Origin of the sequence: Streptomyces sp. NPDC101178 (assembly GCF_044767965.1) — a bacterium.
Classification (GTDB): Bacteria; Actinomycetota; Actinomycetes; order Streptomycetales; family Streptomycetaceae; genus Streptomyces.
The window spans coordinates 720968-772202 of the sequence record NZ_JBIWOZ010000004.1 but is presented as its reverse complement, the minus strand read 5'-3'; the positions used below and the strand labels follow the sequence as shown (position 1 = coordinate 772202).

Here is a 51235-nt window from a genome sequence, read left to right as displayed (position 1 = left end):
ACCACGAGCGCATGGAAGCGTTCACCGACTGGCTGCACTGGTACAACTACCACCGACCCCACACCGGCATCGCAGGCCAAACCCCCGCCAGCCGCGGCACCAACCTGTCCGGACAACACACCTAGGGAGCGTCTTGCCGATCATGCCGGGCTCGCGTGCCCTGGTGCCTGATCCGGCCTGATCGACAAGACCCCCTAGGCGAGGCGCTCGCGCAGATAGGCGGCGGTCGCGTGGTCGGCGGGCAGGAACGTCTCGATGGCCAGCTCCGCCACGGTCACGTCCATCGGCGTGTTGAACGTGGCGATGGAGGCGATGAACGACAGCACCTGACCCTCGTGTTCGATCACCAGAGGCAGCGCGAACGACGGCGTACGCTCAGCGGCCCGGCTGCCGCCGGAAGCCTGGTCCGCGACGGGATAGGCGGCCACCTCCTCGTACAGCGTCCGCAGCTCCGGTGACCGTACGAGCGCGATCTGACGTTCCATCTGCGCCAGCAGATCCGCCCGCCACTCCGCCAGGTTCAGGATGCGCGGCGCGAGGCCGGCCGGGTGGAGCGTGATCCGCATGGCGTTGAGCGGCGGGGTGAGCAGCTCCTCGCAGACGCCCTCCATGAGCAGCGCGATGCCCCGGTTGGCCGCCACCACGGTGTACGTGCCGTCGACGACGAGCGCCGGATACGGTTCGTATCCCGCCAGCAGCCGCTCCAGCCCGTCGCGCACCGAGGCCATCGCGGGGGCGTCGAGCGGGGTCTGCGCGTAGCGGGGCGCGTAACCGGCGACCACCAGCAGGGCGTTGCGTTCCCGGACGGGGATGTCCAGCTGCTCGGCCAGGCGCAGGATCATCTCCTCGCTGGGGCGCGAGCGGCCCGTCTCGATGAAGGAGATGTGGCGGGCCGAGGAGTCCGCGCGCAGCGCCAGATCCAGCTGGCTGAGCCGCCGCCGCTCGCGCCAGCCGCGTAGCAGCCCACCGACCCCCGTGTCGGGGGAGACAGTCGTCATGGGAAGACCGTAACGTCACGGATCCGGTCGCACGCCGACATCCGAGACCCACGGGAGCCGTTCCATGTCCGCCGAACCGCTGTCGAAGACCGAGACCGAACACCGGCTGGAGTCGCTGCCGGGCTGGGCGCTGGAAGGCGACCGGATCACCCGGACCTACCGGCTGCCGTCGCACTTCGCCGCCGCCGCCCTGACCGTCCACATCGCTCAGATCCAGGAGGAGCTGAACCACCACTCCGATCTGACGCTCGGCTACAACACCGTCGCCCTGTCCGTCCACACGCACGACGCCGGTGGCAAGGTCACGGAGAAGGACCTGGAGCTGGCCACCCGGGTCGAGGCCGCCGCACCGGCCCACGGCGCGCAGTAGCGGGCTCCTCGGCCGAGAGGCCTGAGGACCGGGCCCCTCAGCTCACCATCCCGAACCGCGGATTCCCGGCGAGCCACCGCGCGTAACCGGGGCTGCGGGACACGGCCTCCGCGTACGCCGCCCGGGTCTGACCGGCCACCGTCACCGCCGCCGCGTCCGCGGCGGGGGAGTGCGGGTGCCAGCCCAGCAGGTGCCGCCAGCTGAGCGGCGCACCGGCGAGCGGCCGGGTCACCAGGCCCGGGACCGGCGGGAACGTGGCCCGGCACAGTCCGATCGCCCGCCCGACCTGCACCAGATGGACGACGGAGGAGGTGTCCGTCTCGTACACGGAGACAGGAGTGAAACCGGCCCGTGCGCAGGCCGTGGCGAAACAGTCCGCGAAACAGCCGTCACCCGGTACGTCGGCCCAGCACTGGTCCGCCAGCGCCGCCAGCTCCAGCTCCTCCTCGCCCGCCAGCGGATGGTCCTCCGGCAGCATCACGAAGACCGGGTCCACGCCCACCACCTCCCAGACCAGCCGCTCGGCCAGCGGCGGCGGGCTCTCGCCGCAGGTCCCGATCAGCGCGAAGTCCAGGCGCCCGTCGATCGTCAGCGCGGCGATCTCGTCCACCGACCACGAGGTGTACGTGGACACCGGCGCCGCCGGGTGCGCCGTGGCGATCCGGTCGACCAGACCGCCGAGGAGCGGGCCGTGCGTACCGCCGAGCCGGAACCGCTCCAGCGGCCCGGTGGCGTTGGCGAACCGCACCGCCTCCGCCTGGAGCTCGCTCACCGCGGGCAGCACCACCCGGGCCCGCTCCAGCACCAGCTCGCCGAGCGGAGTGGCGCGGGCCCCCGTGTGGTCACGCTCGAAGAGCGTGCCGCCCAGGGCCTTCTCGATCCGCCGCAACTGGGCGCTGAGAGCGGGCTGGGCAAGGCCGAGCGTGGCGGCGGCCTTGGTGAGGCTGCCGGTGTCGGCGATGGCACGGACGGTTCTCAGATGGCGCAACTCCAGCTCCATAAAGGCAAGTTATGGCCACCGGCCCGCCCGGGCAATATGCCGGTCACTCTTGTGTTCGGGCAATGTTTTCGCGCTGTACCTCCGGTGCTCGGCGCCGCGGAGGCTCCTGCTCCGGTTCGGCCGCACCGGCCGCCCGTACGGTCCGCCGCACGGAGACTTGCCGGAGCGGCAACAGAACTTGCCTGGACGGCGGCCTCCGGTGAGGGTGGCGTCATGAGCAGCCACCACGCCGGACACGGCCACCACGACACCCACCACCCCGCGCACCCGCACAGCCACGGGTCCGCCGCGGCGGGCGCCGGTACGGAGTTCGACTGGGACGTGATGGGCCCGATGCTGGAGCAGGAGGCCGAGCTGAACAGCGGCACCTACGAGGAGGCGGCCCGCTGGATGGCCGCCCTGCCGACCGCGCCGACCGTACGCCGGGTGCTGGACATCGGCAGCGGCCCCGGTGTCGTCACCTGTCTGCTGGCCCAGGTCTTCCCGGAGGCCGAGGTCGTCGCCGTGGACCCCACGCCCGCCCTGCTGGAGCGGACGCGGGAGCGCGCCCGCCGCCTCGGTGTGAGCGACCGGGTCCGGACGGTGGAGGCGGAGCTTCCACAGGACGCCGGCCGGCTGGGCGAGGCCGACCTCATCTGGGCCGGCAACTCGCTGCACCACATGGGCGACCAGCGCGCCGCCCTCGCCGGGTTCGCCGGACTCCTCCGCCCCGGCGGGACCGTGGCGCTCCTGGAAGGCGGCCTGCCCACCCGGCGGCTGCCCCGGGACCTCGGCATCGGGCGGCCCGGCCTGGAGGCCCGGATGGACGCGGTCTTCGCCGCCCGGTTCGACCGGATGCGCAACGAACTGCCGGACGCCAAGCGGGAGGCCGAGGACTGGAGCGCGCTGATCGCGGCGGTCGGGCTGACCCCGCAGGGCACGCGCAGCTTCCTGCTCGACCTGCCGGCCCCGCTCCCGGCGCCGGCCCGCGCACATGTGATCGCCAAGCTGACCCGGGAGCACGAGGTCCTCGGCGAACTGCTCGACGCCGACGACCGCGCCGTACTGGAACGGCTGCTGGACCCCGAGGACCCGGCAGGCGTCCACCAGCGGCCCGACGTCTACCTGCTCACGGCCCGCACGGTCCACCTCGGCCGCCGCGACTGACACCCCCGGGACGTTGTCAGGACGGCACCGGCTCCAGCTGCCACCACTGGAACGGGGAGTCGGTGTCCTCCCACTGCTGGACCGTCCCGCCCTCCTCCGTCGAGCGGTCGGCGACCTCCATGGCGAGCCCGCTGATGAAGCTCACCAGCGTCACCGTGCCCGGCGCCTCCAGGTGCTGCTCGATCAGCCACTCCTGGGCGCCGAAGTTGTTGGCCTTCCACTGCTGGATGCGGACACCGTTCTCCGTGTCGGCGTTCGCGACGTCCAGCCGCTTCCCGCTGTGCGCGTTGACCAGGTGGTAGAGGGCCGCGCCCTCGTGCACCGGGGCGAGCTGCCACCGCTGGGCCGCCGTCCCGTCGTCCTTGCCCTGCTGCACCCGTGCACCGCTGCCCTTGGCCGCGCCGTACACCTCCAGCAACAGGCCGCTGCCGACATTGCGCAGGCGGTACGTGCCCGCCTCGACGACCGGCGCCGGATGGCTGCTCATCGTGCTCTCTCCCCGAAAACGTATGGCTGTTGACCGACTGACGGCGCCCCCACCGCCGTGATGGTGGGGGCGCCGGACGAACCCGGCGCTCAGGCGCCGAGGTTGAACTCCGCCGGGTCCGGGCCGAGCCGCTTGCCCTCGTCCAGCGCAGCGAAGGCGGCGAGGTCGTCGGCGTCCAGCTCGAAGTCGAACACGTCGAAGTTCTCCTCGATCCGCGACGGCGTCACGGACTTCGGGATCACGATGTTGCCGGTCTGCAGGTGCCAGCGCAGGACGGCCTGAGCGGGCGTACGGCCGTGCTTCTGGGCGATGGCCACGACCGTCGGCACCTCCAGCAGGCCCTTGCCCTGACCCAGCGGCGACCAGGCCTCTGTGGCGATGGAGTGCTCGGCGTGGAAGGCTCGCGCCTCGGCCTGCTGGAGCTGCGGGTGCAGCTCGATCTGGTTGAGGACGGGAACCACGGAGGTCTCGGCCAGCAGCCGCTTCAGGTGCTCGGGGTGGAAGTTCGACACACCGATGGCCTTGGCGCGGCCGTCGGCGTGGATCTTCTCGAACGCCCGGTAGGTGTCGGTGTACGCGTCCTTGGCCGGGACCGGCCAGTGGATCAGATACAGGTCCACGTAGTCCAGGCCGAGCTTGTCGAGCGAGGCGTCGAAGGCGCGCAGCGTGCTGTCGTATCCCTGCTCGCTGTTCCACAGCTTCGTGGTGACGAAGAGCTCGTCACGGGCGACACCCGAGGCGGCGATGGCCTTGCCGGTACCTACCTCGTTCTCGTAGATCGCGGCGGTGTCGATGGACCGGTACCCGGACTCGATGGCCTTCGTGACCGCCTTCGCCGCCTCGTCGTCCGGCACCTGCCAGACACCGAAACCGAGCTGCGGCATTTCGAGGCCGTTGTTGAGGGTGATGGAGGGGACCTGGCTCACGAGCGGTCGATCCTTACGTCGTCGGTTGGTACTCCCCACGACAACGAGCACAAGGGCCCGGGCATTCCCGCCTCAAGATCCAAAAGCTTCATGATCCAGAATTTGTGCGAGCGGTCAGTGGCGGAGCGCGTTTGTCCTGGTCAGTGGTACAGCACGTTCGTCCTGGTCAGTGGTACAGCGCGTCGACCTCGACTCCGTACGCCGTCTCGATCGCCTTGCGCTTCAGCTTCAGCGAGGGCGTGAGCAGCCCGTGCTCCTCGGTGAACGGGTGGGCCAGGATCCGGAACGTACGGATCGACTCGGCCTGCGACACCGCCGTGTTGGCCGCCACCACCGCCCGGCGGATCTCCATCTCCAGGTCCGGGTCGCGGACCAGCTCGGCGGGTGCGAGCGGCGTACGGCCCTGCATGACGAGCCAGTGGTCGACGGACTCCTGGTCGACGGTGACCAGGGCCGCGATGTGCGGACGGTCGTTGCCGACGACGATGCACTGCGCGACCAGCGGATGGGCCCGGACCCGCTCCTCCAGGCCCGCCGGCGACACGCTCTTGCCACCGGAGGTCACCAGGATCTCCTTCTTCCGCCCGGTGATCGTGAGATAGCCGTCCCCGTCCAGTGAACCCAGGTCCCCGGTGGCCAGCCAGCCGTCCTCCAGCGCGGTCCGGGTCGCGACCGGATCGTTCAGGTAGCCGGAGAAGACGTTCGGGCCGTGCAGCCACACCTCGCCGTCGTCCGCGATGTGCACCGACGTGCCGGGAATGGGCTGCCCGACCGTGCCGTACCGGGTGCGCTCGGGCGGGTTCGCGGTGGCCGCCGCGGTCGACTCGGTCAGCCCGTACCCCTCGAAGACGGTCACTCCGGCGCCCGCGAAGAACAGGCCGAGCCGCCGGTTCATCCCGGAACCGCCCGACATCGCGTGCCGCACCCGGCCGCCCATCGCGTCGCGGACCTTCTTGTAGACGACCTTGTCGAAGAACTGGTGCTGCACCCGCAGCCCGGCGGACGGCCCCGGACCGAGGCCGAACGCCTTCTGCTCCAGCGCCTCCGCGTACTTCACCGCGATGTCCACGGCCTTGTCGAACGGCCCGGCCCGCCCCTCCGCCTCGGCCTTGCGCCGGGCGCCGTTGAAGACCTTCTCGAAGATGTACGGCACCGCCAGGATGAAGGTGGGCCGGAACGACATCAGGTCCGGCATCAGCGCGTTGGCCGACAGCTCCGGCTGGTGGCCGAGTTTGACCCGTCCCCGTACCGCCGCGATCTCCACCATCCGGCCGAAGACGTGCGCCAGCGGGAGGAAGAGGAGCGTGGCCGCCTCGTCACCCGGCCTGGAGTGGAACACCGGTTCCCAGCGGGCGACCATCGTGTCGCTCTCGAACATGAAGCTCGCGTGCGTGATCACGCATCCCTTGGGCCGGCCCGTCGTGCCCGAGGTGTAGATCACCGTCGCCACGGACTCGGGCGTCACCGCCCGCCGGTGCCGGTGCACCACCTCGTCGTCGACCGCCGCGCCCGCGCCGACCAGTTCGTCCACCGCGTCGGCGTCCAGCTGCCAGAGCCGCTTGAGGTGCGGCAGCCGGTCGATCACCGAGCCGACGGTCATCGCGTGGTCCTCGTGCTCGACCATCACCGCCACCACCTCCGCGTCGTGCAGCATCCAGTGGACCTGCTCGGCTGAGGAGGTCGGGTAGACCGGCACCGACTGCGCGCCCACCGACCAGAGCGCGAAGTCGAAGAGCGTCCACTCGTACCGGGTACGGGACATGAGGGCGACCCGGTCGCCGAACCGGACGCCGTGCGCGATCAGCCCCTTGGCCAGTGCCAGCACCTCGTCGCGGAACGCCTCCGAGGTCACGTCCCGCCACTGTCCGCGCGCGTCCTTGCGGCCGAACGCGACCCGCCGCGGATCGTCCTCCGCGTAGTCGAAGACGGCATCGGCCAGACCGCCGACTTGAGGCGGCGCGGCCATGGGTGGGACCGTGAATTCACGCAATGACCTGCTCCTCGTGGCGCTCCGCACAGCGCCGCGACGCTACCCCAACCGGGGGCCCGGCGGGAGGGCCCGAACCTCGGGTAAAACGTGGCGTTCGCGGAGGTCAACCGTCGAAAACCGGCCAGATGGGCAAGGCCGGGGCGCACTTCTGACGGAGGCGTAAGCGGCTCGCGGGCAAATCTCCACCGAATCCGACCGAGGCGATCACTCCCGGTCTCTGGCGGTACGAGGTGCTATGCACCGCTACCGGCTGGTGCGGGTCATCGGTTCATGCGCCGCTATCCGCTGGTGCGGGTCATCGGGTTCACGCGCCGCCACCGGCCGGTGCGGGTCATCCTCCGCCACCCCGGTGCAGCCGGTCCCCGCCCGCCAGGATCGCCGCCGCCAGCGCGTCCGCCGCCTCCTGCGCCGCACCCCGCCGCTCCCCGTGCAGCAGCACGAAGTCGACGCCACCCGGCTCCGGCAGCCCCATCCTGGCCGGAACCGGCACGAGCCCCGGCGGGATCAGCCTCCGCGAGTGCACCATCACGCCGAGCCCGGCCCGCGCCGCCGCGACCAGAGCGCTCAGGCTCGTACTCGTACAGGCGATCCGCCAGGCCCGCCCGTCCTCCTCCAGCACCTCCAGGGCACGGGCCCGGGTGATGCCCGGCGGCGGGAAGACGATGAGCGGCACCGGGCGCTCCGGGTCGATCCGCAGCCGCGGGGCGCCGATCCAGTCGAGCGCGTCCTGCCACACCAGCTCGCCGTGCGTGTCCCCGGTCCTCCGCTTGGCCAGCACCAGATCCAGCCGGCCCGCCTCCAGCTGCCGGTGCAGGGTCCCGGACAGCTCCACGGTGAGTTCCAGTTCGACCTCCGGATGGTCGCGGCGGAAAGACTCCAGGATCTCCGGCAGCCGGGTCAGCACGAAGTCCTCCGAGGCCCCGAAGCGGAGCCGGCCGCGCAGCCGGGTCCCGGCGAAGAACGCCGCGGCCCGCTCGTGCGCCGCGAGGATCGTCCGGGCGAAGCCGAGCATCGCCTCGCCGTCCTCGGTCAGGTCGACCCGGTGGGTGTCCCGGGCGAACAGCTGCCGCCCGGCCGCCCCCTCCAGCCGCCGGACGTGCTGGCTGACGGTGGACTGCCGGAGCCCGAGGCGGCGGGCGGCCTGGGTGAAGCTGAGGGTCTGGGCGACGGCGAGGAAGGTACGGAGCTGGGCGGGGTCGTAGGAGGTGTCCACGCCCACCACGCTAACGGCTGCTATCGCGTTATGTGATGGCAGTCAGAGCGGTATGAGGGATTCCCGATCGCCGGGCGCGCGGCAGGATGGTGGGGCGCACCAGCGCATCGACGCACCCGAAGAACCATGTGGAGCCCATGAGCAGCCGCCGCACCCTCACCCTGCCGTCCTGGCTGCCGGTCGACGCGTACATCCTGGCGCTGGTCGGCACCGTCGTCCTCGCCGCGCTGCTGCCCGCGCGCGGCATGGCCGCCGATGTGGCGGGCGGGGCCTCCACCGGGGCGGTCGCCCTGCTCTTCTTCCTCTACGGGGCCCGGCTCTCGACGGCCGAGGCGCTCGACGGGCTGAAGCACTGGCGGCTCCACCTCACCGTCCTGGCCTGCACGTTTCTCGTCTTTCCGCTGCTGGGCCTGGCGAGCAAGGGGCTGGTGCCGTACGTCCTGACGCCGGAGCTCCAGGCGGGTTTCCTCTTCCTGTGCCTGGTGCCGTCGACGATCCAGTCCTCGATCGCGTTCACCTCGATCGCCCGCGGCAACGTGCCCGCCGCGATCTGCGCCGGCTCGTTCTCCAGCCTCACCGGGATCTTCCTCACGCCGCTGCTCGCCGCGCTGCTGCTCGGCTCCGCCGGTGGCGGCTTCTCGGCGGACTCGCTGCTCAAGATCGTGCTCCAGTTGCTCGTGCCGTTCCTCGCCGGACAGCTCCTGCGCCGCTGGGTCGGCGGGTTCCTGACCCGGCACAAGAGGGTGCTCGGCCTGGTGGACCGCGGCTCGATCCTGCTGGTCGTCTACACCGCGTTCAGCGAGGGCATGGTCGCCGGCATCTGGAGCCAGGTGACTCCGGCCCGGCTCGGCGCCCTGCTCGCGGCCGAGGCGGTCCTGCTGGCCGTGATGCTCGCGCTGACCTGGTACGGAGCACGGAGGCTCGGCTTCGGCCGGGAGGACCGGATCGCCATCCAGTTCGCCGGGTCGAAGAAGAGCCTGGCGGCGGGGCTGCCGATGGCGAGCGTGCTGTTCGGGGCGCACGCGAGCCTCGCCGTGCTGCCGCTGATGCTCTTCCACCAGATGCAGCTGATGGTCTGCGCGGTCATCGCCAAGCGCCGCTCGCGGGACCCGGAGCCGGTGCGGGACGGGGAGGAGGCCGATGCCGGGCCGTTGTCACACCCGGCGGCTACGGTGACGTCGTAGCGGCCGACCGCCGCTGACGGCTGCTGCCCGGCGCCGACCGGCGCTGACTTGGAGGACCATCATGGCCGACCGGCCCGCCGGACCCGAGGACGACTTCCCGCACGGCGCGGGCAACCCGGCCCGCAGCGCTCTGCGGCACGCGGGCTACACCCGGCTCGCGCAGCTCACCGAGGTGACGGCGGCGGAGGTGCTGGCGCTGCACGGCGTCGGCCCGAAGGCGATCGGGGTGCTGCGCGAGGCGCTGGCGGCCGAAGGGCGGTCGTTCGCCGGGGAATGAGCCGTAGGGGACGGGTGCCGGCGGGGGACGGGTGCCGGCGAGGGCGGGCGTGCTTTCCGCCACGGCCTACCGGCGGGCCCGCGCGTCAGTGCACCTCCGCCTCCAGCGCGATCCGGTGCTCACCCGCGTACACGTTCATCGAAGGCCCCCGCAGGAAGCCCACCAGCGTCAGCCCGCTCTCCGCCGCCAGGTCCACCGCCAGCGAGGACGGCGCCGAGACCGCCGCGAGCACCGGGATCCCGGCCATCACCGCCTTCTGCGCCAGCTCGAACGAGGCCCGCCCCGAGACCAGCAGCACCGCCCGCGACAACGGCAGCCGCCCGTCCGTCAGCGCCCGGCCCACCAGCTTGTCCACCGCGTTGTGCCGGCCCACGTCCTCCCGTACGTCCCAAAGCTCGCCGTCCTCCGAGAAGAGGGCCGCCGCGTGCAGCCCGCCGGTCCGGTCGAACACCTTCTGCGCGGCCCGCAGCCGGTCCGGGAGGGCGGCGAGCAGCTCCGGTGTGACGCGGACCGGGGGAGAGTCACCGACCGGGTGACGCGTGGTCGTACGGACCGCGTCCAGGCTGGCCTTGCCGCACAGGCCGCACGAGGAGGTGGTGTAGACGTTCCGCTCCAGCGTGATGTCGGGGACCGCGACCCCGGGCGCGAGCTTCACGTCCACCACGTTGTACGTGTTCACACCGTCGGCGGTGGCCCCGGCGCAGTAGACGATGGACTGCACCTCCTCGCCCTCGGCGATCACGCCCTCGCTGACCAGGAACCCCGCCGCCAGCGCGAAGTCGTCGCCGGGTGTGCGCATCGTGATGGCCAGCGGCTTTCCGTTCAGCCGTATCTCCAGCGGCTCCTCCGCGACGAGCGTGTCGGCGCGGGAGGAGACGGCACCGTCCCGGATACGGAGGGTGCGGCGGCGCTCGGTGACCCGTCCCATGAGGCTGAACCCGATTCTGTCGGCGTGGAGAGCTTCCGGTGTGCGGAGCTGTCGGTGTGCGGAGCTTCCGGCCGTGGGTCGGGCCGGAGCCTGGCCCTGTCATTGTCCTGCACACGCGTCGGACCGTCATCGCTCCTCCACCCGAACGGACGGTCGGGGGGAGCATGCAGGTGAGGCTGTTGTCAATGCTCCAACGTGTGGGCCGGTTTCCTGTGGGATCACGTGCCCTCGTACCGGACGGTAGCCACCAAGACTGGATGTTTCCTGCCCGAAGTGACGATGGGAACCCGTATGACCGGCTCACGTGTCGTGGCGCTCGGCCACTATCAGCCCGCCAAGGTACTCACCAACGACGATCTGGCGGCCATGGTCGACACGAGCGACGAGTGGATCACGAGCCGGGTCGGCATCAAGACCCGGCATGTGGGCGGCCCCGACGAGCCGGTCGACGAGCTGGCCGCGCACGCCGGTGCCAAGGCGCTGGCCGCCGCCGGCCTCCAGCCCTCCGACATCGATCTGGTCCTGGTCGCCACCTCCACCGCGATCGACCGCTCCCCGAGCATGTCGGCGCGGGTCGCGGCGCGGCTCTCCATGGGGTCACCCGCCGTGATGGACATCAACGTGGTCTGCTCGGGCTTCACGCACGCCCTGGCCGTCGCCGACCACACGATCCGGGCCGGTGCGGCGACCCGGGCCCTGGTCATCGGCGCCGACAAGATGGGGGACATCGCGGACTGGACCGACCGGACCACCTGCGTCCTGCTGGGCGACGGCGCGGGCGCCGCCGTCGTCACCGCCGACCCGTCCGCCCCGGACGCGCCGGACGGCCCCGGGATCGGACCGGTCCTGTGGGGATCGGTGCCGGAGATGGGCAACGCCGTACGGATCGAGGGGACGCCGCCGCGCTTCGCGCAGGAGGGCCAGTCCGTCTACCGCTGGGCCACCACCCAGCTGCCCCCGATCGCCCGCAAGGTCTGCGAGAAGGCGGGTGTCGCCCCGGAGGACCTGGCCGCCGTCGTCCTGCACCAGGCCAACCTGCGGATCATCGAGCCGGTCGCCCGGAAGATCGGCGCGGTCAACGCGATCATCGCGCGGGACGTGGTCGACTCCGGCAACACCTCCGCCGCCTCCATCCCGATGGCCCTCTCCAAGCTGGTGGAGCGCGGCGAGGTCGCCTCCGGCGCGCCCGTCCTGCTCTTCGGGTTCGGCGGAAACCTCTCGTACGCCGGACAGGTCATCCGCTGCCCTTGAGTACGGCCGTGAGGCTTTGTCCTGAGTGTGGAGAAAGTTGGGGCCGATTCCTGCGCAACTTCTTCCCACTCCGGGAAAGCGCTGCTACGTTCCCCTCGAAAGCCCGACGGACTGGCCGGATGTGGCGGGGAGGGACGCGTGAGACGTATGACGGCACGACCCGCGAACGCGCATCAGGCGCGGCTGCTCCGGCTGTTGCGCGACGGGGGTCCCAACTCCCGTGCGCAGCTGGGTGACCAGGTCGACCTCTCGCGCTCCAAGCTCGCCGTCGAGGTGGACCGGCTGCTGGAGACCGGTCTGGTCGTGGCGGACGGGCTCGCCGCATCCCGTGGCGGGCGCCGCTCGCACAACATCCGGCTCGCCCCCGAACTGCGGTTCCTCGGGGTCGACATCGGCGCCACCTCCATCGATGTGGCCGTCACCAACGCGGAGTTGGAGGTCCTGGGCCACCTCAACCAGCCGATGGACGTGCGCGAGGGCCCGGTCGCGGTCTTCGAGCAGGTCCTGGCGATGGCGGCCAAGCTCCGGGCCTCCGGCCTCGCCGAAGGTTTCGACGGCGCGGGCATCGGGGTTCCCGGACCCGTCCGCTTCCCCGAAGGTGTGCCGGTCGCGCCGCCGATCATGCCCGGCTGGGACGGGTTCCCGGTCCGCGAGGCGCTCAGTCAGGATCTGGGCTGCCCGGTCATGGTCGACAACGACGTGAACCTCATGGCGATGGGGGAGCAGCACGCGGGGGTCGCCCGTTCCGTGGGCGACTTCCTCTGCGTCAAGATCGGTACGGGTATCGGCTGCGGGATCGTCGTCGGCGGTGAGGTCTACCGGGGGACGACCGGCAGTGCCGGGGACATCGGGCACATCCAGGTGGAACCGGACGGCCGGGCCTGCGCCTGCGGCAACAAGGGCTGCCTGGAAGCCCACTTCAGCGGTGCCGCCCTGGCCCGTGACGCGGAGGACGCCGCCCGTGAGGGCCGCTCGCCCGAGCTCGCGGTCCGGCTGGAGGCGGCCGGACGCCTCACCGCCGCCGATGTGGCCGCCGCCGCGGCGGCCGGGGACGCGGCGGCGCTCGACCTGATCCGCGAAGGCGGCAACCGGGTCGGGCAGGTCATCGCCGGTCTCGTCAGCTTCTTCAACCCCGGTCTGGTGGTGATCGGCGGAGGGGTCACCGGCCTCGGTCACAACCTCCTCGCCAGTGTCCGCACCCAGGTCTACCGGCAGTCCCTGCCGCTGGCCACCGGCAACCTCCCCATCGTGCTGGGCGAGCTGGGCCCCACCGCCGGAGTGATCGGCGCGGCCCGCCTCATCAGCGACCACCTCTTCTCACCGGCCTGACCCACGGGACCGGTGAGCAGCGCCCCGTGCCGCCGCCGGCCCCGTACGCACCACCGTTCGCCGCCCACGCCGTACGTACCACCGCCTTGGTCGGCCACCCGTCACCACCGCACGGGTCGGCCACTCGCCCTTATTCGTCAGGTACTCGTCAGGTACTAGTCAGCAGCCGCTCGTGATGCCGCCGGCTCCCCGGCACCTCCAGCCCTGCGCCCTGCCCGCACACCCGGCCCTCCCCGAACCTGCCCGGCACCGGGCAAGGGCAGGGGAGACCCCATTCGCCGAGGGGATTCGTCATGGCACCAGAACCACCCCTGCTCACCATGTCCGGCATCACCAAGTCCTTCCCCGGCGTACGCGCCCTGGACGGCGTCGACCTGGAGGTCCAGGCCGGCGAGGTCCACTGCCTCCTCGGCCAGAACGGCGCGGGCAAGTCCACCCTCATCAAGGTGCTCGCCGGGGCCCACCAGCCCGACGACGGCGAGATCACCTGGCGCGGCGAACCCGTCCGGCTCAAGTCCCCGATCGCCGCCATGCGCCTGGGAATTGCCACGATCTACCAGGAACTCGACCTGGTGGAAGGGCTGTCGGTCGCCGAGAACGTTTTCCTCGGCCACGAACCGACCAGCGCGGGCTTCATCGTCCGTACCGGAGAAGGCCGTCTCGCCGCGAAGGCGCTGCTGGCCCGGCTCGGCCACCCGGAGATCGACCCGGCCCGCCCGGTCGGCTCGCTCTCCGCCGCCCAGCAGCAGATCGTCTCCATGGCGCGGGCGCTCTCCCACGACGTCCGGCTCATCGTGATGGACGAGCCCTCCGCCGCGCTCGACCCCGACGAGGTCGACAACCTCTTCCGGATCGTCGACAGCCTGACCGCCGACGGGGTCGCCGTCGTCTACATCTCGCACCGGCTGGAGGAGATCCGCCGCATCGGCGACCGGGTCACCGTGCTGAAGGACGGCCGGGCGGTCGCGGTCGGGCTTCCCGCCGCCGACACGCCGACACGCGACATCGTTGCCATGATGACCGGCCGCGATGTCGAGTACGTCTTCCCGCCGCGCCCGGACGAGGCGGCCGAGAACTCGGCCGAACCCGTCCTGAGGGTCCAAGGCCTGTCCCGTGACGGCGAGTTCGCACCCGTCGACCTCGAACTGCGGCCCGGCGAGATCGTCGGCCTCGCCGGACTCGTCGGCTCCGGCCGCTCCGAGATCCTGGAGACGATCTACGGCGCCCGCAAGGCGAGCACCGGGACCGTCACCGTAGGCGGCAAGCAGCTCAGGCCGGGCAGCGTCCGCGCCGCCGTCGCCGCCGGCATCGGTCTCGCCCCCGAGGAGCGCAAGGCCCAGGCCCTGCTGATGACCGAGTCCGTGACCCGTAACGTCTCCGTCTCCTCGCTCTCCCGGTTCGCCCGGGTCGGCTGGATCGACCGGGGCGGCGAACGGCGGTCCGCGCAGCAGGCCACCCGTGAACTCTCCCTGCGGCCGGACAACCCGGACACACCGATCCGCACCCTCTCCGGCGGCAACCAGCAGAAGGCCGTCCTGGCCCGCTGGCTGCTGCGCGGCTGCCGGGTCCTGCTGCTCGACGAACCCACCCGCGGCGTCGACGTCGGCGCCCGCGCCGAGCTCTACGCCGTGATCCGCCGGCTGGCCGACGAAGGCCTCGCCGTCCTGCTCGTCTCCAGCGAAGTGCCCGAAGTCCTGGGCCTCGCCGACCGGGTGCTGGTGCTCCGGGAGGGACAGGTCGTCCATACGGCCCCCGCCCAGGAGCTCGACGAGCACCGCGTACTCGACCTCGTGATGGAAGGGAGCCCGACGCCATGACACAGCCCGCCCCGTCGGCGCAGCACAACGGGCCGGACAAGGGGACCCTCACCGGCCCCGCCGACCCGCCCCCGTCGAAGACGGGCGGCGGCGGCCGGCCCGGACTCGGACTGCGGCTCGACGTCCGGATCCTGTCGCTGCTCGGCGTCCTCGCCGCACTCGTCCTGGTCGGCGGCATCACCGAACCGGACGCGTTCCTGGACACCGGGAACCTCCAGCTGATCCTGACCCAGGCCTCCGTCATCGGAGTCGTCACTGTCGGCATGACCTTCGTCATCACCAGCGGCGGCATCGACCTCTCCGTCGGAGCGATGGTCGCCCTCGCCTCCGTCTGGGCGACCACCCTGGCCACCCAGGAGTACGGCTTCGCGGGCATCGCCTTCACCGCCGTGATCGTCGGCGTCGCCGCCGGACTGGTGAACGGTGTGCTCATCGCGTACGGCGGGATGGTCCCGTTCATCGCGACGCTCGCCATGCTCGCCTCGGCACGCGGCCTCGCCCTCATGATCACCGATGGCAAGACCCAGATCGTCACCGTCGACTCGGTCCTCAGCCTCGGCCTGCCGGACTCCTACTTCCTCGGCATCCCGCCGCTGGTCATGATGTTCGTCGCCGTCACCGTCATCGGCTGGCTGATCCTCAACCGCACCACCTTCGGCCGGCGCACGGTCGCCGTCGGCGGCAACGCGGAGGCGGCCCGGCTCGCGGGCATCGACGTCCGCCGTCAGCGCCTCTACCTCTACGTCCTGTCCGGGCTCTGCTGCGGCATCGCCGCCTTCATGCTGATCGTGCTCGCGGGCTCCGGCCAGAACACCAACGGCAACCTGTACGAGCTCGACGCCATCGCCGCCGCGATCATCGGCGGCACCCTGCTCAGCGGCGGACGCGGCACCATCATCGGCTCCGTCCTCGGCGTCCTGATCTTCACCACCATCACCAACATCTTCGCGCTCAACAACCTGCAGAGCGACGTCCAGCAGATCGCCAAGGGCGCCATCATCGTCGCCGCCGTCCTCGTCCAGCGCCGCACCCTGCGCGGCGGCGAGACCTGACCAACCGCCCCACCGAGAGCCGCACTTCGTACGTCACCCACCGGATGAAGGGTTCCACCGCCATGCCAGAGACCAGCCGCAGAGGGCTGCTGTTCGGAGCCACCGCCCTCTCCGCGGGCGCGCTCCTCACCGCCTGCACCAGCAACGAACCGAAGAACGCGCAGCCGGCCGGCAACAGCCAGCCCGCCGCCGACGACAAGCCCGGCAAGCCCGTCACCATCGGCTTCGCCGGACCGCAGGCCGACCACGGCTGGCTCAACGCCATCAACGTGAACGCCAAGTCGCGGGCGGAGAAGTACTCCGAGGTGACGCTGGAGATCACCGAGGGCTCCAACGACACCGCCGCCCAGATCGGCCAGGTCAAGACCCTCATCAACAAGAAGGTCGACGTCCTCGTCATCCTCCCCGCCGACGGCAAGGCGCTCACCCAGGTCGGTCTGGAGGCGATGAAGGCGGGCATCCCGGTGGTCAACCTGGACCGCATCTTCGCCTCCCCGCAGGCGTACCGGTGCTGGGTCGGCGGCGACAACTACGGCATGGGCCTCAACGCCGGGCACTACATCGGCGAACAGCTCAAGGGCAAGGCGAACGCCAAGGTCGTCGAGCTCGCCGGCATCGACAACCTGGAGCTGACCAAGCAGCGCAGCCAGGGCTTCGCCGACGCGCTCAAGAACTACCCCAACATCAAGCTGGTGGCCCGTCAGGCCGCCGAGTTCACCGTCGAGTCCGGCCAGGCGAAGATGGCCCAACTTCTCCAGGCGCAGAAGCAGTTCGACGCCCTGTGGAACCACGACGACGACCAGGGCGTCGGTGCGCTCCGCGCCATCCAGCAGGCCGGCCGCGACGAGTTCATCATGGTCGGCGGCGCCGGTGCCAAGTCCGCGATGGACGCCATCAAGGCCGACAACTCGGTCATCAAGGCGACCGTCCTCTACCCGCCGACGATGGCCGCGTCCGCGATCGACCTGGCGCGCGCGCTCGGCCAGTCCAAGGGCATCAGCGGCCTCTCCGAGATGGAGATCCCGACCTCGCTGACCCTGTACTCCGCGGTCGTCACCAAGGACAACATCGACCAGTACCTGCCGACGGGCTTCAACTGACCGGGACTCCGGGGGGCGCGGCGAGCGCGTCCCCCGGCCCGTTACCGCACACCGAAGAGGAGGAAGCCCGCATGGCCCGTAGTCAAGAGCAGGAGACGGAACCGCAGACCGCGACCGTGACCGCGACACCGCCCCCGCACCAGGCGCGAGGGACGCTCGGGGTCGGCATGGTCGGATACGCGTTCATGGGCGCCGCCCACTCCCAGGGGTGGCGCACCGCCGGACACGTCTTCGACCTGCCGGTGCGGCCCGCTCTCGCCGCGATCTGCGGACGCGACCGTGCGGCGGTCGACGCCGCCGCCGCCCGGCACGGCTGGGCGGCCGCGGAGACCGACTGGCGGGCGCTGATCGCCCGGGACGACGTGCAGCTCATCGACATCTGCACACCCGGTGACAGCCATGCGGAGATCGCCATCGCCGCCCTGGAGGCGGGCAAACACGTGCTGTGCGAGAAGCCGCTCGCCAACACGGTCGCCGAGGCGGAGGCGATGGTCCGCGCCGCCGAGGCGGCGCAGGCCCGGGGCCAGGTGGCGATGGTGGGCTTCAACTACCGTAAGGTGCCCGCCATCAGCTTCGCCCGGCAGCTGATCGCGGACGGCCGCCTCGGCACCCTGCGCCACGTACGCGCCAGCTACCTCCAGGACTGGCTGGTCGACCCGGCCTCGCCGCTCACCTGGCGCCTCAAGCGCGAACACGCCGGCTCGGGCGCGCTGGGCGACCTGGGGGCGCACATCGTGGACCTCGCGCAGTACCTGGCCGGGGAGCTGCTCACCGGCGTGTCCGCCGTCGCCGAGACCTTCGTACGGGAGCGGCCGCTGCTCTCCGGTGGGTCGGCCGGGCTCTCGGGCGGCGCCGACGCGGTGGCGCGGGGCGAGGTGACGGTGGACGACGCGGCGATCTTCACCGGCCGCCTCGCCTCCGGGGCGCTGGCCTCCTTCGAGGCGACCCGGATGGCCGCGGGCCGGAAGAACGCGCTGCGGCTGGAGATCAACGGGGAGCTGGGATCGCTCGCCTTCGACCTGGAGAGGCTCAACGAGCTGTCCTTCCACGACCACACCGAGCCCGCCGTCACCGCGGGCTTCCGCCGCATCCTGGTCACCGAGCCCGAGCACCCGTACTTGGAGGCCTGGTGGCCGCCGGGCCATGGCCTCGGCTACGAGCACACCTTCGTCCACCAGGCCCGTGACGTGGTCCGCACGATCACCGAAGGCCTCCCGCCCCGGCCCTCGTTCGCGGACGGCCTCCAGGTGCAGCGGGTGCTCGCCGCCGTCGAGGAGAGCGCCGCCAAGAACTCCGTACTCACCCCGGTCCCGTCCTCGTCCTAGGAGGTAGCGCGCACATGCCCCGCCCCTTCACCCTGTTCACCGGCCAGTGGGCCGACCTCCCGCTGGAGGAGGTCTGCAGACACGCCCGGGACTTCGGCTACGACGGTCTCGAACTCGCCTGCTGGGGAGACCACTTCGAGGTCGACAAGGCGCTCGCCGACCCCGGCTACCTGGACAGCAGGCACCAACTGCTCGACAAGTACGGGCTGAAGTGCTTCGCGATCTCCAACCACCTGGTCGGCCAGGCCGTCTGCGACAGCCCGATCGACGAACGCCACCAGGGCATCCTGCCCGCCCGCATCTGGGGCGACGGCGAGGCCGAAGGCGTACGGCAGCGGGCCGCCGCCGAGATCGCGGACACCGCACGGGCCGCCGCCGCCTTCGGCGTCGACACGGTCATCGGGTTCACCGGCTCCTCGATCTGGCACCTGGTCGCCATGTTCCCGCCGGTCCCGCCGCACATGATCGAGCGGGGCTACGAGGACTTCGCCGAGCGCTGGAACCCGATCCTGGACGTCTTCGACGCGGAAGGCGTGCGCTTCGCCCACGAGGTGCACCCCAGCGAGATAGCGTACGACTACTGGACCACCAAGCGCGCGCTCGAAGCGGTGGACCACCGGCCCGCGTTCGGGCTGAACTTCGACCCGAGCCACTTCGTCTGGCAGGACCTCGACCCGGTGGGCTTCCTCTACGACTTCCGGGACCGGATCTACCACGTCGACTGCAAGGAGGCCCGCAAACGCCTCGACGGCCGCAACGGCCGCCTCGGCTCCCACCTGCCGTGGGGCGACCCCCGGCGCGGCTGGGACTTCGTCTCCGCCGGCCACGGTGACGTGCCCTGGGAGGACGTGTTCCGGATGCTCCGGTCCATCGGCTACGAGGGCCCCGTCTCCGTGGAGTGGGAGGACGCGGGCATGGACCGGCTGCACGGCGCTCCCGAAGCCCTTGCCAGCCTCAAGCGGTTCGACTTCGACCCGCCGTCGGCCTCCTTCGACGCGGCCTTCGGCGGCGGCGAGTAGGACCCGCGGCAGAGCGGTCCCGGGCGCTCCTGAGGTGCCCGGGGCTGCCTCGCCCTGCCCGGAATCTCCTTTGTCCTGGCGGAAGCAGAAGTTCGATCCAACCCTTGCACAAGGGCTTTCCGTCGCGGATGAACAGGTCTAACGTCCAACACGTGTACACGACATGACTCGCGTCACCGGGGTCACTCCCGTCTCCGGTGACACACGCGCGGCAGTCCCCGCGCGGCACGGCACGGCTACACCCGCCCGTACAACCGGCACTCTCCGGAGGACCTCAGTGCACCGAACCAGAAAGCGGCTCCTGGCCCGGACCCGCGTCCGTAAAACGCTCGCGCTGTTCACCGGCGGCCTCCTCGCCGCCGCGACCCTGACCCTCGGCTCCGCCCCCGGCGCCACCGCCCACCCTGGCCACCCGGGCCACGAGCAGCCCGTTGCGGAGGACTTCCAGCAGGTCACCCTCGCCAAGGGCGCGGAGGAGACCGGCGAGCCCATGTCGCTCGCCGTCCTCCCGGACCGCAGCGTGCTGCACACCTCGCGCGGCGGCGAGCTGCGGATCACCGACAGCGCCGGCAACACCCGGATCTCCGGCACCCTTCCCGTGTACACGCACGACGAGGAAGGCCTCCAGGGCATCGGCGTCGACCCCGACTTCGCCGAGAACCGGGCCATCTACCTGTTCTACGCACCCCCGTTGGACACCCCGGCAGGCGATGCCCCGGAGACCGGGACGGCCGCCGACTTCGCGAAGTTCGACGGCGTCAACCGGCTCTCCCGCTTCGTGCTCAACGAGGACGGCACGCTCGACACCGCCAGTGAGAAGAAGGTCCTGGACGTCCCCACCTCGCGCGGCATCTGCTGCCACGTCGGCGGTGACATCGACTTCGACAAGGACGGCAACCTCTACCTCTCCACCGGTGACGACACCAACCCCTTCGCCTCCGACGGCTACACGCCGATCGACGAACGCGCCGACCGCAACCCGGCGTTCGACGCCCAGCGGACCTCCGGCAACACCAACGACCTCCGCGGCAAGATCCTGCGCATCAAGGTCGCGGAGGACGGCTCGTACACCGTCCCCGAGGGCAACCTCTTCGAGCCCGGGACGGACAAGACGCGCCCCGAGATCTACGCGATGGGCTTCCGCAACCCGTTCCGCTTCTCCGTCGACCAGGCCACCGGCATCGTGTACGTCGGTGACTACGGCCCCGACGCCGGTGCGGCCGACCCGAAGCGCGGGCCGTCCGGCAAGGTGGAGTTCGCGCGGGTGACGAAGGCCGGCAACTTCGGCTGGCCGTACTGCGTCGGCGAGAACGAGCCGTACATCGACTACGACTTCGCCACCAAGGCCTCCGGTGCCGCCTTCGACTGCGCGAACCTGAAGAACGAGTCGCCGCACAACACCGGCCTGGTCGACCTGCCGCCGGCCGAGGCCGCCTGGATCCCGTACGACGGCGGCTCGCTGCCCGAGTTCGGCTCCGGCTCCGAGTCCCCGATGGGCGGACCGGTCTACCGCTACGACGCGGACCTCGACTCCCCGGTCAAGTTCCCCGAGGCGTACGACGGTGACTTCTTCGCCGGTGAGTTCGGCCGCCGCTGGATCAAGCGCATCGAGCAGGACGCGGACGGCGCCGTCCAGTCCATCAACGACGTGCCGTGGTCCGGTACGCAGATCATGGACATGGCCTTCGGTCCGGACGGTGCCCTGTACGTCCTGGACTACGGCCTCGCCTGGTTCGGCGGCGACGAGAACTCCGCGCTCTACCGCATCGAGAACGCCACCGGAGGCCGCTCACCCATCGCGGAGGCCTCGGCGAACAAGACCTCCGGCACCGCACCCCTGAAGGTCAAGTTCTCCTCGGCCGGCACGTCGGACGGCGACGGCGACCCGCTCACGTACGCCTGGGACTTCGGTGACGGCGGAACGTCCACGGCCGCCGACCCGACGTACACGTACAAGAAGAACGGTACGTACGTCGCGACGCTCACCGCGGAGGACCCGACCGGCCGCACCGGCTCCGCCAGCGTCCACATCACCGTCGGCAACACCGCCCCGACCGTCGAGCTGGTGCTCCCCGAGGACGGGCAGCTCTTCGAGTTCGGTGACTCCGTGCCGTTCAAGGTGAATGTCAGCGACCCGGAGGACGGCACCATCGACTGCACCAAGGTCGAGGTCAAGTTCACCCTGGGCCACGACAGTCACGGCCACGACATCACCACCGAGCACGGCTGCGAAGGCACCATCAAGACCGCCATGGAAGGCGGCCACGACCCCAACGCCAACATCTACGGCGGTATTTCGGCCTCCTACACCGACAACGGCGGTGGCGGCCAGGCCAAGCTGACCGGCAAGGACGCCGCGCGCCTCCAGCCCAGGCACCGCCAGGCCGAGCACTTCGACGACTCGTCCGGCGTCACCACGCCGAGCAAGTCGAGTGCGCACGGCGGAAAGACCGTCGGGGACATCCACAACGACGACTGGATCTCCTTCAAGACCTACGTCCTCGGTGGCACCACCAAGCTCACCGCCCGTATCTCGTCGGCCGGTTCCGGCGGCTTCCTCGAAGTCCGTACGGGATCGCCCACCGGCAAGATCCTCGGCTCCGGCCCGGTCCCGGTGACCGGCAGCTGGGACACCTTCCAGGACATCGACATCCCGCTGCGCGGAGCGCCCAAGAAGCAGACCGAACTCTTCCTCGTCTTCAAGGGCGGCGACGGCGCGCTCTACGACATCGACGACTTCGAACTGTCCAACAGCCCGGTCGACAAGACCGCCAAGCGCGTTCTCGTCTTCTCCAAGACCGCCGGTTTCCGCCACGACTCCATCCCGGCCGGCATCGCCGCACTGAAGGAGATCGGCAAGGACACCAACATCACGGTCGACTCCACCGAGTCCGCCGCCCAGTTCACCACCAGCAACCTCGCCCGCTACGACGCCGTCGCCTTCCTCTCCACCACCGGTGACGTCCTCAACGCCGAGCAGCAGAAGGCGTTCGAGAACTACGTGGCCACCGGCGGCGGTTACGTCGGCATCCACGCGGCCGCCGACACCGAGTACGACTGGGAGTTCTACGGCGGCCTGGTCGGTGCCTACTTCGACTCGCACCCGCAGATCCAGCCCGCCACCGTGCGTGTCGAGGACCACGACCATCCGGCCACCGCGCACCTGGACGAGGAGTGGGAGCGCACCGACGAGTGGTACAACTACGGCACCAACCCCCGTGACAAGGCGAAGGTGCTGGCCACTCTCGACGAGACCACCTACACCGGCGGCAACATGAAGGGCGACCACCCGATCTCCTGGTGCCAGACCTACCAGGGCGGCCGCTCCTTCTACACCGGCCTCGGCCACACCAAGGAGTCCTACGCGGAGACGGCCTTCCGCCAGCACCTCTCCGGCGGCCTGCGGTACGCCACCGGCCAGGTCAAGGCCGACTGCAAGCCGAACAAGGACTACCGGCCCATCTTCAACGGCAAGACGCTGGAAGGGTGGAAGCAGGCCGGCCCCGGCAAGTTCTCCGTCAGCGACGGCGCCCTGCACTCCGAGGGCGGCATGGGCCTGCTCACCTACCAGGCCAAGGAGCTGAAGGCGTACTCGCTCAAGCTGGACTGGAAGATGGCCGGCGACGACAACTCCGGTGTCTTCGTGGGCTTCCCGGAGTCGGATGACCCCTGGTCGGCCGTGAACAACGGCTACGAGATCCAGATCGACGCCACCGACGCCGCCGACCGCACCACCGGCTCCGTCTACGGATTCAAGTCGGCCGACATCAAGACCCGTGACCGCGTCCTGCGGCCGCCGGGCCAGTGGAACAGCTACGAGATCAAGGTCCAGGGCGAACGTCTGCAGATCTTCCTCAACGGAGCGAAGATCAACGACTTCACCAACACCGACCCGGCCCGCAGCCTGAAGAACGGCTACATCGGACTCCAGAACCACGGGCCCGACGACCACGTTTCCTTCCGCAACATCCAACTGAAGGAGCTGCCCTCGCAGTAGGGCGGCCACCTCTGCCGACGACGGGCGGGGCAGGCACCGACCCCTTCCCCGCCCGCCGTCCTCCACCTCTTCATCCCCCAGGGAGGCAGCCCGTGACCGCACATGCCGATCGTGAACGCCGTACGGAGACTCCAGACCGCACGGGCGCGCCAGGCCGCCGTACCGGCGTCTGGTTCATCGGAGCGCGCGGCTCCGTCGCCACCACCGCCACCGCGGGGTGCGCGGCGATAGCGGCGGGACTCCACCCGCCCACCGGCATGGTCACCGAGACGCCTCCGTTCGCCGACAGCGGCCTGCCGCCGCTGACCTCGCTGGTCTTCGGCGGCCACGACACCCTGGACTGCCCGCTCGCCAAACGCGCCGAGGCGCTGGCCGAGGGCGGCGTGCTGCCGTACCGCCTCCCGGCCGCCGTGCGCGGCGAACTCGACGCCGCCGACGCCGAGATCCGTCCCGGCGGACCGCTTCCCGGCGACACCCGCACCGACCAGGAACTCATCGCCGCGTTCGCCGCCGACCTCACCGACTTCGCCCACCGCAACGAGCTGGCCCGCACGGTCGTCATCAACGTCTCCTCCACGGAACCGGCCCCCGGCCCCGACGACCCGCGCCTCCCCGCCAGCTCCCTCTACGCCGCGGCCGCACTCCGCGCCGGCTGCTCCTACGCCAACTTCACCCCGTCCACCGGCCTGCGCGCCCCCGCGCTCGCCGAGACCGTCGCCGACAGCGGACTTCCCCACGCGGGACGCGACGGCAAGACCGGCCAGACGCTGCTCCGCTCCGTACTCGCCCCGATGTTCCTCCAGCGCGCCCTGCCCGTACGGGCCTGGTCCGGGTCGAACCTGCTGGGCGGCGGGGACGGGGCGGCGCTGGCCGACCCGGCGGCGGCCGCCGCGAAGAACGCGGGCAAGGAACGGGTCCTCGCCGACACGTTCGGCACCGCCCCGGAGGGCGAGGTCCACATCGACGACGTACCGGCGATGGGGGACTGGAAGACGGCCTGGGACCACATCGCCTTCGACGGCTTCCTCGGCTCCCGCATGGTCCTCCAGACCATCTGGCAGGGCTGCGACTCGGCGCTCGCGGCCCCGCTCGTGCTGGACCTGGCCCGGCTGCTGGCCCGCTCCCACGAGCTGGGACTCAGCGGCCCCCGGCCGGAGCTGGGCTTTTACTTCAAGGACCCGGACGGCGGCACCTCGGCCGCGCTCGCCGAGCAGTACGCCACCTTGCTGGGCTTCGCCGAGCGGCTGCGGGGCCGGGCGTGAGGTGGCGACTGCGGCTGCTGTCGGCGCTCGGGGCCCTTCCCGCCGGGCTGCGGGCGGCGCCGACAGGGCTGAACGGCCATGCCGTACGGGGCGGGGCACCGGCCGCCGCCCCCGAAGACGGCCTGTCCGGTACGGGTGGGACTGCGCCCGCACCGGACAGGCGCCCACCGTCCCCCGGTCGCGGGAGAGGGGACACGGTGCGCGCCTGGACCGAACTGTTCCGGGTCTCCGCACTGTTCTCCGTGCCGGGTGACGCACTGGCCGGGGCCGCGGCGGTGGGCCGCGGCCCCGGCCGGGGTACCGCACTCGCGATCGGCGCCTCCCTCTGCCTGTACGAGGCCGGGATGGCGCTCAACGACTGGGCGGACCGCGAAGAGGACGCGGTGGACCGCCCGCACCGGCCGATCCCTTCGGGCCGCATCAGCCCGCAGGCCGCCCTGGGCGCGGCCGGGCTCCTCACGGCGGCGGGCCTGGCCCTGGCGGCGCGGGCCGGTCGCCCGGCGCTGGCGGTCGCCACGGGCCTGGCCGCCACGGTCTGGGCCTACGACCTCCACCTCAAGCACACGAAGGCGGGCCCGGCGGCGATGGCGGCGGCGCGGTCTCTGGACCTGCTGCTGGGAGCGACAGCCACGGCCACGGCGGGGGCTCCCGCAGAGAGGGGGCCGGGGCCCGGTGCAGGCACCGCGCGTCCGGCGCGCGGCGGGATCGTACGGCTCACCGCCACCCCCGACAACGTTGCCGCACCGCACCGTCCGGCGATCGGCGCCCTGGCCGCCGCACTTCCCGCAGCCCTGGCACTCGGGGCGCACACGTACGGCGTCACCGCCGTGTCCCGCCACGAGGCGCAGGGCGGGTCCACCGCCGTACCGCTGGCGGTCCTGGCCACGACGACGGCACTGGGCGCGGCGGTGCTCGTGGTGGACCGGGAACGGCGCGCGGGCGGGACCGCGATGCCTGGGGTACCGGGGCAACCGGGGCCCGGCGCGGGCGGCCTCGGGGCCTTTTCCCCGGCACACCGCCAGGCCGTCGTGCCGGTACCGGACACGACCGGGCTTGCGCCGGCGCACCTGGCCACGACCGGCCTCACCGCCTCCACCCTCACCTCCCTCCTGCTCACCGCGTTCACCGGCGCCTACCTCCGTACCGCCGGACCACCCCTCCTGCACGCCGCCCTCAACCCGTCCCCGCCCCTCACCCAGCGGGCGGTCGGCGGTGGGATCCGGGCCATGATCCCGCTCCAGGCGGCGCTCGCCACCCGCGCCGGAGCACCCGGCTCCGGTCTCGCCGTCATGGCACTCGTCCCTCTGGCCCGCGCCCTCGCCCGGAAGGTGAGCCCCACATGACCCTCCACCTCGGCTACGGCACCAACGGGCTCACCGACCTCCGCCTCGACGACGCCCTCGGGCTCCTCGCCGACCTCGGCTACGAGGGCGTCGGCCTGACGCTCGACCACATGCACCTGGACCCCCTCGCCCCCGACCTCGCCGAACGCACCCGCCAGGTCGCCCGCCGGCTCACCTCCCTCGGGCTCCGGGTCACCGTGGAGACCGGCGCCCGCTATGTCCTGGACCCGCGCCGCAAGCACGGCCCCTCCCTCCTCGACCCGGACCCCGACGCCCGGGCCGCACGCACCGCGCTGCTCGTCCGCGCCGTGGACGTGGCGGCCGAACTCGGCGCGCACGCCGTCCATTGCTTCAGCGGCATCACCCCGCCGGACACCGCCACGGACACCGCCTGGAAGCGCCTGACCGAGGCGATCACCCCCGTACTCGACGCCGCCGAAAGGTCGGGCATCCCCCTCGCCATCGAGCCCGAACCCGGTCACCTCCTCGCCACCCTCGCCGACTTCCACCACCTCCGCACCCTCCTCGGCGACCCGCCGCTCCTCGGCCTCACGCTCGACATCGGCCACTGCCAGTGCCTGGAGGACGCCTCCCCTGTGCAGTGCGTCGTCGACTCCGCGCCCTGGCTCCGGCACGTCCAGATCGAGGACATGCGGCGCGGTGTCCACGAGCACCTCCCGTTCGGCGACGGCGAGATCGACTTCCCGCCCGTGCTCGCCGCCCTGGCCGCCACCGGCTACCAGGGCCTCACCGTCGTCGAGCTGCCCCGCCACTCCCACGCGGGCCCCGAACTCGCCCGCACTTCTCTGGCCTTCCTGCGCGACGCCATGAGCAGGGGCGCGACCGACAAGAAGGGCGGCGCACCGTGCTGAAGTCCCGTAAGGAACTCGACACCGAACTCGACGCCACCGCCCGCGCCTGGCTCGACGCGGCCCTGACCGAAGCCGCGCACGCGGCGAGGGAGAACGTCACGGCCGAGCCCTCCGCGTACGCCTCCCCTCCGTGGGAGCTCCACTACGCCGCCGCCGGCCGCCACTGCGGACCGGCCCACGCCGACTCCGTACGCTCCCTCCTGCTCATCGCGGCCCGCGCCCCGCTCTCCTCCGTCACCCGGCTCTACGAACAGGGCACCGCCGCCGAACGCCGCGCCGTCCTCCTCACCCTGCACCGCCTCGATCTGGACGCCACCGCCCTCCCGCTCGTCGAGGACGCCCTGCGAACCAACGACACCCGGCTGGTCGCCGCCGCCGTAGGCCCGTACGCCGCGGCCCACCTCGATCCGCACGCCTGGCGCCACGCCGTACTGAAGTGCCTCTTCACCGGCGTACCGCTGACCGCCGTCGCCCGGCTCGACGAGCGGGCCCGAGGAGACGCCGAACTCGCCCGTATGCTCCGCGACTTCGCCGCCGAGCGGACCGCCGCCGGCCGCGAGGTCCCGGCCGACCTGCGCACCGCGCTCGCCCTCACCGAGATCGCCCCCGCCGCCCCCACGGAGGAGTCCTGATGCGCATCTTCGACCCCCACATCCATATGACGTCCCGGACCACGGACGACTATCAGGCGATGTACGACGCGGGCGTCCGCGCCCTCGTCGAACCCTCCTTCTGGCTCGGCCAGCCGCGCACCTCGCCCGCCAGCTTCTTCGACTACTTCGACGCGCTCCTCGGCTGGGAGCCCTTCCGCGCCTCCCAATACGGCATCGCGCACCACTGCACGCTCGCCCTCAACCCCAAAGAGGCCAACGACCCCCGCTGCACCCCCGTCCTGGACGCCCTGCCCCGCTATCTGGTCAAGGACTCCGTCGTCGCCGTCGGGGAGATCGGCTACGACTCCATGACCCCGGCCGAGGACCACGCGCTGGCCGCTCAGCTCCAGCTCGCCGCCGACCACGGGCTGCCCGCCCTCGTCCACACCCCGCACCGCGACAAGCTCGCCGGTCTCCACCGCACCATCGACGTCATCCGCGAATCGCACCTCCCCCCGGAGCACGTCCTGCTCGACCACCTCAATGAGACAACGGTAAAGGCCGCCACTGACAGCGGCTGCTGGGCCGGGTTCTCCATCTACCCGGACACCAAGATGGACGAGGACCGCATGGTCACGATCCTCCAGAGCCACGGCACCGAGAAGATCCTCGTCAACTCCGCCGCCGACTGGGGAAAGAGCGACCCGCTCAAGACCCGCAAGGTCGCCGACGCGATGCTGAAGGCCGGATTCACCGAGGACGACGTCGACCAGGTCCTGTGGCGCAACCCGGTCGCCTTCTACGGCCAGAGCGGCCGCCTCCACCTGGACGCCTCCGCCCCCGAAGCACTTCACGAGGGCAACTCCATCCTGCGCGGCGGGGAGTGAAGCCATGCGCTTCCGTCACCCGGACGGCTCGATCGTCCACCTCTCCTACTGCACCAACGTCCACCCCGCCGAAACCCTGGACGGCGTCCGCGCCCAGCTCCGCGACCACTGCGAACCCGTACGCCGCCGCCTCGGCCGGGACCGGCTCGGCATCGGCCTCTGGCTCGCCCGGGACGCCGCCCGCGCCCTGATCAACGACCCCGCCGAACTCCGCGCACTCCGCGCCGATCTCGACGGCCGGGGACTCGAAGTGGTCACCCTCAACGGCTTCCCGTACGAGGGGTTCGGCGCCGACGAGGTCAAGTACCGGGTCTACCGGCCGGACTGGACCGAGCCCGACCGCCTCGCCCACACCACCGACCTGGCCCGCCTCCTCGCGGCCCTGCTCCCCGACGACGTCACCGAAGGCACCATCTCCACACTCCCGCTGGCCTGGCGCACCCCGTACGACACGGAACCCGCCGCCGGCCGCACCGCACGCACCGCCCTCACCACCCTCGCCCAGCGACTGGACGCCCTCGCCGAACTCACCGGCAAGTCCATCCGCATCGGCCTCGAACCCGAGCCGGGCTGCACGGTGGAGACCACCGCCGATGCCATCGCCCCGCTCACCGACGTCGGTCACGAGCGCATCGGCATCTGCGTCGACACCTGCCACCTCGCCACCTCCTTCGAGGACCCCGACACCGCACTCGCCGCACTGACCGCAGCCGGCATCCCGGTGGTCAAGTCCCAGCTCTCCGCCGCCCTGCACGCCGAACACCCCCACCTCCCCGAGGTCCGCACCGCGCTCGCCGCCTTCGCCGAGCCGCGCTTCCTGCACCAGACCCGTACGCACACGGCCGCCGGGCTCCGCGGCACCGACGACCTGGACGAGGCCGTCGCCGGTGGCGCACTCCCGGACTCCACCCCCTGGCGGGCCCACTTCCACGTACCGCTGCACGCGCCGCCCGCGCCCCCGCTCACCTCCACGCTCCCCGTGCTCCGCGCCACGCTCGCCCGCCTCGTCGGGGGACCGGTCCCGCTGACCCGGCACCTGGAGGTGGAGACGTACACCTGGCAGGCGCTGCCCGCCGAACTGCGGCCCCGCACCCGTACCCAACTCGCCGACGGCATCGCCGCCGAACTCACCCTCGCCCGCGACCTCCTGGTCGACCTCGGCCTCAAGGAGCTGCCATGACCACGGACAGGGACAGCACGGACAGCACGGACGGCTCACACCGGGCGGGAACGCGCCCCACCCCCCTCCTCGTCCTCGACGTCGTCGGGCTCACCCCGCAGCTCCTCGCCCACATGCCCAACCTCACGGCGCTCGGCAAACAGGGCGCGCGCGCCCCGCTCTCCACCGTCCTGCCCGCCGTCACCTGCGCCGCCCAGTCCACCTTCCTCACCGGCACCATGCCCGCCGAACACGGCATCGTCGCCAACGGCTGGTACTTCCGCGAGCTCGGCGACGTCCTGCTCTGGCGCCAGCACAACGGGCTCGTCGAAGGCGACAAGCTCTGGGACGCGGCGCGCCGCGCCCACCCCGGCTACACCGTCGCCAACATCTGCTGGTGGTACGCGATGGGCGCCGACACCGACTGGACCGTCACCCCGCGACCCGTCTACTACGCCGACGGACGCAAGGAACCCGACTGCTACACCCGGCCTCCCGCCCTGCACGACGAACTGACCGACAAGCTCGGCACGTTCCCCCTCTTCCACTTCTGGGGTCCCGGAGCCGACCTGGTCTCCTCCCAGTGGATCATCGACGCCACCCGCCACATCATCGCCACCCGCACCCCCGATCTCGCCCTCTGCTACCTGCCGCACCTCGACTACGACCTCCAGCGCTACGGCCCCGACGACCCCCGCTCCCACCAGGCCGCCGCCGACCTCGACCGGGCCATCGCCCCGCTGCTGGCCGACGCGCGCGACGAAGGCCGTACGGTCGTGGCGCTCTCCGAATACGGCATCACCCGCGTCAGCCGCCCCGTCGACATCAACCGGGCGCTACGCCGGGCGGGGCTGCTGGAGGTGCACACGCAGGACGGCATGGAATACCTCGACACGATGGCCTCACGCGCCTTCGCCGTCGCGGACCACCAGCTCGCCCACATCTACGTACGCCGCCCCGAGGATCTGGAAGCGACCCGGGCCGCACTCGCCGGCCTGCCCGGCATCGACCAGCTCCTGGACGACGAGGGCAAGAAGGCGCACCACCTGGACCACCCCCGCTCCGGCGAGCTGGTCGCCGTGGCGGAGAAGGACGCCTGGTTCACGTACTACTACTGGCTCGACGACGCCCGCGCGCCCGACTTCGCCCAGCTCGTCGAGATCCACCGCAAACCCGGCTACGACCCCGTCGAGCTCTTCATGGACCCCGAGGACCCCTACGTACGGCTCAAGGCCGTCTCGGCGGTCGCCCGCAAGAAGCTCGGCCTGCGCTACCGCATGGCGGTCGTCCCCCTGGACCCCTCACCTATTCGCGGCAGCCACGGCAGCCTTCCGTCGAGCGACGACGAAGGTCCGCTCATCCTCTGCTCCACCCCCCACGCGTTCACCGACCGGGTCAGGGCCACCGAGGTGAAGTCCCTGCTCCTCAAGCTTGCCGGACTGCACTGACAACGGACCGGCATCGCACCGCTCACCCCACGTCACCCAAGGGAGTCACGCCAACATGAGCCGCACCTCCAAGGACACCGAACTCGCCCGCAGACTGAGCCGCCGCAACGTCCTCGGTGTCGCCGCCGGAGCCACCGCCGCCACGATCATCGGCACGGCGAGCGCCCAGGCCGCGGGCCGGGACCACGCCCAGGGACCCGGCAAGGGCCACGGACCAGGCCACGGACACGGTCACGGCAAGGGCAAGCCCGTCCTGCCCCCCGGCCGCCTCGGCATCCAGCTCTACAGCCTCCGCGACCAGATCTCCACGCTCGGCTTCGCCCCCGTCTTCGCCGAGCTGGAGAAGTACGGCTACGACGAGATCGAGCTCGCGGGCTACACCCAGGGCTCCGCAGGACCCATCACCCTCGCCCAGCTCAAGCGGCTGGCCAAGGACCACGGCCTCAACCCGATCGGCAGCCACGTCGGCTACTACGACGACAACAACCCCGGCGCCTACACCTTCGCCCAGAACCTGGAGAAGGTCCTCGACGACGCCCAGGCACTCGGCCTCAAGCACATCGGCACGGCGTCCGGCCCCTTCCGCTACGGCTCGACGGTCGACGGGTGGAAGCGGGCGGCCGACGACTTCAACACGTACGGGGCCGCCGCCCGTAAGCGCGGGATGAAGTTCTACCAGCACAACCACGCCGAGGAGTTCTCCTTCGCGACCGACAAGCCGAAGGTGCGCCTCTACGACGTCCTGCTCGCCGAGACCGACCCGGACCTGGTCTACCTGGAGATGGACATCTACTGGGCGTACTGCGCGCAGTTCCGCTTCAGCAAGCGCGCGGACGGCAGCAAGGCCCCGCTCGACCCGCTGAAGTACGTCCTGAAGCACCCGAACCGCTACCCGCTCTTCCACGTCAAGGACGGTGTCCGCGACGACACGACGCGCGACGGCTACCGCATGTCGGACGTGGGCGACGGGGACATCGACTACAAGACGTTCCTCTCCAAGGTGACCAACCGGACCCACCACGGCCGGAGCTACCACCACTGGCAGGCGGAACACGACAATCCGGTCGACTCGCTCGCCTTCGCCCGGAAGTCGAGCGAGCACCTGCACTCGCTGCGCGAGGGCCGCTGCGGCGACTGACGCGCACCGCGCATGCGGACCGGCGGGGCTATCCGATGCCCTGCCGGTCCGGCAGCAGCGCGAACTCCCGGTCGGCGGCCACCGGAACGGTGCGCTCCACGACCTGGACGAGCAGCACCCGATGCCGTACCAGCGGCTGCTTCCGCTCCTCCGGCGCCAGCAGCGACAGATCGTCCAGCCCCGCCAGCAGCCGCCGCGAAACCTGCGGGCTTCCGGCCACACACCACCGGATCTCCTCGAAGGCGAGATCCACCAGGTCCTCCCAGTCCGGCCCCTCCTGCACCAGCCGCACCCGCCCGGACCGGTCCCGGTGGTGGACGGTACCGAGCGGCAGGCCCACCACGGCGGCGAGGAACTGCACGATCCGGTCCAGGCACTGCACGGCGGTCGTCGGATCGTTCACGGACGTCGACAGGGCCCGCAGCGCGATGTCGACGAGCTGACGCAACCCGAAGGCCAGATCCTGGTGCAGGGTGCGCTCCACCCCGACGGAGACGGTGTACCGCAGCTGCCGCCGCGACGGTACGGCCCCGCCGTGGACGGCGAGCACCGGCGTGCCCGGCACCACGAAGTCCCCGATGCGGGGGATCAGCCGCAGCACGACGTCCTGCCGCCGCGCGGCCCGGACGAGCCGCGCCGTATTGACGTCCCGCAGCACCCCGGCCCGGCCCTCGTACACCACCCGCCCGGTCTCCGGCCCGAGCCCCTCGGCCCCGCCCGGCCCCCGAGGCATCCGGCCGAGCACACGGAAGGAGTCACGGGTGATCCTGTCCACCACCGGCCCGACCTGCATGAGCCGCAGCGTCGAGCTGACATAGACGATGAACAGCAGCAGGCTCAGCCCGACGAGCACCAGCGTGAGCAGGCTCTGCAGCAGCGGAACCGAGACCACCCGGCGCGGGTCGCTCTCACTCTCGTACGAGGCCATGACCAGCAGGGAGAACAGGAAGGTCGCCAGGAACACCGTCAGCGTCAGCTTGCTGATGCGGCTGCGGACGAAGATCCGCACCACCCGTGGCGTGAGCTGTCCGCCGGCCATCTGCACCGCGACCAGCGAGATGCTGAACACCACACCGATGAAGGTCATCATGGCGGAGCTGATCTGGGTGACGATCGTCTGGGTGTCCCGGGCGAAGGCCATCAGGCCACCGAGCTCGTCGTACGCCTCCTCCCGCTGGAGATACGCGACGAACTCCTCATCGACCTCGGAAGCGATCAGCCACAGCACGAACACACAGACCAACCCCATGGTCGGGGCGAACCAGAACGTGTCGCGCAGATGCTCGCGCAGGGGAGACAGCGGACGGGGTCGGCGGTAGCCGCGATCACTCATGGACGCGAAGGTAGCCCCGCTACCCCCGCAGACGGTGGAGGCCGCGGCCCCACCGGCCCGCCGCACCGCACTGACCTCCGGGTATGCGCCGGATACGCAGGTGAAAGGCGCGTCGAACCCCTGGTATTGTTTTCCATGTCGCCGCGGGGAACACACCGCGAACGGCAGACACCTTGTCCGGGTGGCGGAATGGCAGACGCGCTAGCTTGAGGTGCTAGTGCCCTTTATCGGGCGTGGGGGTTCAAGTCCCCCCTCGGACACCATGGTCAAGCGACCGAACGAAGCCGGTCAGAGCGAGACGTCATCGCTCTGACCGGCTTCGTTGTTGTGTGTTTCGCAGAGTAGATCTTGCCGGGCTCGCCGGTTCGTACACTGACGAGGGTGCGGGACCATACGGCAACCAGGATCGACGCACGTCCGGCGCCGGCCTTGCGGCGGTACGTCGGCTCGTATGTCGGGTTCGACCTGCGCGGGTTCCCGGCGGGGGTGCACTGCGGTCCGCCGGGCCGTGTGCTCACCGCGGTGATCAGCCTGTCCGACCCTCTGGGGATCGGGGCGGGCGTCGACGACGGGTCACCGGTCACCCGGTTCCGCAGCGTGGCCGGCGGTCTCATGTGCCGGTCCGTCGCGATCCACCACGACGGACGCCAGCACGGAGTGCAGGTGTCGCTGACACCCCTCGGGGCCCGGGCCGTCTACGGGATGCCCGCGGCCGCGCTCGCCCACCGGCTGGTCCCGCTCGGCGAGCTTCTCGGAGCGCTCGGCGGCGAGCTGGTCGACCGGCTCAGGGCGGCGACGACATGGGCGGCGCGGTTCGCCGTGCTGGACGAGTTGCTCCTGCGAGCCGTCGGCCGCGGCGACGGAGAGCGTCTGTACCGGGTGCGCCCCGAGGTGGCCGAGGCATGGCGCCGCCTCGTCGCGGCGCAGGGCCGCGTCCAGGTCGGGGCGGTCGCCACGGAGCTGGGCTGGAGCCGCCGGTACCTCACCGAGCGGTTCCGCGACGAGGTGGGCCTGCCACCGAAGACCTTCGCGCGCGTTCTGCGCTTCGAGCACGCGCACGACCTGGCGACGGCACAAGACCCGCTCCCGTGGGCCGATGTGGCGACCGTCTCCGGCTACGCCGACCAGGCCCATCTCGTACGGGACTGGCGCGAGTTCACCGGCCGATCGCCGACGGCCTGGCGTCGCGGCGAAGTCCTCCTCGGGACCGGGTAGTCACCGACGGGCTGCGTATCGCGCAGGCGGCCCTTCCCTTGCCTCTACTTCCCTTTCCTTCAAGACCGCCCGGACGCCGTCCTGTGACGATCGTCGGCATGAGACTCGTCAACCACGAACGCGACGCCATCGACCTGCGGACAACCCCCGTGCACCTCGGGCTGGGATCGCGAGCGAACCCCGTAGAGGGCTTCGCCTGGGACCCGGAGGTGCTCCAGGCGTACAGCGCCGCCGTCGCGGCGGACGGCACCGAGGGCCGGATGGTGGCCATCTTCGACGGCGCCGGCCCCGGCGACCACTGGGAGCGCCACCCCGCCGGCGACGAACTGGTCGTCTGCCTCACCGGGTCGGTGACGGTCACCCGCGACGTGGACGGGGTGCACAGCCGCGTCGTGCTCGGGCCGGGCGAGGCCACCGTCAACCCGGCCGGGACATGGCACGCGGTCGATATGGCGGGACCGGCGTCCATCCTGACCGTCACGGCCGGCCTCGGCACCGGCCACCGTCCCCGGACCGACGCCCGCCTCACCGAGCACGTCGGCACGCCCGGCCCGCAAGCGCCGTGACGACACGCGTCGCGTGCCTCGGCGACAGCCTCACCCGCGCGCAGCTCAGCGTCGACCACCTGGACCTTCTCGCGCGGCGCCGCCCTCCCGGCGACCTGCGGCTCGCCCGCTTCGGCGTCAACGGCGACTTCGCCTACAACCTCTTGCGGCGCCTCGATCCCGTCGTCGCGGACCCGCCCGACGTGATCACCGTGCTGATCGGGACCAACGATGCCCGAGCGAGCCTCGCCGGCTACCCCGTCGAGCAGGCCATGAAGCGCAAACACCTCCCCGAGCGCCCGTCGGCCGGCTGGTTCCAGCAGTGTCTGGGAGCAGTCGTCGAACGGCTGCGAAGGGAGACCGACGCGACGATCGGCCTGCTGTCGCTCCCGGTCCTCGGCCAACAACTCGACGGAGCGCCGGCGCGGGCGTCGCAGGCGTACACCCGGATGATCGCCGAGGTCGCCACTGCCCACGGCGCGGCCTACCTCCCGCTCCATGAACGCCAGCTTGAGGAGGTACGCCGGGCGGGCCCGCCGCCGATCCCGTACCGGGCGCCGACGCCCGCGGCGGGCGTCGCCGTCCTCCTCCGGACCGCCGTGCTGCGCCAAAGCCTCGACACGATCTCGCGGCGCCGAGGTCTCCTGCTCACGACCGACCACGTCCACCAGAACAGCCGCGGCGCCGCCCTGGTCGCCGAGGTCATCGACACCTGGCTGCCGACCCGGAGCGCATAGCCGGCCCCGGCAGCTTGAGCCGTCCGCTGCGTTCCTCTGCCCTCCTCCTGTCACGATCCGGTCTCGGACACGGAGGAGGGTCTTGTTTTCAGCCATGTAATCGATTCCAATCATCCCTGTAATCGATTCCACGGCGTCGTGCGAGCGGTCCGCCCCTGGTTTCGAGGTGTACGGAAACCACAAGGAGGTGGTCCGGACATGGCGAGCATCAAAGATGTCGCGGCCCAGGCAGGAGTCTCCGTCGCCACGGTCTCGCGGGTGCTGAACAGCCATCCGTCCGTCAGCGCCGAGGCGCGCACGCGTGTCCTCGCCGCTGTCGACGCCCTCGGCTACCGGCCCAACGCCGTGGCCCGCTCGCTGCGTACCGCGCAGACCCGGACGCTCGGCCTGGTCATCAGTGACGTACTCAATCCGTACTTCACCGAGCTGGCCCGCTTCGTCGAGGAGGAGGCCCGCGCGCTCGGCTACAGCGTCATCATCGGCAACGCCGACGAGCGGCCCGAGCTCCAGGACCACCACATCCGTACGCTCATCGACCGCAGGATCGACGGGCTGCTCGTCTCGCCGGCCGACGGCGGCTCCCCGCTCATGCGGGAGGTGGCCCAGGGCGGTACGCCGATGGTCTTCGTGGACCGCTGGATCCCGGGCATCGACGTCCCCGTCGTCCGGGCCGACGGTACGGGAGCGGTCAAAGATCTCGTCGCGCACCTGCACGGCCTCGGCCACCGCCGGCTCGCGATCATCGCCGGGCCCGCGGCGACCACCACCGGCAACGAGCGCGTCGAGGCGTTCCGGGAGGCGATGCGCGGGCTGGGGCTCGCGTTGCCCGACGCCTATATCGGGCAGGGCGACTTCCAGGCCGCCAGCGGGCGACGGGCCACCGAAGGATTCCTCGCGCTGACCGAGCCGCCCGAGGTCGTCTTCGCCGCCGACAACCTGATGGCGCTCGGCGCGCTGGACGCGATCCGGGCCCGGGGCCTGCGGGTTCCCGACGACATCGGGCTCGCCGCCTTCGACGACATCCCGTGGTTCGTCCACACGGACCCGCCGATCACCGCCATCGCCCAGCCGACCGCGGACCTGGCCCGTGCCGCCGTACGGGCGCTGGCCGACCTGATCGAAGGACGGACCCCGCGGTCCGTCACCCTGCCCGCCCGTCTCGTCGTGCGCCGCTCCTGCGGCCAGGACGCGACCGACCAGAGGAGCGAACGGTGACCGCACCGGAGGAGCGGCCGGAGCGACCGGCACCGGAGGAGGAACCGGGGCGATCGGTGCCGGAGGAGCGATCGGAGCCGACGGTGACCGCGCCGGACGAGCGACTGCCTTCACACCCGCACGAGTTGCTGCGCATCGAGGGTCTGCGCAAGACCTTCCCCGGCGTCGTGGCACTCGACAACGTCGACTTCGACCTGCGCAGAGGCGAGGTCCACGTCCTGCTCGGCGAGAACGGAGCCGGCAAGAGCACCCTCATCAAGATGCTCTCCGGCGCCTACCGGCCCGACCGCGGCCGGATCCTCGCCGATGGCCGCGAGGTGCGCATCACAGGCGCGCAGGACGCCGAACGGCTCGGTATCGCCACCATCTACCAGGAGTTCAACCTGGTGCCCGATCTGACGGTGGCCGAGAACATCTTCCTCGGCCGCCAGCCGCGCCGCTTCGGTCTCGTCGACCACCGGCGCATGCGGGCGGACGCGGAGAAGCTGCTGCGCCGGGTCGGGGTCGACGTGCGGCCGGACGCGAAGGTCCGCGAACTGGGCATCGCCCGGCTCCAGATGGTCGAGATCGCCAAGGCGCTCAGCCTGGACGCACGCGTCCTGATCATGGACGAGCCGACCGCCGTCCTCACCTCGGAAGAGGTCGAAAAACTCTTCGCCATCGTCCGGCAGTTGCGCACGGACGGCGTCGGGATCGTCTTCATCACCCACCACTTGGAGGAGATCGCCGCGCTCGGTGACCGCGTCACCGTCCTCCGCGACGGCCGCAGCGTCGACCAGGTGCCCGCCTCCACACCCGAGGACCGGCTCGTCCAGCTCATGGTGGGCCGCAGCATCGAGCAGCAGTACCCGCGCGAACGGCCCCATGCCGGTGAGGTGTTGCTGTCCGTCCGCGGGCTGACCCGGGACGGTGTCTTCCACGACATCGGCTTCGACGTGCACGCCGGTGAGGTCGTGGGCCTCGCCGGCCTCGTCGGCGCCGGTCGTACGGAGGTGGCGCGCGCGGTCTTCGGCGCCGACCCGTACGACGCCGGCACCGTCGACGTACGCGGAGAGCGCCTCGCCCGGCACGACGTGCCCGCCGCGATGGCCGCCGGGGTCGGCCTCGTGCCCGAGGACCGCAAGGGCCAGGGCCTGGTCCTGGACGCCTCCGTACAGGAGAACCTCGGCCTCGTCACCCTGCGTTCCGCCTCCCGCTCCGGGCTCGTGGACCTCAAGGGGCAGCGTACGGCGGCCGCCCGCATCGCGAAGCAGCTCGGCGTCCGCATGTCCGGGCTCGGCCAGCACGTCCGTACGCTCTCCGGCGGCAACCAGCAGAAGGTCGTCATCGGCAAGTGGCTGCTGGCCGACACCCGGGTGCTCATCCTGGACGAGCCCACCCGCGGCATCGACGTCGGCGCCAAGGTCGAGATCTACCAGCTCATCAACGAACTCACCGCATCCGGTCACGCCGTCCTGATGATCTCCAGCGACCTGCCCGAAGTCCTCGGTATGAGCGACCGGGTGCTGGTCATGGCCCAGGGCCGGATCGCCGGCGAACTCGCGGCCGAACAGGCAACTCAGGACGCCGTCATGGCCCTCGCGGTCGGTACCGCCGCGACGCACGAACACGAACTCCCCGCACCGAAGAAGGAAGAAGAGGAGGGCCCCCGTGGCCACTGAGACACTCAAGAGTGACACGGGCGCGGGTGGCACCTCCGTGATACGCCGCGTCCTGCTCGACAACGGCGCACTCAGCGCCCTGGTCGTCCTGGTGGTGGCGATGTCGCTGCTCTCCGGCGACTTCCTCACCACCCAGAACCTGCTGAACGTCGGCGTGCAGGCGGCGGTCACCGCGATCCTCGCGTTCGGTGTCACCTTCGTCATCGTCTCGGCGGGCATCGACCTGTCCGTCGGCTCGGTGGCGGCCCTCTCCGCGACGGTCCTCGCCTGGTCGGCGACGTCCGCCGGCGTCCCGGTGGTCCTGGCGGTCGTGCTCGCGATCGTCACCGGCATCGCCTGCGGCTTCGTGAACGGCGCCCTCATCTCGTACGGCAAACTCCCGCCGTTCATCGCGACGCTGGCCATGCTCTCGATCGCCCGGGGCCTCTCGCTCGTCATCTCGCAGGGCAGCCCGATCGCGTTCCCCGACTCCGTCTCGCGGCTCGGCGACACGCTCGGCGGCTGGCTCCCCGTACCGGTCCTCGTGATGATCGCGATGGGCCTGATCACCGCACTCATCCTGGGCCGGACCTTCATCGGCCGCTCGATGTACGCGATCGGCGGCAACGAGGAGGCGGCCCGGCTCTCCGGTCTCCGCGTCAAGCGCCAGAAGATCGTCATCTACGCGCTCTCCGGCCTCTTCGCCGCCGTCGCGGGCATCGTCCTGGCCTCGCGTCTCGTCTCCGCGCAGCCGCAGGCCGCCCAGGGGTACGAACTCGACGCCATCGCCGCGGTCGTCATCGGCGGCGCCAGCCTGGCGGGCGGCGTCGGCAAGGCATCCGGCACGCTGATCGGCGCGCTGATCCTCGCCGTCCTCCGCAACGGCCTCAACCTCCTCTCGGTCTCCGCGTTCTGGCAGCAGGTGGTCATCGGCGTCGTCATCGCGCTCGCCGTCCTCCTCGACACCCTGCGCCGCAAGGCCGGTTCTGGCGCGGCCTCCTCGGCCGGAGCGACTCCGGGCGCTCCGGGAGCGGGTCGCAAGGGTGCGTTCAAGTTCGCCGGAGCGGCGCTCGCCGTGGCGCTCGTCGTCGGCGGGGTGTCCTACTTCAACTCCGGTTCGTCCGGCGGCACGACGAAGGTCGGCATGTCCCTCTCGACGCTCAACAACCCCTTCTTCGTGCAGATGAAGGACGGCGCGCAGGCCGAGGCGAAGAAGGCGGGTATCGACCTCACCGTCACCGACGCCCAGAACGACGCCTCGCAGCAGGCCAACCAGCTGCAGAACTTCACCAGTTCGGGCGTCTCGTCGATCATCGTCAACCCGGTCGACTCCGATGCCGTCGGACCGGGTGTCCGCAGCGCCAACAAGGCCGACATCCCCGTGATCGCCGCCGACCGGGGCGTGAACAAGGCCGAGGCCGCCACCCTTGTCGCCTCCGACAACGTGGCGGGCGGCAAGCTCGCCGCCGACGCGCTGGCCGACAAGCTCGGCGGCAAGGGCAGCATCGTCATCCTCCAGGGCACGGCGGGCACCTCCGCCAGCCGCGAGCGCGGTGCGGGCTTCGCCGAAGGGCTCAAGGCGTACCCGGACATCGAGGTGGTCGCCAAGCAGCCCGCGGACTTCGACCGCACCAAGGGCCTGGACGTCATGACCAACCTGGTCCAGTCCCACCCGGGCATCACCGGCGTCTTCGCCGAGAACGACGAGATGGCGCTGGGCGCGGCCAAGGCGCTCGGCAGCAAGGCCGGTACGTCCGTGTCGGTCGTCGGCTTCGACGGCACCCCGGACGGCCTGAAGGCGGTCGAGGCCGGGACGCTGTACGCGTCGGTGGCCCAACAGCCCAGTGAAATCGGCCGGATCGCGGTGCTGAACGCCGTGAAGGCGGCCAAGGGCGACCAGGTGGAGAGCACGGTGAAGGTGCCGGTCAAGGTGGTCACGCGGGAGAACGTGGCCGACTTCTCCTGACACGACCGCGCCGCCCCGGCCCCGACCGACGAAAGCAGGAAGCATGCACGACAACGCCCCCGACGACCGGTACCGGTACGACCTCCTGGTCGTCGGCTCGGCCAACGCCGACCTGGTGATCGGCGTCGAACGCCGCCCCGCCCCCGGCGAGACGGTGCTCGGCTCCGACCTGGCGGTCCACCCGGGCGGCAAGGGCGCCAACCAGGCAGTCGCGGCGGCCCGGTTGGGAGCCCGCACGGCGCTGCTCGCCCGGGTCGGCGACGACGACCACGGCCAGCTGCTGCTGGAGAGCCAGCGCGCGGCGGGCGTGGACACGGACGGCGTCCTCGTCGGCGGGGCCCCGACCGGCGTCGCGCTGATCACCGTCGACCCCTCGGGTGACAACAGCATCGTGGTGTCCCCGGGCGCCAACGGGCACCTGACCCCCGAGGACCTACGGGCGGCGGCCCCGCTGCTGGCCGCCGCCCGGGTGGTCTCCGTACAGCTGGAGATCCCCCTGGACACGGTCGCGGAGACGGCCCGCCGTCTGGCCCCCGGGTCCCGCCTCGTCCTCAACCCGTCCCCGCCCGCCCCGCTGCCCGACGAGGTGCTGGCCGCCTGCGACCCGCTGGTGGTCAACGAGCACGAGGCGCGGTACATCCTCGGCGAGGCCGCGGGCGAGGCGCCGCACGACTGGGCCCCCGCCCTGCTCGCGCTGGGCCCGCGCTCGGTCGTGATCACGCTGGGCGCGGCGGGCGCGCTGGTGGCCGACAGCCGTACGGACTCCCTGGACCACCTGGTCAGCCCGAAGGTGGAGGCCGTCGACACGACGGGGGCCGGGGACGCGTTCACCGCCGCTCTGGCCTGGCGCCTGGGCCGGGGCGACGAGGTGCGGGAGGCGGCGGCCTTCGCGGTACGGGTGGGGGCGGCGGCCGTCATGTCGAAGGGTGCGCAGGCGTCCTTCCCGAGGCTGGACGAGGTCGACGCCCTGTGAAGAAGTCGGGCATCCTGAACCGCCACTTGGCCGGGGCCATCGCCGAACTCGGGCACGGCGACGAGGTGTTGATCTGCGATGCCGGTATGCCGATCCCACCCGGGCCGCGCGTCGTCGACCTCGCCTTCCGCGCCGGTGTCCCGTCGTTCGCGGAGGTACTGGCCGGTCTGCTCGACGAGTTGGTGGTCGAGGGAGCGACGGCGGCCCTGGAGGTACGCGATGCCAACCCGGAGGCCGCATCGCTCCTGGACAGCCGCTTCCCCGGCCTGGACCTGATCCCGCACGACGACCTGAAGGCGCGCACGGCGTCGGCCCGTCTGGTCGTACGGACGGGGGAGGCCCGGCCGTACGCGAATGTGCTGCTGCGGTGCGGGGTGTTCTTCTGAGCGGGCTCGCGGTGCCGGCCTCGATGATCGGGACGGCGGCCGTCCGCCGCAAGGCCGGGGACGGGGCAGGGACCGGGTAGCCGTCCGGCAGGTGCTCGGCCGGGGAGGGACCCGGCCGAGCACCTGCCGGTCAGCTGTCCGCCGGCCGCTCCAGTGCCACCCTGGGCAGCCGCCTGGCCAGTGGCGCGGGCAGCCACCATGCCCACCGGCCGAGCAGTTGCATCGCGGCCGGGACGATCAGGCAGCGGATCACCAGCGCGTCGACCAGGATCGCCACCGCCAGGCCCAGGCCGAACTGCTGGAGCATCCGGTCCGCGCTCAGCATGAAGGCGCCGAACACCACGATCATGATGGCCCCGGCCGCCGTGATCACCTTGCCGGTGGAGGCCAGCCCTTCCCGTACGGCGAGGGAGTGGTCCTTCGTACGCTCCCACTCCTCGTGGATCCGCGAGATCAGGAACACCTCGTAGTCCATGGAGAGTCCGAACACGATCGCGAAGATCAGGACGGGCAGGAACGCCTCGATCGGGCCCGGCTGCACCCCGAACCAGCCCTCCTGGAACACCAGGGTCATCGCCCCGAGAGCGGCGGAGATCGAGAGGAGGTTCAGCAGGGCGGCCTTGAGCGGGATCAGCACCGACCGGAACACCAGCATCAGCAGCAGGGAGGAGAGTCCGACGACGACCGCGACGAACAGCGGCAGCCCCTGCGAGACCGTCTCCGCGAAGTCCTGGGACGCCGCCGTGGCGCCGCCGACCAGGATCTCGGCGCCGGTGTCGCGCTCCAGGCCCGGGGCCACGTCGTCACGCAGGTGGTGGACGAGATCCGTGGTGCCGGCGTCCTGGGGTGCCGACTCGGGGAAGACGATCACCGTGGAGAGCGCGCCGTCCTCCGACCGGATCGCGGGTCCGACCGCCGCCACGCCCTCCGCCTTCGCCAGCCCGGCCCGTACGTCCCGGCCCGCGGCCTCATCGCCCTGGGCCAGGACGACCAACGGGCCGTTGAAGCCGGGGCCGAAGCCCTCGGCGAGCAGGTCGTACGCCTGCTTCGACGTCGACGTCGCCGGGTCGTTGCCCGCGTCGGCGAAACCGAGGCGCATGCCCAGCGCCGGTGCGGACAGGGCCAGGAGAGCGAGGACGGCGACCATCAGGGAGGGGAGCGGGCGGCGCTGGACGGCTGAGGCCAGTGAGCGCCAACGGCTCCCCTCCACCTTGCCCCTGGCCTTCGTCCCGAGCGCGTGCTTCAGCACATGGCGCTGGATGCGCCTGCCGAAGAACGCCAGCAGCGCGGGCAGCAGGATCAGTGACGCCGCCATGGTGGTCAGCACCGTCAGGGCCAGGGCGAGAGCCACGCCCTGCAGCGAGCCGAGGCCGAGCGCGACCAGGCCCAGCAGAGCGATGATCACCGTGCAGCCGGCGAAGAAGACCGTACGGCCGGCGGCGTCCAGGGCCGTCCGGGTCGCGGCGGCCGGGTCCGCGCCCTCGGTCAGCTCGTGCCGGTACCGGTAGAAGATCAGCAAGGCGTAGTCGACGCCGACGCCGAGTCCGACGAGCATCGTGATGGGCGGAGTGAAGTCGGCGATGGTGAAGACGTGCGAGGCCAGTGTGATCAGGCCGAGTGCGGCGCCCACCGCGAAGAGGGCAGTGACCAGCGGTACGGCGGCCGCGACGACGGAGCCGAAGAGCAGCCCGAGGATGATCACGGCGGCCAGGATGCCCGCCAGTTCCGCGGTCGGGCTCCCCTTCTCCTCGGCACCGCGCACGGCGTCACCGCCGAGTTCGACCTGGAGCCCGTCCGCCTCGGCGCCCTGGGCCGTGTCGATGATCGCGCTGACATCCTCCTTGGGCACCGCCTCGGCCTTGCCGTCGAGGGTCACCGTGGCGTAGCCGATCGTGCCGTCACCGGAGACCGCGGAGGCGTCGGCGTACGGACTTCGAACCTCGGCGACGCCGGGCAGTGCCGCCACCTCGGCCAGCATCCTCTCCACGGCGGCCTTGCGCCCGTCGATACCCGCGCCGTCCTTCAGCACGATCTCGACGCTGTCGCCGGCCTGGGCCGAACCGTGGTGCGTGAACAGGTCGGTGGCCGCCTGGGAATCGGTGCCCGGCAGCGAGAAGTCGTTCTTGTACGCGGATCCCGCCGCCTGCGAGCCCAGCGTGACGGCGGCCAGGACGGCCACCCAGAGGAGCAGGGCGGCCCAGCGATGGCGCTGCGCCCAGCCGGCCACGGCACCGAACCTGCCGCCGCGCGGGCGATCGGGCCGGTCCGGCAGGGGCGGGGCGGTGGCGCGGGTGGGAGACATGGGTGGCTACCTCGTGTTCGAGCGTGCGTGGCCTGATGTGAGGAGCGCGCCCACCACCGCGCCGACGAGGGCGGGCCCGGCGACGGCCAGGGCGATCAGTACGCCGCCGAGTTCCCGCTGGACGGCTCCGGCGGCCATGACCGGCAGGATCCCGGCTGCCGCCCCGACGAGCGCGCCGACGACGGCCGCCGATGCCCGTCCGGAGGAGGCGGGTGCGTTCCTGCCGTCGATCGTGCCCGTGGGGCGGGGCCGGGGGCATCGGCCCCGGGAGGACACCCGGCGTACCCCCGTGGACGCAGGCCGCCATCCCCGGCCTACCCCAGGGGTAGCAGGACATCCGTGGCCCGCCCCACCAGTGGCACCGCGCCGGGGCCTACTGGTCCGCCAGCCAGCCCGGGCTGACCATCCCGGACTCGTACGCCACCACCACGACCTGCGACCTGTCCCGCGTGCCCAGCTTGGTCATGATGCGGCTGACATGGGTCTTCGCCGTCGACGGGGACAGCACCAGCCGCTTCGCGATGTCGTCGTTCGTCAGGCCCGCGGCCACCAGCCGCATCACCTCGCGCTCCCGCGCGGTGAGGACGTCCACCCGCGGGTCGTGGACCGGACCCTTCACCCGGCCCGCGAACTCGGAGATGAGCCGCCGGGTGACCGACGGGCTGATCAGGGCGTCCCCACGGGCGGCGACCCGTACCGCCTGGAGCAGTTCCTCCGGTTCCGTGTCCTTCACCAGGAAACCCGTCGCACCGGCGCGCAGCGCCCCGTAGACATAGTCGTCCAGGTCGAAGGTCGTCAGGATGACCACCTTCACCGATGCCAGCCGCTCGTCCCCGGCGATCGCCCGAGTGGCGTCCAGGCCGTCCGTCCCGGGCATCCGGATGTCCATCAGGACGACGTCCGGACGGAGTTCGCGGCAGGCCGTGACCGCTGCCTCTCCGTCCCCGGCCTCTCCCACCACCTCGATACCGGCCGCGTCCTCCAGGATCGACCGGAAACCGGCCCGGACGAGGCGCTGGTCATCCGCCAGCAGGACCCTGATCATCGATCGCTCCGCTCTGTCGGCTCTCCTTGGACCCCGTACGGCAGCCGGGCCCGCACCGTGAATCCGCCCTCCGGCCGTCGGCCCGCCGTCAGCTCGCCGCCCAGAGCCCTCGCTCGCTCGGTCATGCCGGTGATTCCCGTGCCGCTGCCCGGCCCGGCCGCTCCGGCCGCCGGACCCCGGCCGTCGTCCTCTACGGCCAGCGCCAGCTCCCGGTCCCCGTACGCGACCCTGACCACGACCTCCCCGGCGCCGCTGTGCCGGGCGGCGTTGGTCAGCGACTCCTGCACGATGCGGTACGCGGCCAGGTCGACCGGGGCGGGCAGCGGGCGTTCGGATCCCGTCCTCTCGATCCGCACCGGGAGACCCGCCCGTTCCGCCGAGGCCACCAGCTCGTCCGCCCGGGCCAGCCCCGGCGCGGGCGCCCTGGGCGCCTCCTCGTCGACCTGGCGCAGCACACCGAGGGTCGCCCTCAGCTCCCGCAGGGTCTCCCGGCTGCTCGCCTTGATCGCGCCGAGCGCCTCCTCGGCCTGGGCAGGATCCTTCCGCAGCCGGTACAGGGCCGCGCCCGCCTGCACATTGATCAACGAGATGTTGTGCCCGATCACATCGTGCAGCTCACGGGCGATGCGCAACCGCTCCTCGGTGGCCCGCAGCCTGGCTTCCTCCTCGGCGTACGCCAGCCGCCCGTGGCGCACACTGCCGAGGGCCACGACGGCGACCAGCCAGCCGGTGAGCATGAACACCGCCGTGCCGTTGACATCGCTGTCGCCCAGGAGAGTGCCGGCCGACATGCCGATCACCATCACCGAGGCCATGGCCAGAGCGGCCCGCAGCCGGCCCTGAGCGGCGATGGCGTAGAGCGCCACGATCGGCACCACGACCAGTGGGCCGTCGACGGAGCTCAGCAGGTGGTAGCCGCCGGTGGCCACGACGGTGAACCAGCCCACCGCCACCGGATACCGGCGCCGGAACAGCAGCGCCCCGCACACCGCCGTGATCAGCAGCCAGGACGCGATCAGCGAGGGCAGCGAGTCCCCGCCACGGTTGAGCCGCTGCCCCTCGGCACCGAGCGCGACCAGTACGAAGACCCCGGAGGCCAGCGCGGCGTCGGCGCGGGCGCCGCGGGGCAGCCGGGAACGGATCCGGTCGAGAGGAGACACGGGGCCATTCTGCCCGCGCCCCGGGCCGGAGCCGGACCACGCTGCCCGCGCCGCCGCCCCGGCCCGTGACTCGGCCGCCGCTCACGCCCGGCCCACCAGCTCCGCCAGCGCCCTGGCCAGCGCGTCGAGCCCCGGCCCCGAAGGCCCGCCCGGCTCGGTCATGTACGTGTCGCGGCGGATCTCGATCATCAGGGCCGTGACCCGGCGGTCCGTGCCGTAGTGCTTCAGCGGGACGTACGTACCGGCGAACGGGCTGTCGACGCCCGTCCCGCCGAAACCGGCGAACGCCTCCTCCGCGAGGGCGCGCAGCTCCGGCGGGGTGTGGAGCGGGTCGGTGCCGAGGCAGATCGATGGGCGGGGGGCCGTGCCGTGGAGTTCGTACGGGAGTGGCGCCGTCGGGTACGAGTGCACGTCGACGATCACCGCGCGGCCCGTGGCGGCGATCCGGGCGTCCACCGCCTCCGTCATCGCCTGCGCGTACGGGCGGAAGTAGCTTTCCAGCAGCGGGCGTTGGTCCGATTCAGGGGTGCGGAGGCGTTCGCGGTGGGTGGTGTGCGTGTAGACCGCGCCCATGCCCGCCGCGCGCATCTCCTCACGGTCGTCCGGGAAGCGCTCCGGGTCGACGACCAGGCGGGAGAGGGCGTTGACGTGACGCCAGGGCCGGACGGAGCAGAACTCGACCGCGCGGGCCGCCAGTTCGGCCGTGTGCGCGTCGGTGATGTGGTCGAGTTCCCGCTCCAGAGCACCGTCGTCCAGCAGGACTCCGTCGCGTACCTCTCCGGGAATCGTCCGGGAGCCGTGCGGTACGTGCAGCAGTACCGGGGAGTCGGGGCTTCCGGGGAGGAGGTGGAACGAGGGCTGGGGGACGGTGCTCATGGAGCGGGTCCTTCACAGGCGGGGCCGGGGCCCCGATTGTTTCACCTGCGGCGTCAGTGGGCGGAGCCGATCACCGGGTAGTGGTCGGAGAGGTTCGTGTACGTGTAGTTCTTGCCCCAGCTGGAGACCGTCCAGGGTGCGCTCTGCTCCTTGATCACGTCGTTCTTCCAGCCCGACGGCTTCGCGTGGCCGGCGCGGTGCAGGACGTGGTCCAGGTCCTCGCGGGGGTCGTTCGGGTAGCGCTCGGAGGCTATGGAGTTGTCGCGGGTGTCGAAGGAGTACGGGTGGCCCGTCTTCGAGTCCGGCGCGGTCAGGTCCGCGTCCTTGAGGAAGGAGGCGTACTCGGCGGAGTGGCCGTCCACGTTGAAGTCACCCGCCACGATGACCTGTTCGGCGGCCGGGATCTTCTTGGCGTCCAGGAAGGCGTCCAGCGCCTTGAACTGGCGGCTGCGCATCTGGGCGGCCTCGCCCGCCGAGCAGCCGGGGTCGGTCGACTGGGCGTGGGTGCCGACGACGTGGACGCGGGCGCCGTTGACGTTCAACACGGTATAGGCGAAGCCCTTGTTGGACCACCAGTCGGCGCCGCAGGCGTCCTTGTAGACGTACTGCTCCTTGCGGACGATCGGCCACTTGCTCAGGATCGTGACGCCGCCGTCCTCCGGGGTCGTCGCCGAGTACGAGCCGCCGGTGGCGTCCCAGCCGCTCTTGCTCCGGCCGACCACCGGCGTCTGGTACGGGTACTGGGCGGCGGAGTTCCGCTGCAGGGCGTCGGAGGCCCCGTTGTCGAAGGCCTCCTGGATCACGACCACGTCGTTGCCCCGGAAGAACGAGGTCTTCGGGATCTCCGCCGCCCGGTGGTCCTGGCCCCAGTTGGGGTACAGGGTCTTGCTGAAGATGAACGCGTTGTACGAGAGCACCCGCAGCGACGGAGTGTCGGTGGTCGCCGCCGCGGCCTGGGGCGTGTGCACGGCCAGCGGGACGGCGGCGAGGGCGGCGGAGAGGGCCACGCCGGAAAGGCGGCGGAACGTGGAGTGCGGCACGAGGTCTCCTGCTGAATGAGTGGGGGCGTACCGGGTGGCACCCATCAAAGCAGCGGGAGTTACCCACGGGTAGACATCGGATGCCGTCAGTCTGTCCGGACGAATGCCATCAGGGATCGGCCGCAGGCCGGCGCGGTCCTGCTCAGCCCAGCTCGGCGTAGACGATGAGGTTGTCCACCGGGTGGCCCTCCGCGTCGAACGCTCCGTCGCAGGTGACCAGCCGCAGCGTGCTGTCCTTGGTCGCGCCGTAGACCCGCTCGGTCGGGAACGCCTTCTTGCTGACCGTCTCCTTGCTCGTGACGGTGAAGCGGAGGGATGTGCCGTCGCCGTCGCGGACCACGACCTCGGCGCCTTTGCGGATGTCCTTGAGGTCGTGGAAGACGGCCCGGCCGAAGCGGGTGTCGTTGTGGCCGATCAGGACGGCCGGCCCTGGACGTCCGGGTACGGCTCCGCCCGTGTACCAGCCTGCCGTCATGCCCTTCTCCGCGGGCGGGACCTCGACCGTGCCGTCCGCGTTGAGCCCCAGGCGCATGAGGGGGCTGCTGATCTTGAGGGAGGGGATGGTGACCCGGGTGGGGGCGGCCGGGGCGTCCGTGGCGGACGGTTGTCCGTGCGTGGTCGTGGGGGTCGGCGCCGAGGGCGCCGGAGCCGACGCTGCCGCCGGGGGCGCGGCTGCCGACGGTGCCGGTCCGGCGCAGGCCGTCAGGGCCGCGCAGGTCAGCAGTGCGGTGAGCAGGGCTGCCGTTCGGGGCCGGCGGGAGGAGGTGAGGGCGGGCATGAGGGGCTCCAGGGGCGAGCACCGGGCGTGGCGCCGCCCCGGGTACGGGACGGCGCCACGGTCGGTGTGGGTGGTGAGGGGTGACTACCGGTCAGCCGTTGCGGCGGCGCAGCACCAAGGTGCCCGCACCGGCGAGCAGCGCGAACCCCGCCACCGAGCCGGCGAGGGCCGTCGTGCCGTGGTCGCCGGTGCCGGCCGGCCGCTCACCGGCCGCCACGCCACCGCGCGGCGCGACCGCCGGGGCGGACGCGGCCTCACGGGGTGCCGCGGGTGCCGGGCGGTCGCCCGCCGCGACGCCGCCACGGGGGGCGGCGGAGGGGCGGGCGGCCTCGGCGGCCTTGGCCGCCTTGGCGGCTTCGGCTGCCTTCGCCCGCTCCGGCGACACCTCCTGGGCGCTGTCGGCGGGCGCCGAGGGCTTCGGCGTCGCGTCGGCGAAGGCGGCGGTGGACGGGATCAGCACCGCGCCCGCCGCGACGGCGGCGAGCACGGCGGTGCGCAGGGTGAGGCGAGCGGTCAAAGCGGTCATACGGATGGCTCCATTCCATGCGTCGCCCCGTGGCGGCCCGGTGCCGTTGTGCACCGGGTACGGGGCAGGGAGCCAGGCTGTCGGGGAGTTATGAGGAATCTGTCAGGGCGCTGTCGTCATCCCATCAGGACCCACGGGACCGGCGGCCGGGAGCCGGAGCGTGAAGACCGAGCCCTCTCCCTCCGTACTGGTCGCGCTCGCCGTTCCGCCGTGCGCCTCGGCCAGCTTCCGGACGATGGCGAGACCGAGGCCGCTGCCTCCCGTACGGCGGCTGCGGGACTTCTCCGCACGCCAGAAGCGGTCGAAGACGTGACGGAGGTCCCCGGCCGGAATGCCGGTCCCGGTGTCCGCCACCTCGATCACCACACCACCGGACCCGTCCGGCAGCCGCCCGCTCTCCTCTCCGTACGCGCGCAGCGTCACCGTCCCGCCCGCCGGTGTGTGCCGTAGGGCGTTGGAGACCAGGTTCCCCACCGCCTGCCGCAGCCTGACCGGGTCCGCGGGCACCGTCGTGGCCGCCCCCGCCCCCGCCCCCGCCTCCACCGTCAACGTGACCCCGGCCGTCTCCGCGCGGGCCTGGTGCGCGGCGGCGACCTGGCTCAACAGCTCTCCGACGCGCACCGGTTCGGGGTGCAGGCGCAGCACCCCCGCGTCGGCGGCGGCCAGGTCCTGGAGGTCGTCGATGATGTGCTGGAGCTGCACCGCCTCCTCCAGCAGCGAGGAGACGAACGCCGGATCCGGGTCGGCCAGGCCGTCCTGAGCCGCCTCCAGCCAGCCCCGGATGTTGCTCAACGGCGTCCGCAGCTCATGGGCCACATCGCTGACCATCGCCTTGCGCTGCTCCTCCAGGCGCGCCCGGTGCGCGGACATGTCGTTGAACGCGGCGGCCAGCCGGCCGATCTCGTCGTCCCCCGACACCGGCACGGAGGCGTGCTCCTGGCCGTCCCGCATCCGCTGCGCCGCCCCGGTCAGCGCGTGCAGCGGGCGGACCAGCCGGGCGCCCGCGAGTACCGAGGCGCCCACGGTCAACGCCAGGACCAGCGCCGCCGCGCCCGCGATCTTCGCGGTGTTGGCGGGGGAGAGGTCGAAGCCGGGCACCGTCGCGCCGCCCTCGTCCCCGATGAACAGGAGCGCGGGGGAGGCCACGTACGAGCTGAGCTGTTCGCTGCGCGCCGTCCCCACGCACGAGGCGATGGCCCGGTCGTCCTCCCCGGTGAACTCCCGGGGCGGCTCGACGGCCGGCGCGGGGCGCGCCTCGCGCGCGTCGCCCGGCAGCTGACGTGGCTCGGTGACGGCGATCTCCTTGCCCCAGTAAAGGCCCCTGTTCAGCCGCACGCCTTCGCGCCCCTGGCGCTTCAAGCAGGCGTCGGCCAGCCCGTTGAGCGCG

The 51235-nt window shown here is 71.7% G+C and carries 46 protein-coding genes and 1 tRNA gene (1 of these 47 only partly in view); 30 read left to right on the top strand and 17 right to left on the bottom strand.

Features of this window, described 5'->3' with window-relative positions:
* A partial coding sequence (locus ACIRR8_RS15745; protein WP_404064357.1) for an integrase core domain-containing protein occupies positions 1 to 125 on the top strand: 125 nt, incomplete at its 5' end.
* A 69-nt stretch (positions 126 to 194) separates the two neighbouring features.
* On the opposite strand, the gene ACIRR8_RS15740 is transcribed toward ACIRR8_RS15745, so the two are convergent.
* On the bottom strand, positions 195 to 998 hold the full coding sequence (locus ACIRR8_RS15740; protein WP_404064266.1) for a helix-turn-helix domain-containing protein: 804 nt from the start codon (positions 996 to 998) through the stop codon (positions 195 to 197).
* 64 nt (positions 999 to 1062) lie between these two features.
* Here ACIRR8_RS15740 and ACIRR8_RS15735 point away from each other — a divergent pair, with 64 nt between their 5' ends.
* A complete protein-coding gene (locus tag ACIRR8_RS15735) occupies positions 1063 to 1368 on the top strand; it encodes a 4a-hydroxytetrahydrobiopterin dehydratase (RefSeq protein WP_404064263.1) in 306 nt (101 codons plus the stop codon).
* Between the two features lie 37 nt (positions 1369 to 1405).
* On the opposite strand, the gene ACIRR8_RS15730 is transcribed toward ACIRR8_RS15735, so the two are convergent.
* Positions 1406 to 2368 carry a LysR family transcriptional regulator gene (locus ACIRR8_RS15730; protein ID WP_404064260.1) on the bottom strand — a complete coding sequence of 321 codons (963 nt, stop codon included), beginning with the start codon at positions 2366 to 2368 and terminating at the stop codon, positions 1406 to 1408.
* A gap of 213 nt (positions 2369 to 2581) precedes the next feature.
* Here ACIRR8_RS15730 and ACIRR8_RS15725 point away from each other — a divergent pair, with 213 nt between their 5' ends.
* Positions 2582 to 3514: a class I SAM-dependent methyltransferase gene (locus tag ACIRR8_RS15725; RefSeq protein ID WP_404064256.1), complete on the top strand. Its 933-nt coding sequence runs from the start codon at positions 2582 to 2584 to the stop codon at positions 3512 to 3514.
* 16 nt (positions 3515 to 3530) lie between these two features.
* Here the strand turns inward: ACIRR8_RS15725 and ACIRR8_RS15720 are convergent, their stop codons facing one another.
* The 4 genes from ACIRR8_RS15720 to ACIRR8_RS15705 form a co-directional block, all read right to left on the bottom strand.
* Positions 3531 to 4001, bottom strand: a complete 471-nt coding sequence (locus ACIRR8_RS15720; protein WP_404064253.1) for an RICIN domain-containing protein — start codon at positions 3999 to 4001, stop codon at positions 3531 to 3533.
* Between the two features lie 89 nt (positions 4002 to 4090).
* The gene (locus ACIRR8_RS15715; RefSeq protein ID WP_404064250.1) at positions 4091 to 4927 is read right to left on the bottom strand and encodes an aldo/keto reductase; all 837 of its coding nucleotides are present in this window, start codon (positions 4925 to 4927) and stop codon (positions 4091 to 4093) included.
* A 166-nt stretch (positions 4928 to 5093) separates the two neighbouring features.
* Complete coding sequence (locus ACIRR8_RS15710) at positions 5094 to 6893, bottom strand: AMP-dependent synthetase/ligase (RefSeq protein WP_404064248.1); 1800 nt, start codon at positions 6891 to 6893, stop codon at positions 5094 to 5096.
* Between the two features lie 355 nt (positions 6894 to 7248).
* On the bottom strand, positions 7249 to 8130 hold the full coding sequence (locus ACIRR8_RS15705) for a LysR substrate-binding domain-containing protein (protein WP_404064245.1): 882 nt from the start codon (positions 8128 to 8130) through the stop codon (positions 7249 to 7251).
* Between the two features lie 137 nt (positions 8131 to 8267).
* Between ACIRR8_RS15705 and ACIRR8_RS15700 the strand changes: the two genes are divergently transcribed.
* Positions 8268 to 9314: a bile acid:sodium symporter family protein gene (locus ACIRR8_RS15700; protein WP_404064243.1), complete on the top strand. Its 1047-nt coding sequence runs from the start codon at positions 8268 to 8270 to the stop codon at positions 9312 to 9314.
* Positions 9315 to 9375: 61 nt separating this feature from the next.
* Complete coding sequence (locus ACIRR8_RS15695; protein ID WP_404064241.1) at positions 9376 to 9591, top strand: DNA-binding protein; 216 nt, start codon at positions 9376 to 9378, stop codon at positions 9589 to 9591.
* An 85-nt stretch (positions 9592 to 9676) separates the two neighbouring features.
* On the opposite strand, the gene fdhD is transcribed toward ACIRR8_RS15695, so the two are convergent.
* Positions 9677 to 10519, bottom strand: coding sequence for a formate dehydrogenase accessory sulfurtransferase FdhD (gene fdhD / locus ACIRR8_RS15690; RefSeq protein ID WP_404064239.1), 843 nt, complete (start codon positions 10517 to 10519; stop codon positions 9677 to 9679).
* A 291-nt stretch (positions 10520 to 10810) separates the two neighbouring features.
* Here fdhD and ACIRR8_RS15685 point away from each other — a divergent pair, with 291 nt between their 5' ends.
* From ACIRR8_RS15685 to ACIRR8_RS15610, 16 genes are all read left to right on the top strand, one after another.
* Positions 10811 to 11770, top strand: coding sequence for a beta-ketoacyl-ACP synthase III (locus ACIRR8_RS15685; RefSeq protein WP_404064236.1), 960 nt, complete (start codon positions 10811 to 10813; stop codon positions 11768 to 11770).
* A 147-nt stretch (positions 11771 to 11917) separates the two neighbouring features.
* Positions 11918 to 13099 carry an ROK family transcriptional regulator gene (locus ACIRR8_RS15680; RefSeq protein WP_109162706.1) on the top strand — a complete coding sequence of 394 codons (1182 nt, stop codon included), beginning with the start codon at positions 11918 to 11920 and terminating at the stop codon, positions 13097 to 13099.
* A 293-nt stretch (positions 13100 to 13392) separates the two neighbouring features.
* A complete protein-coding gene (locus ACIRR8_RS15675) occupies positions 13393 to 14916 on the top strand; it encodes a sugar ABC transporter ATP-binding protein (RefSeq protein WP_404064234.1) in 1524 nt (507 codons plus the stop codon).
* On the top strand, positions 14913 to 15968 hold the full coding sequence (locus tag ACIRR8_RS15670) for an ABC transporter permease (RefSeq protein WP_404064231.1): 1056 nt from the start codon (positions 14913 to 14915) through the stop codon (positions 15966 to 15968). Before ACIRR8_RS15675 ends, ACIRR8_RS15670 begins: the two co-directional genes overlap by 4 nt.
* Positions 15969 to 16030: 62 nt before the next feature.
* A complete protein-coding gene (locus tag ACIRR8_RS15665; protein ID WP_404064228.1) occupies positions 16031 to 17068 on the top strand; it encodes a substrate-binding domain-containing protein in 1038 nt (345 codons plus the stop codon).
* 71 nt (positions 17069 to 17139) lie between these two features.
* Positions 17140 to 18393, top strand: a complete 1254-nt coding sequence (locus ACIRR8_RS15660) for a Gfo/Idh/MocA family protein (protein WP_404064225.1) — start codon at positions 17140 to 17142, stop codon at positions 18391 to 18393.
* A 14-nt stretch (positions 18394 to 18407) separates the two neighbouring features.
* Positions 18408 to 19412: a sugar phosphate isomerase/epimerase family protein gene (locus tag ACIRR8_RS15655; protein ID WP_404064223.1), complete on the top strand. Its 1005-nt coding sequence runs from the start codon at positions 18408 to 18410 to the stop codon at positions 19410 to 19412.
* A 277-nt stretch (positions 19413 to 19689) separates the two neighbouring features.
* On the top strand, positions 19690 to 23409 hold the full coding sequence (locus ACIRR8_RS15650; protein WP_404064220.1) for a ThuA domain-containing protein: 3720 nt from the start codon (positions 19690 to 19692) through the stop codon (positions 23407 to 23409).
* A 92-nt stretch (positions 23410 to 23501) separates the two neighbouring features.
* Positions 23502 to 24671, top strand: a complete 1170-nt coding sequence (locus ACIRR8_RS15645; RefSeq protein WP_404064217.1) for an inositol-3-phosphate synthase — start codon at positions 23502 to 23504, stop codon at positions 24669 to 24671.
* On the top strand, positions 24668 to 26014 hold the full coding sequence (locus ACIRR8_RS15640) for an SCO3242 family prenyltransferase (protein WP_404064214.1): 1347 nt from the start codon (positions 24668 to 24670) through the stop codon (positions 26012 to 26014). The genes ACIRR8_RS15645 and ACIRR8_RS15640 overlap by 4 nt, the downstream gene beginning before the upstream one ends.
* Positions 26011 to 26886 (top strand): sugar phosphate isomerase/epimerase family protein, encoded by an 876-nt coding sequence (locus ACIRR8_RS15635; RefSeq protein ID WP_404064212.1) that lies wholly within the window; start codon positions 26011 to 26013, stop codon positions 26884 to 26886. The genes ACIRR8_RS15640 and ACIRR8_RS15635 overlap by 4 nt, the downstream gene beginning before the upstream one ends.
* Entirely contained in the window at positions 26880 to 27518 is a 639-nt protein-coding gene (locus ACIRR8_RS15630; protein ID WP_404064209.1) for an EboA domain-containing protein, read from the top strand. Before ACIRR8_RS15635 ends, ACIRR8_RS15630 begins: the two co-directional genes overlap by 7 nt.
* Positions 27518 to 28366, top strand: coding sequence for a TatD family hydrolase (locus ACIRR8_RS15625; protein ID WP_404064207.1), 849 nt, complete (start codon positions 27518 to 27520; stop codon positions 28364 to 28366). The genes ACIRR8_RS15630 and ACIRR8_RS15625 overlap by 1 nt, the downstream gene beginning before the upstream one ends.
* A gap of 4 nt (positions 28367 to 28370) precedes the next feature.
* Positions 28371 to 29546, top strand: a complete 1176-nt coding sequence (gene eboE, locus ACIRR8_RS15620; protein ID WP_404064204.1) for a metabolite traffic protein EboE — start codon at positions 28371 to 28373, stop codon at positions 29544 to 29546.
* Positions 29543 to 30973, top strand: a complete 1431-nt coding sequence (locus ACIRR8_RS15615; RefSeq protein WP_404064202.1) for a nucleotide pyrophosphatase/phosphodiesterase family protein — start codon at positions 29543 to 29545, stop codon at positions 30971 to 30973. Before eboE ends, ACIRR8_RS15615 begins: the two co-directional genes overlap by 4 nt.
* A gap of 55 nt (positions 30974 to 31028) precedes the next feature.
* A complete protein-coding gene (locus ACIRR8_RS15610; protein ID WP_404064199.1) occupies positions 31029 to 32111 on the top strand; it encodes a sugar phosphate isomerase/epimerase family protein in 1083 nt (360 codons plus the stop codon).
* 28 nt (positions 32112 to 32139) lie between these two features.
* Here the strand turns inward: ACIRR8_RS15610 and ACIRR8_RS15605 are convergent, their stop codons facing one another.
* Positions 32140 to 33444, bottom strand: coding sequence for a DUF2254 domain-containing protein (locus ACIRR8_RS15605; protein ID WP_404064197.1), 1305 nt, complete (start codon positions 33442 to 33444; stop codon positions 32140 to 32142).
* 175 nt (positions 33445 to 33619) lie between these two features.
* On the opposite strand from ACIRR8_RS15605, the gene ACIRR8_RS15600 reads away from it, so the two are divergent.
* The 9 genes from ACIRR8_RS15600 to rbsD all read left to right on the top strand — a co-directional run bounded on the left by ACIRR8_RS15600 (position 33620) and on the right by rbsD (position 42121).
* Positions 33620 to 33707 (top strand) — tRNA-Leu (locus ACIRR8_RS15600).
* A gap of 118 nt (positions 33708 to 33825) precedes the next feature.
* A complete protein-coding gene (locus ACIRR8_RS15595; protein ID WP_404064194.1) occupies positions 33826 to 34659 on the top strand; it encodes a helix-turn-helix domain-containing protein in 834 nt (277 codons plus the stop codon).
* A 98-nt stretch (positions 34660 to 34757) separates the two neighbouring features.
* Positions 34758 to 35225 (top strand): cupin domain-containing protein, encoded by a 468-nt coding sequence (locus tag ACIRR8_RS15590; RefSeq protein ID WP_404064192.1) that lies wholly within the window; start codon positions 34758 to 34760, stop codon positions 35223 to 35225.
* A complete protein-coding gene (locus tag ACIRR8_RS15585; protein ID WP_404064190.1) occupies positions 35222 to 35941 on the top strand; it encodes an SGNH/GDSL hydrolase family protein in 720 nt (239 codons plus the stop codon). The genes ACIRR8_RS15590 and ACIRR8_RS15585 overlap by 4 nt, the downstream gene beginning before the upstream one ends.
* A 198-nt stretch (positions 35942 to 36139) precedes the next feature.
* The gene (locus tag ACIRR8_RS15580; RefSeq protein WP_404064187.1) at positions 36140 to 37156 is read left to right on the top strand and encodes a LacI family DNA-binding transcriptional regulator; all 1017 of its coding nucleotides are present in this window, start codon (positions 36140 to 36142) and stop codon (positions 37154 to 37156) included.
* Positions 37157 to 37239: 83 nt separating this feature from the next.
* Positions 37240 to 38817: a sugar ABC transporter ATP-binding protein gene (locus tag ACIRR8_RS15575; protein ID WP_404064354.1), complete on the top strand. Its 1578-nt coding sequence runs from the start codon at positions 37240 to 37242 to the stop codon at positions 38815 to 38817.
* Complete coding sequence (locus ACIRR8_RS15570; protein ID WP_404064185.1) at positions 38807 to 40762, top strand: substrate-binding domain-containing protein; 1956 nt, start codon at positions 38807 to 38809, stop codon at positions 40760 to 40762. The genes ACIRR8_RS15575 and ACIRR8_RS15570 overlap by 11 nt, the downstream gene beginning before the upstream one ends.
* A gap of 43 nt (positions 40763 to 40805) precedes the next feature.
* Positions 40806 to 41735, top strand: a complete 930-nt coding sequence (locus ACIRR8_RS15565) for a ribokinase (protein ID WP_404064183.1) — start codon at positions 40806 to 40808, stop codon at positions 41733 to 41735.
* Positions 41732 to 42121, top strand: coding sequence for a D-ribose pyranase (gene rbsD / locus ACIRR8_RS15560; RefSeq protein ID WP_404064180.1), 390 nt, complete (start codon positions 41732 to 41734; stop codon positions 42119 to 42121). The genes ACIRR8_RS15565 and rbsD overlap by 4 nt, the downstream gene beginning before the upstream one ends.
* A gap of 130 nt (positions 42122 to 42251) precedes the next feature.
* Here rbsD and ACIRR8_RS15555 read toward each other — a convergent pair whose 3' ends face one another.
* From ACIRR8_RS15555 to ACIRR8_RS15515, 9 genes are all read right to left on the bottom strand, one after another.
* Positions 42252 to 44423: an MMPL family transporter gene (locus tag ACIRR8_RS15555; RefSeq protein ID WP_404064177.1), complete on the bottom strand. Its 2172-nt coding sequence runs from the start codon at positions 44421 to 44423 to the stop codon at positions 42252 to 42254.
* A 6-nt stretch (positions 44424 to 44429) separates the two neighbouring features.
* Positions 44430 to 44561: a hypothetical protein gene (locus ACIRR8_RS15550; protein ID WP_404064174.1), complete on the bottom strand. Its 132-nt coding sequence runs from the start codon at positions 44559 to 44561 to the stop codon at positions 44430 to 44432.
* A gap of 235 nt (positions 44562 to 44796) precedes the next feature.
* The gene (locus ACIRR8_RS15545; protein WP_404064172.1) at positions 44797 to 45468 is read right to left on the bottom strand and encodes a response regulator; all 672 of its coding nucleotides are present in this window, start codon (positions 45466 to 45468) and stop codon (positions 44797 to 44799) included.
* On the bottom strand, positions 45465 to 46628 hold the full coding sequence (locus tag ACIRR8_RS15540; RefSeq protein ID WP_404064170.1) for a sensor histidine kinase: 1164 nt from the start codon (positions 46626 to 46628) through the stop codon (positions 45465 to 45467). The genes ACIRR8_RS15545 and ACIRR8_RS15540 overlap by 4 nt, the downstream gene beginning before the upstream one ends.
* 81 nt (positions 46629 to 46709) lie before the next feature.
* On the bottom strand, positions 46710 to 47504 hold the full coding sequence (locus tag ACIRR8_RS15535; protein ID WP_404064166.1) for an N-formylglutamate amidohydrolase: 795 nt from the start codon (positions 47502 to 47504) through the stop codon (positions 46710 to 46712).
* 53 nt (positions 47505 to 47557) lie between these two features.
* Entirely contained in the window at positions 47558 to 48544 is a 987-nt protein-coding gene (sph, locus tag ACIRR8_RS15530; RefSeq protein WP_404064163.1) for a sphingomyelin phosphodiesterase, read from the bottom strand.
* A gap of 142 nt (positions 48545 to 48686) precedes the next feature.
* Positions 48687 to 49322: a class F sortase gene (locus ACIRR8_RS15525; protein ID WP_404064160.1), complete on the bottom strand. Its 636-nt coding sequence runs from the start codon at positions 49320 to 49322 to the stop codon at positions 48687 to 48689.
* Positions 49323 to 49413: 91 nt separating this feature from the next.
* The gene (locus ACIRR8_RS15520; protein WP_404064351.1) at positions 49414 to 49839 is read right to left on the bottom strand and encodes a hypothetical protein; all 426 of its coding nucleotides are present in this window, start codon (positions 49837 to 49839) and stop codon (positions 49414 to 49416) included.
* 111 nt (positions 49840 to 49950) lie between these two features.
* Positions 49951 to 51235: the 3' portion of a sensor histidine kinase gene (locus ACIRR8_RS15515; protein ID WP_404064157.1), read on the bottom strand. Its footprint extends 686 nt past the window's final position; only the last 1285 of its 1971 coding nucleotides appear in the window; the start codon falls outside the window, past its right edge; its stop codon occupies positions 49951 to 49953.

Excerpts from the sequence above, each read along its gene's own strand:
- ACIRR8_RS15625 (WP_404064207.1), top strand. The coding sequence starts at position 27,518 with ATGCGCATCTTCGACCCCCACATCCATATGACGTCCCGGACCACGGAC.
- ACIRR8_RS15695 (WP_404064241.1), top strand. The coding sequence starts at position 9,376 with ATGGCCGACCGGCCCGCCGGACCCGAGGACGACTTCCCGCACGGCGCG.
- ACIRR8_RS15710 (WP_404064248.1), bottom strand. The coding sequence starts at position 6,893 with ATGGCCGCGCCGCCTCAAGTCGGCGGTCTGGCCGATGCCGTCTTCGAC.
- ACIRR8_RS15565 (WP_404064183.1), top strand. The coding sequence starts at position 40,806 with ATGCACGACAACGCCCCCGACGACCGGTACCGGTACGACCTCCTGGTC.
- ACIRR8_RS15680 (WP_109162706.1), top strand. The coding sequence starts at position 11,918 with ATGACGGCACGACCCGCGAACGCGCATCAGGCGCGGCTGCTCCGGCTG.
- ACIRR8_RS15730 (WP_404064260.1), bottom strand. The coding sequence starts at position 2,368 with ATGGAGCTGGAGTTGCGCCATCTGAGAACCGTCCGTGCCATCGCCGAC.
- ACIRR8_RS15700 (WP_404064243.1), top strand. The coding sequence starts at position 8,268 with ATGAGCAGCCGCCGCACCCTCACCCTGCCGTCCTGGCTGCCGGTCGAC.
- ACIRR8_RS15605 (WP_404064197.1), bottom strand. The coding sequence starts at position 33,444 with ATGAGTGATCGCGGCTACCGCCGACCCCGTCCGCTGTCTCCCCTGCGC.
- ACIRR8_RS15610 (WP_404064199.1), top strand. The coding sequence starts at position 31,029 with ATGAGCCGCACCTCCAAGGACACCGAACTCGCCCGCAGACTGAGCCGC.
- ACIRR8_RS15635 (WP_404064212.1), top strand. The coding sequence starts at position 26,011 with ATGACCCTCCACCTCGGCTACGGCACCAACGGGCTCACCGACCTCCGC.
- ACIRR8_RS15720 (WP_404064253.1), bottom strand. The coding sequence starts at position 4,001 with ATGAGCAGCCATCCGGCGCCGGTCGTCGAGGCGGGCACGTACCGCCTG.
- ACIRR8_RS15665 (WP_404064228.1), top strand. The coding sequence starts at position 16,031 with ATGCCAGAGACCAGCCGCAGAGGGCTGCTGTTCGGAGCCACCGCCCTC.
- ACIRR8_RS15555 (WP_404064177.1), bottom strand. The coding sequence starts at position 44,423 with ATGTCTCCCACCCGCGCCACCGCCCCGCCCCTGCCGGACCGGCCCGAT.
- ACIRR8_RS15735 (WP_404064263.1), top strand. The coding sequence starts at position 1,063 with ATGTCCGCCGAACCGCTGTCGAAGACCGAGACCGAACACCGGCTGGAG.
- ACIRR8_RS15580 (WP_404064187.1), top strand. The coding sequence starts at position 36,140 with ATGGCGAGCATCAAAGATGTCGCGGCCCAGGCAGGAGTCTCCGTCGCC.
- ACIRR8_RS15685 (WP_404064236.1), top strand. The coding sequence starts at position 10,811 with ATGACCGGCTCACGTGTCGTGGCGCTCGGCCACTATCAGCCCGCCAAG.
- ACIRR8_RS15670 (WP_404064231.1), top strand. The coding sequence starts at position 14,913 with ATGACACAGCCCGCCCCGTCGGCGCAGCACAACGGGCCGGACAAGGGG.
- ACIRR8_RS15545 (WP_404064172.1), bottom strand. The coding sequence starts at position 45,468 with ATGATCAGGGTCCTGCTGGCGGATGACCAGCGCCTCGTCCGGGCCGGT.
- ACIRR8_RS15660 (WP_404064225.1), top strand. The coding sequence starts at position 17,140 with ATGGCCCGTAGTCAAGAGCAGGAGACGGAACCGCAGACCGCGACCGTG.
- fdhD (WP_404064239.1), bottom strand. The coding sequence starts at position 10,519 with ATGGGACGGGTCACCGAGCGCCGCCGCACCCTCCGTATCCGGGACGGT.
- ACIRR8_RS15525 (WP_404064160.1), bottom strand. The coding sequence starts at position 49,322 with ATGCCCGCCCTCACCTCCTCCCGCCGGCCCCGAACGGCAGCCCTGCTC.
- ACIRR8_RS15725 (WP_404064256.1), top strand. The coding sequence starts at position 2,582 with ATGAGCAGCCACCACGCCGGACACGGCCACCACGACACCCACCACCCC.
- ACIRR8_RS15535 (WP_404064166.1), bottom strand. The coding sequence starts at position 47,504 with ATGAGCACCGTCCCCCAGCCCTCGTTCCACCTCCTCCCCGGAAGCCCC.
- ACIRR8_RS15590 (WP_404064192.1), top strand. The coding sequence starts at position 34,758 with ATGAGACTCGTCAACCACGAACGCGACGCCATCGACCTGCGGACAACC.
- ACIRR8_RS15740 (WP_404064266.1), bottom strand. The coding sequence starts at position 998 with ATGACGACTGTCTCCCCCGACACGGGGGTCGGTGGGCTGCTACGCGGC.
- ACIRR8_RS15615 (WP_404064202.1), top strand. The coding sequence starts at position 29,543 with ATGACCACGGACAGGGACAGCACGGACAGCACGGACGGCTCACACCGG.
- eboE (WP_404064204.1), top strand. The coding sequence starts at position 28,371 with ATGCGCTTCCGTCACCCGGACGGCTCGATCGTCCACCTCTCCTACTGC.
- ACIRR8_RS15550 (WP_404064174.1), bottom strand. The coding sequence starts at position 44,561 with ATGGCCGCCGGAGCCGTCCAGCGGGAACTCGGCGGCGTACTGATCGCC.
- ACIRR8_RS15655 (WP_404064223.1), top strand. The coding sequence starts at position 18,408 with ATGCCCCGCCCCTTCACCCTGTTCACCGGCCAGTGGGCCGACCTCCCG.
- ACIRR8_RS15675 (WP_404064234.1), top strand. The coding sequence starts at position 13,393 with ATGGCACCAGAACCACCCCTGCTCACCATGTCCGGCATCACCAAGTCC.